A 56,442-nucleotide genomic window follows, 5' to 3' on the forward strand; every position below is an offset into this window, starting at 1 on the left:
GAAATTTAAGACCAAAAGCATACCTCCGGGCCTAAAGGCCCAGTTCATTTTTCTGAACTTATTGCCGGGGATGAATCCCCGGCCTACCTGAGAACTTATTGCCGGGGATGAATCCCCGGCCTGAGAGCTTATTGCCGGGGATAAATCCCCGGCCTACCTGAGAGCTTATTGCCGGGGATGAATCCCCGGCCTGAGAACTTATTGCCGGGGATGAATCCCCGGCCTACCTGGAATAGAAGCTGAGAGAGGCGTCGCCTTGCTGGAGGAGGCGTGTGCGGGTGAGGTTGCCGTATGTGTCGGCGAGGGTGTCTTTACGGCGATGCTCGGCGATGACGAGAGCCTGGGGCGCGAGGAATGATGATGCGGAGTTGCCGAGGAGATTGAGAGCGGTGGAGTACTCGGCGGCGAGATCGTAAGGCGGGTCGAGAAAGACAATATCGAATGCCGCGGGAGCCGGGTTGGATTCGGTCTGCCGGAGGAATGCGGTGACTGCACTGTTGTGGATGGTAAAGCCGCCGGTAATGCCGAGGCGAGTGAGATTGGCGCGTAAGGCTGTGAGGGCTGGACGGGCTTTCTCTACGAATGTGACGTGTGAGGCGGCGCGGCTGAGGGCTTCAATGCCGACGGCTCCGGAGCCGGAGTAGAGATCGAGGAAGCGGGCCTGCTCGATGCGGGGTGCCTCCACTCGTGAGGTCAGGACGTTGAAGATGGTTTCGCGGAGACGGTCGCTGGTGGGGCGCGTTGCGAGGCCGGCGGGCGCGTCGAGAGTGCGGGAGCGGAATTGGCCGGCGATGACACGCATGAGAGAAAGAATAGCGGAGTTAACTGTTGTGCTATCCCAGGTCCCAAAACCAGGGACATGGGGCACCCATTTTGTAGCGAGACGCTCGAAAAACTTAACAACGCGGCTAAGGCGGGCCTCGTACAATGACAGGATGAGAGGCTGGACGATTCCGCTGGGCCGATGGATGGGCGTGGAGCTGCGCGTACACACGTTCTTTTTGCTTTTGGCGGCGGTGTGCATGGGGCTTGGCGCGTCAGAGAATGTGCCGGGCGGCAAGATGCGCGGGCTGGTTCTTTTTGGGATTCTGGCTATTGCGGTAGTGGTGCGGGAGACGGCGCGGCTTTTGGTGGCGGCGTGGATGGGACTGCGTTTGAGAGCCATTCTTCTGCTGCCGATTGGCGGATTCTTTGCTTATGCGAACCCGGAGAGCCAGGAGCGGGCAACGAACGGCGGCGGCCAGTATGTGCTGGCGGCGGCGGGACCGCTGGCGAATGCGCTAACGGCGCTGGCGCTGGCGGGAATGTTTCTGGGCGTGGCGCCGAATATCGACCTTCTGGGATTTCCGCTGGTTTCCGCGGGGCATCTGCTGCGAGCGGCGATCTGGATGCTGGCGGGATTGGCTGCGCTGCATCTGCTGCCTGCGTATCCGCTGGACTGCGGAAGGCTGCTGCGGACCAATTTCGCTCAGAAGTACGGTGTTGGACAGGCGAGCCGGGCAGCGGCGGGCCTGGGACAGCTACTGGCGCTGGGCGGGATGATTGGCGGAATGCTGCTGCACAGTCCGTGGCTGATTATTGCGGGATTCTTCATCATGATTGGCGCGCAGGTTGAGGAGCAGGGCGTCTCTTTCCAGAGCGTGGTGGACACGGTGCAGATGCGCGAGGTGATGCTGACGGATTTTGCTACGCTGTCACCTTCCGACACTCTGGCTGACGCACTGGCGCGATGCGTGCACTCGCTGCAGGAGGATTTTCCAGTGGTGCGCGGGCCGCAACTGGTGGGGATTATCTCGCGGCAGCGGATTGTGGATACGCTGCGAAGCGATGGGAACGGCTATGTGCAGTCGGCGATGTCGCGCGCGTTTCAGGTGGCGCGGCCAGAAGATACGCTGGGTACGACGATTCGTGGGATCACGGTGGGGCGCGGACTGAGCCTGATTCCAGTGACGGAGAGCGGGCGCGTGGTGGGGATTGTGAGCGTGCAGAACCTGATGAGTTCCATGAGCCTGCTTGCGGAGCAGCGCCGCTATGAGCGCGAAGAGAGCAGCGAGTAAACACGGCGGGGCGAATGTATTTTGAAAATCGATCTCGGGCTACGGAGCATGTGACAAATCGAAAAAATGTTTTTCGGGAACATAAGCATCCCACAGGGGCTAAAGCCCGGATGTTTTTCAATCATTTTCGGCACGACTAAAGTCGTGCCCTGTTACAAAGCAAGCCGAAGTCAATTCGTCAGACACAGCTTGAAGCTCGGATGTTTTTTGTGTCTTTTTCGGCACGACTAAAATCGTGCCCCGTTACAGGGCAATTCCGAGATATTTCCGATGGACGTGGAGAACAATAACGCAAAGCTGAATGCGCTGGAGCCGGGGCTTTACCTGGTGGCCACGCCGATCGGCAACCTGGGCGATATTACGCTGCGGGCGCTGGAGGTTCTGCGTGGGGTGGATCGCATTGCATGCGAGGACACGCGGCAGACGCAGAAGCTGCTGAATCATTTTCAGATTGAGAAACCGACGGAGAGCTGCCACGAGTTCAACGAGGCGGCGCGGGCAGCGAGCTTTGTTGAGGCGATCAAGGCAGGCGCGCGCATTGCTGTCGTAACAGATGCGGGGATGCCGGGAATCAGCGATCCGGGAACGAGGCTGGTGCGGGCGGCGATTGCAGCGGGTGTACTGGTGGTGCCGATTCCGGGAGCGAATGCGGCGGTGAGTGCGCTGGTGGCGAGTGGGCTGCCCACGGAGGAGTGGACCTTTCTGGGATTTTTGCCGGAGAAGGCTGGGGCGCGGCGGACGCGGCTGGAGACGCTGTTTACAGAGACTGCGGGGAGCAAGCGAACGCTGGTGTTTTACGAGGCGCCGCACAGGATTCTGGAGACGCTGGGGGATGTGGAGGCGGTGTTTGGGCCGGAGCATCGCGTGGTGGTGGCGCGCGAGCTGACCAAGGCGCATGAGGAGTTTTTACGCGGCACGGCGGCCGAGGTGCGTGCGGAGCTGAGTGGGCGCGACCGTGTGCGGGGCGAGATTACGCTGCTGATTGAGGCACCTGCCGAGGAGCGGCTGAGTGCGCCTTCTTCACGGAAGATCGTGGACCAGGTTGCGGAACTGGTTTCGCGCGAAGGTCTGGATGAGAAGGACGCGCTGAAGCGGCTGGCACGGGAGCTGGGAAAGTCAAAGAGCGAGCTGTACCGGGAGCTGCAGCGCGAGCGGGCGAATCGGCGCTAGGCCTGCGCGGGAGTGGCTTCAGGGGTGGCATCCAGAGGAACTTCCGCGTTGTTCTCGGTTGGGGCATTTTTCCGGCCCTTCTGAAGCTTCTCGAATTTCTCGCTGATCTCATCGATGACGGTCTGGAGCTGAGCCCGCTTGCGGTCGGTCATTTCAACGAAACGAATGCCGGTGGTGAACTTGTCGTGCAGGGACGTGGTGACGCCGGGCAGAAGCAGAGGCAGGCCATCGACCATGAACTCGACTTCAACGCGACGATAGGCTCCTACGGGTATCTCCTGCTGAGCGCGAATGCGGCAGCCGCCGAGACTGAGGTCGAGGACTTTCCCTGTGACGCGGGTGTGGATGGAGAGAAAGAGAACGCGGGCGAATGAGTCAATTTCATGGCGGTCGTGCTCGCGGCGCTCACGCCTGCGGGGAGGGCCGGATTTGGCTGTTGGAGTGAGGCTCGGGGCCTGATTCTGAGCGGGATTGGGAACGAGGTGCAGAGTGCCGGCTTGCGCGGTCTCCTGCGGCTGCGGCTCGGCCTGCGTGGTCTCTTGCGGGTTCAGTTTATCCCTGGCTTCTTTCGCGCGGGCTTCCATCTCTTCGTGCATGGCGCCGAGGAGGTCGACCAGTTCGTTCCTGTGGGAGTCACTGATTTTGGTGAAGTAAAGGCCGAGGATGCTGTTCTTTGCCGACCACTGGATTGTGCCGGGAAAGCGGAATAGCGTGCCGTTGAGGCGGAAGGCGATTTCGACTGTCATTCCGGCCTGGACGGGAATGTCACCGGCGTGGCGCAGACGGCAGCCCTCAAGGCCGAGATCGATCATGTGGCAGCTTATGGCGCTTTCAAGCTGCTCGGCGAAGAGCATGGCTTGACCTTCCACCGGGTAGCGGAGGTATTTGCGCTGCTCATGGCGCATGGTAAGACTGGTTTCAGGATATTGATCCAACGTAGTCCCCTGTACAGGGACTTATCGGCAGGGCTGCGGGAAAAATCAGTGCGAGCCCTCGAGTTCCCAGGGTCGCCGAGCGGCGGGTGTGGGAGTTTCGCGGCCGCGAAGGCGATCATATTGATAGAGGTCGCTGGTGGTGCCGAGGGCTTCATTGTAAAGGCCCATGGTGCCGGTGACGAGGTTCAGCTCTTCGGTAAAAACGTGAATGGACTGGAGCTGTGCGGCGGTGGCGGGCAGCTCGTATTGGGATGTCTTGATGAACTTCTGGTAGCCGCGGTCGAGGAGACGGGCGATTTCGTTTTTGACGAGGATGCCGGGAGTGATGACGAGAGTGGCCGCGCTTCCCTCACCCTTGCCGGCTCCGCTGGGCGCGAGAACGGCGGCGACGCCGTGCTTGCTGACCTGGACGGCATTGGATGCTGCCGAGGAGGACGCGACATCAAAGGATTGGGCGCGGAGCGCATCGACTAGCTGATCGAAAGTGGGAGCTTTTCCTTTGCCGGCCATGAGTTTTTCCCGTCTGTATCGAGTCTGAGAGGATAAAGAAGGCGCTTGCGCGAAGCGTATTTGTAGCTGGACGCCTCTCGTATTCATCATACCTTCCACGCGGTGCGATTTTGCGATGACAACTGGAACTGCACAAAACGAAGTACAAATGGAGCCGCAATTGAAAATGGGCGCTGCGCTGACGGAGCGGATTGGAAATACGCCGCTGATTCGGCTGGAACGGGTGACGAAGGGGCTGGACGGCGTTGTGATGCTGGCTAAGGCCGAGTGGAACAACCCCGGCGGCAGCGTGAAGGATCGCGCGGCGTGGAGCATGGTGCGCGATGCGATGGAGCGTGGGCTGCTGAGGGCGGGTGTTTCGAGCAAAACATTGCTGGACGCGACTAGCGGGAATACGGGCATTGCTTACGCGATGCTTGGCGCGGCGATGGATTTTCCTGTGAATCTGGTGATGCCGAGGAATGTTTCGCCGGAACGGAAGCGGATTTTGCGGGCATACGGCGCGAGCGTGGAGTGGACGGAGCCGGATCAGGGTTCCGATGGCGCGATACGGCGGGCGCGGGAGCTTGCGGCAGGCGACCCGGAGAGGTACTTTTACTGCGATCAGTATTCGAATAACGCGAACTGGCGCGCGCACTACGAGACGACGGGGCCGGAGATCTGGCGGCAGACTGAGGGGCAGGTGACGCACTTCATTGCCGGGCTGGGGACTTCAGGGACATTTACTGGCACGACGCGGCGGCTGAAGGAGTTGAATCCGGATGTAGTGGCGATCAGCTTTCAGCCGGATGGGCCGTTTCATGGATTGGAAGGCATGAAGCATATGCCGTCTGCGATTGTGCCGGCGATCTACGATCGGGCGCTTGCGGATCGGAATATCGAGATTGAGACTGAGGCTGCATACGCGATGGCGAAGCGGCTGGCGCGCGAAGAGGGATTGCTGGTGGGGATCTCCGCGGCCGCAGCAGTGGTGGCGAGTCTGCGCGTGGCCGAAGAAGAAGCGGCGGAGGGGCGTAAGGCGGTGATTGTAACGGTGCTGCCGGATTCCGCGGAGAAGTATCTGAGCGAGCGGTTCTGGGAGGAAGAGTGAGTGTCGTGATTTTTCCGCGCGAGGTGTATGCGGCGATTCGCATGCATGGCGAGGAGACGTATCCGCATGAGTGCTGCGGTGCTCTTCTTGGACGGATTGTGGATGGTGTGTGGAGTGTTATTGAGTCGGTGAAGGCCGGGAATATGCGGACGGACTCGGCGCATAACCGCTACCAGATTGCGCCGGGTGAGCTGGTGAAGATGGAGCGCGAGGCGCGCTCTAAGGGATTGGATATTGCGGGGTTTTATCACTCGCATCCAGACCATCCGGCACAGTGGTCGCAGACGGATTTTGCGGAGGCGCACTGGCTGGGGTGTTGCTATGTGATTACGGAAGTGGCGCAGGGCAAGGCTGCGGTGACGAATTCGTTTTTGCTGGCGGGGACGAGCGAGGAAGATAAGCGGTTTGAGCTGCAGACGATTCAGGTAACGGAGAACCGAGAAACGGTAAGGGCATAGAATCTTTTGCCATAAACAGGGTGGATACTATGTTCACAGATGATGATGAACAATCTTGGGCACTAAGGAAGGTCTGATTAAGTCCGTGAAGCATACCTCAGCGGCTAAAGCTGCATTGATTTTGCTGCATTTATGTCACGGCTGAAGCCGTGACCTACCGTTCGTGCCACTTAATCAGAGTTTCCCTAAGTTTCTTCGCACGCTTCTTTGCGATTCTTGGAACACTAACCTTTGGCGGAACATCCTTCTGGTGGATGTCGATGTTCTATCTTGGCGGTGTCGGAGATTCAACTATGCTCGATTTTTCCAAGTTAGTTTTGCAGATAAGCTGCATTCCAGGCATTTTGCTAGTGATTGCATTGCTGCTTGACCTAAAGCGAGTCCGTAAGAGCGAATCTGAGAATTGGATGACTCGGACACTACGGCAATCTCCCGTACTATTTGTCCATCCTTACCCTCTTCGTTGGGTTATCGGATTGGAACTGTTTTTGCTGTTATATCTGAATTTAATCTTCGTGCGGGTCATCCTGCTTAAGCACCCACATTGAAATCGGAATAGTTTACGACGAGAATTTGAAGAGCACACGAATTTGCCGAATCAAATTAACTAACAAGTTTTGGGATCTGCATTATGACAATCACTGCCGAACACATTCCTCTTCCTCAACTCACCACCGATGAGATGGCGCGCTACTCGCGGCACCTGATATTGCCCGAGGTGGGCATGGAGGGCCAACAGAGGCTGAAAGCCGCGAAGGTGCTGTGCGTAGGCACGGGAGGCCTTGGCTCGCCGATGGCGCTGTACCTGGCTGCGGCGGGGATTGGCACGCTGGGGCTGGTGGATTTCGACGTGGTGGATGCGAGCAATCTGCAGCGGCAGATTATCCACTCGACGAAAGACATTGGGCGCAAGAAGCTGGACTCGGCTGAAGAGAAGCTGACGGCGCTGAATCCCGCGCTGAAGGTGGTGAAGCACGAGACAATGCTTTCAAGTGCGAACGCGCTGGAGATTTTGAAGGACTATGACGTGGTGGCGGACGGGACAGATAACTTTCCGACGCGCTACCTGGTGAATGATGCGTGCGTGTTGACGGGCAAGCCGAATGTGTATGGATCGATCTTTCGCTTTGAGGGTCAGGCGAGTGTTTTCGCAACCAAGGATGGCCCGTGCTACCGGTGTCTCTATCCCGAGCCTCCACCGCCGGGGCTGGTGCCGAGTTGCGCCGAGGGCGGCGTGCTGGGGATTTTGCCGGGGCTGGTGGGAGTGATCCAGGCGACGGAAGTGATCAAGCTGATTTTGGGCAAGGGCGATGCGCTGATTGGGCGGCTGCTGCTGGTGGATGCGTTGAATATGCGCTTCCGCGAGTTGAAGCTGCGGAAGAATCCGGATTGCCCGGTGTGCGGGCCGAATCCGACGGTGACGAAGTTGATCGATTATGAGCAGTTCTGCGGGATTGTGCCTGCGGGGCAGGGAGCGAACTTGGAGACGAACGTGAAGAATGGGATTCCGCAGATTACGGTGAAGGAACTGAAGGCTCGGCTGGATGCGGGCGAGGATGTGCAGCTCATCGACGTGCGCGAGCCGTTTGAGGCGCAGATTGCGCAGATTGGCGGAAGGCTGATTCCGAAAGGCGATGTGCCGAACCGGCTGGCGGAGATTGATCGCAATCGCGAGGTGGTGGTGCATTGCAAGAGTGGCGGGCGAAGCCAGCAGATTGCGGAGTTTCTGAAGCAGGCTGGGTATGAGCGCGTGGCGAATGTGGCCGGTGGGATTACGGCGTGGAGCAGCGAGATTGACCCGAGTGTGCCGAAATACTGAGCAAAGCCATACAGAGGCGCAATTTGTTTTTGACAATACATCCCAAAAGTGGGATAAATAGATGACGCGAAAGTTAGCACCTGGTGAAAAGCCCGTTTACTGGATAGGCTCATCGCTGAAAGACATGCAGCGATTTCCGCATGAGGCTCAACGCAGCATGGGTTTTGCCCTCGGCGCGGCACAGTACGGAGGCAAGCACCCATCCGCAAAACCGGAAGGGTGAAGGACCGGGTGTGCTGGAGATTGTTAAGGATTACGACGGAGACACATACCGCGCTGTGTATACCGTTCGTTTTGCCGAAGCTGTTTACGTTCTTCATGCGTTTCAAAAGAAGTCTACGCATGGGATAGCAACGCGGCAGTCCGACGTAGAGCTTATCCAGGCACGGCTGCGGCAGGCGCAAAACGACTATGAGAGGAAGCATGGTTAAAGAGAAGATCACACGTAGCAGCGGCAACATTTTCGCTGATCTTGGGCTTCCGGATGCGGATGAACTTGATACAAAGGTGCGCCTGGCCTCGGCCCTGAACGCAATTATTCTCCGCAAAGGCATGAAACAGGCAGAGGTGGGGAGCGCTCTCGGAATCAACCAGCCAAAGGTTTCTGCGTTGATGCACTACAAGCTCGAAGGCTTTTCGATCGAGCGCCTGATGCATTTTCTTGTGGCCCTCAATCAGGATGTCGAGATTACTGTGAAGGCTAAGCCACGTTCCCGCAGCGCGCGGATTATTGTGCAAGCGGCTTGACCGACCTACGCCTTAACGAACAATTTCTACCGGCGTAGGACGCGGGGAGTCGCCGGTGCGGCCGTTTTCGTCCACCTTGCCGAAGATCATTTTGCCGCTGGCGGTCTGGAGGACGCTGGTGACGGAGATTTCGACGGAGCGGCCGATCATTTTGCGCGCGTGATCGACGACAACCATGGTGCCATCGTCAAGATAGCCGACGCCCTGGTTGTACTCCTTGCCTTCTTTGAGAATCAGAACCATCATGTGCTCGCCGGGCAGCACGACGGGCTTGAGCGCGTTGGCCAGGTCGTTGATGTTGAGCACTTCGACGTGGTGAAGTTGCGCGACCTTGTTGAGGTTGAAGTCGTTGGTGACGACTTTGGCTTCAAGTTTCTTGGCCAGCTCAAGAAGTTTCAGGTCCACTTCCTTGATCGAGGGGAAATCGTCCGAGACGATCTGCACCTGGATGGCGGGGTTGGACTGCATGCGCTGGAGCATGTCGAGGCCACGGCGGCCGCGCTGGCGTTTTGATCCGTCGGTGGAGTCGGCGACGATTTGCAGTTCGCGGAGAACGAACTCCGGAATGACGAGTGCCCCGTCGATGAAGCCGGCTTCAGCGATGTCGGCGATGCGGCCGTCGATGATGACGGAGGTATCGAGGATCTTGGCGGCGCGCTTCTGGGGGCGTTCGCCGGTAAAGATGGTGCCGAGCGCGGATGGGTTGAGCAGATCGCCCTTGCTGGCGCCGACGAGCAATCCGACGTAGGTCATGAGCAGCAGGACGAAGATCTGCAGCACGGCGGAGGTGGTTTCCGTGAGCGGAGCCGCACGCAGCACCATGCAGAAGATGGCCGCGCCGATGATGCCGAGAAGCGAGCCCGCTACCGCGCCAATGAGGCGGCGGAGGCTCATGGCGCGGACACGCAGCTCAAAGATGATGACCACGGTTGCGGCCGCGCCGCCACATAGAGCGCTTATCAGGCCGGAGAGGTCAAACGGTCGAAGAACGTAGCAGACAAGAGCGAGTACGGCAACTAATAGAATACGCAGTAAAACGAGATCCATGACGTCCACCCCCGGCGTTGAAGAAGAGAATCGCCTACCGCCGAGCACAGAACGCGAGTATGAAGAGGTATGGGGGTGATCGTCAAGGGAAAACAGAAAGCAGAGATCAGAGATCAGAGATCAGGGAAAAACTTGCGAGGCGTCAGCTTTTCCTGAACCCTGATCCCTGCATTAGGATGCGACGGCCAGTTCGTGCTGAGGATGGGTAACGCGCGTGGAGCCCTTGCGGGGTCCGCGCTTGCGGGCGCTCATGTTCTTGACGCGCTCCAGCAGCTCAAGGGGCGAGCAGTTCTTCCTGGGAAGGAGGGCATCGGCGGCGTGGGGCTGAGAGGATGTGCGCGCCGGATCGCCGAGCAGGATCATGGGCACGTGAGAGGCAATTTCCTTAAGGCGGCCGACAATATGTCCGCCGTTCCATTGGGGCATTCCATCGTAGGCAAGCACGAGATCGATGGCGTTTTCCGAGATCAGGCCGGCGGCTTCATCGCCATTGACGGCGGGCAGCACCCGGTAGCCATTGGTGGAAAGCATGAAAGTGAGTACAGAGAGTTCCTGTTCGTTGCTGTTGACGGCGAGAATAATTTTCTTGGGCCTCATGGCAGGGGAAATACTCCTTTAGAAATCGATCAGGATCAAACAAGGCAAAAGAGGTGCCTGGGCCGCTCTCAATGGCAGCCTGTAGACAACCCGAAATGTAAGGAGCAATGGCCAGGGATCGGGGCGGGCTCTCGCGCTTCCGATAGACGCATAGGAATGTTTATGAGAGGAGCCAAAGGCTCACCAAACACCATGCGGCAATACAGAAATACGAGGAGAACAGCCTTCACGCGCGGTCAGATTGCCGTTGAAGTCTGGGACAAAGCCGATTCAGCGAACCGGTTGAATTTCCTCAATGCTTGGCAAGAGTACGGCTAGTGGGGCAGGCGTGCAATAGCGAAAATATGGCGAAGATGGCAGTGGAAAACATAGGAAAATAGAGGGAAACGGGATAGTTGCAATAGAGGAAACCACTTACATTGATGAAAACCTGTTGAAAGTTTGTGTATCAGGGCAGTTGAAGTCTTCCTGTTGCCACAAGAACAGTGCTGCCCCCTACGCGCACATTTGTGACCTTGTCCGTGTCAAGATTTGCGCGCAGAAAAAGGTCACTGGGGCGTCCCATTTCGACACCCTGACGGACGTGAATCCGCTGGCCGAAAGGCACGATGCGGCGGGCGACGAGATAGCTGATGGCGCAGCCCGCAGCGGAGCCAGTGGCGGGGTCTTCGCCGCCGTAAAACTGCATTCTGGCTCTGAAACTTTCAGCTTCCGGAGCTATGACATAAAACCATCTTCCGTTGAGCGGGCGCAGATAGTCAGTGGCCTCGTGCTGTCGCACGTTGAGGCGCGAGAGAGCATCGAGCGAGCGAAGCAGGACGATGGCGAAGCCGTTGCCGGTGGAGACGATCTGCGGCGGGTGAGCGGGGTCGAGATCCGCGAGCGTGAGGCCGATCAGTTCTGCGACGCGAGCGGATTCGAGCTCAGGACCGCACTCGGGATCGCGCTGCGTCATTTCGCCGAAGAGAACTTGATTTGAAGTACCGGGCCGCTTGGGATCGAATGCAACCGGAATTGGGCCGACGTTTTCGGCGAGGATGATTGTGTTCTTGATGGCCAGGGAAGGGTCAGCGATTTTGAGCACGGAGGCTGTGCCGAGCGTGGGATGGCCGGCGAAGGGCAGTTCCTCTTCCGTGGTGAAGATGCGCGTGCGGATGCCTTCAGCGGCTTCGATTGCAGTGGCGCGGCGCTCGACGAAGGTAGTCTCAGAGAGATTGAACTCGCGGGCGATGGACTGCATTTGCTCCGTGCTGAGATTGGCATTGTTCATCACCACGGCGAGCGGATTGCCGGCGAGGGCGCGATCGGTGAAGACATCGACGATGAAGTAATCGAGTTCAGGCATGGGCGTGATAGATCCTTGTGTTTAGAGATGGCGACGGGCCGGGTTCGATTCGCAATTGCGGCAATTGGTAGTGTCTCAGTTTGAAGAAACTGCCTCATGGGCTAAAGCCCCAGTCATTTTTATGGCCGTTTCGGCACGACTGAAGTCGTGCCCTGTTACAAGGCAATTCCAATTGAGACACTGCCATACTTTCCGAATACTTGACAGATGGGGCTTCCGCCCATAGTCTACGAATACTCGCAGCGTTGAGCGCGGGGAAGGATTTTCATGGTGAATCGTTCGATCTCCGCGTGTTGTCTGTGCTGCTGTGAGTGCAGCGCTGCGCGGGTGTCTCGATAAGCCAGGAATCCTAAAGACAGGATTGAGCTGAAACGAGACCCACCCGCGATGAGCGTGGTGGGATTTTTTGTTTAGGGACGAGTTACGAAGGACGAGGGACGAAAACCTTCGTGGCTTATGAGCACCGGTGGCGAAGTGGCTAACGCGCTGGTCTGCAAAACCAGTATTCATGGGTTCAAATCCCATTCGGTGCTCCAAAATTTGAAGCTGTCCGTTTAAACAGAGGGCTAAAGGCCGACATATTTTGCCGGCCTTTCCGCATGATTAAAGGTCGCGATCTGAATATAAGGCAAAATTCCACTGCCTTTACTGCTAAATACCCATGCGAAAATCCGAAGGGCCGCTATCCCATTGCAGGAGGCGGCCCTTTCGGTTACGGCTATTAGGGGGGTAAGAGTGCAGATACGCTTACTGTATCTATGACTCTTGTATATCTTAGAAACCATTAAGGTCTGATAAAGATAACCTTTAAAGTACGATAAGAGACCTGGGCAGGCGCGGCCGGGTGCTGTCGAGAAATATCCTCATGCGGAGCGCTTCTGCACGTTGGACAAAGATAAGATGCTTCTGGCGGCGAATGTGGTCGGGGTTATCGATGAGCTCGAGTTGGGATTCGTCATAATCGGCGCCCTCGTCCAGCCGCACAATGCGCTCCTCAATGGTCTGGCGGAAGCGCGGGCTGATCTCAATGCCTTCGTGGACGGGGTTTTCGCCGGTCATTCCTGTTGCGCTCCTGTTTCCGCTTTGGTTCCTGCACTGACCAAAGTTTTGCTCCGCGGCTCAAGTTTTCCGCGGATGGGTCGATAGTATCGATGCGCCTGATTTTGCGCCAGATTACGTCCTGTGTAGGACTACGCCGAACTTTGGTAACAAGTGCCTGAAAACAGGACAATTAGCCGATTCGATTTGCACAACCCTCCCGCGGGTCCGGTTGCGCGGTACTCGTTCGCGACAATCCGGACCCCGGATTTAGAAGCACGTTAGCGCTGTGCTGCGCCCGTGCCGGGAGAAGTTGAAGACGCCATGGCGAGAACCACCTTGGTTCCGCCATCGAGATGCACGTCCTGCCGTGCGCTCAGGAGCGCTCCGGAGGCATTTGAGAATGGCTGTCCGGTTGCGCTGGAAGCAACGAGCACGCCTGGTACCGCTGTGGTCTTGATGACAACGTTGCCGTTGCGGGCGACGGTGGTTCCGGGCGCGGGACTGCTGGTTGCGTCCGCAGCGGAGCTCCCGCCGGGGTTCGAGTTTTCCGTGGCGGAACGAGCCCCGGCTGCCGCGGCAGCTCCAGTGCCCTGGCTGGCTGTTCCGTTGGGGGCAGCGCCGCTAGCCTGAGGCGATGAGCCGCTGCTATTGGGCATTCCGGCGCTGGCATCGACGGTGCTGGAGCCGGCGGGGGAAATGGTTTGGATCGCCGATTTGATCGGCATGCTCTGGCCGGATTTGATCTCGGCCTGATCGAACTGGAGCGTGAGGCGGCCGTTGTCGGTGTTGGCTACGTAGGCCTGGGCTTCGGTGACGTGGCCCATGATCTTCGTGCCTTTGGGGATGACGGTGCCGTCCGCCATGGTGGCTTTTTCAGTGGTTTTCAGCTCCACTTTATCTCCAGCTTTGGCGGTTTTGGAGTCGAGTTTGGAGGTGAGCTCTCCGGTAACGGGGCTGAGAGCGAGAGCTTCCGGCTCAGCGGGCTGGGCAGAAGCTGGCTGAGCGGTGGCGGCCTGACTGGGCTGGGCGGTTGGGGCCGGCTGCGCGCTGGGCTGTTGTTGAGGTTGGGGGGCATCGGGCTGCTGCGCGGCGACGGAGAAGGTGCAAAAAGTCGCCAGAACGATGGGAGCAAGACTGAGGTGCTTCATTGGGGGAAACCTCCGTGAAATTTCCTTGCTTCGGTCTGCCATCCCGTTTCATGGAGGGCGGGCAGGCCGAGTTGCCAGAGTAGGACGGAGCCCTATGCCAAGAGGTTGCCAGAGGGTTCCGAATAAGAAAGACGCGTGCGTGTGATGAAAAAACGATGGAGCGAGTGTGTGGGCTGAATGGCGAAGTGGGCGCAGAAGAAAACCCTTTCGAGCTGCCATTCCGCACCCACCGGCGTCCTGGGGGAGGACATCGAGAATCTTTTCTTCTATCTCTATCTACCTAAGGAAGGTCTGATTAAGTCCGTGAAGCATACCTCAGCGGCTAAAGCCGCATTGATTTTGCTGCATTTATGTCACGGCTGAAGCCGTGACCTACCGTTCGTGCCACTTAATCAGAGTTTCCGGGGCCCATGCAGAACTGCGCGAAAACCACCTATTGCCGGTTCACCGCCGAAGAAAATGGAGAAATGCCGGGAACTATCTGCGTGCCTCTATCGAAATGAATGTTTGTGCGCTTTGTGCGCGTAGTAGTGAAAGGCCTATATAACCTGCAACTTCTACTGCCGGCAGCACTGTTTCATACATAGTGCTGCCGGCAGTAGAAGTTGCTTTACGTGCGTCTTGAAAATCCGCAAGAGGGTTACTAGGACAACAACAGCTACAATTACTGCCATAAGTGCAATCTTCCTTGGAAAGTGGCTCTTTGACTTGCTTTATGTATCTTGAGCCGGATGTAATTTATAAGTGAAGCCGACCCTGCTTGCTTACTTGAGATGCAGGTTGCAGGCCAAATGGCTGCCTGCGGCGATAACAAAATATAAATGACGGAATATCTGCCAGTTACGGAGGGCGCCTGCTGTTCGAATCGAAATGAGTACGCACGCGAGTATGTAACTTCTTCCTGTTGATAGGGAAGATTTTGCCCGGTGTTATCTCATCTTCGGTGCTATCTCATCTTGACGGGCTACTGATCTTCGCCCCTGGGCGCGTAGTAGCCTTTACGGACCTGCACCTTCATGTCGTCACCTTTGCAGGTGATGGAGACCTTGCGGAAGGTGCCATCCATCTTTTCATTGGTGGGCTTGTAGGTGGCTACGTATTGCGAGCGAAGCTCATCGCTTATCTGCTGAAAGGCCGCTTCAAGCTTATTGCCGTCATGGCCTACGTTGATGAGCCGGCCGCCGGACTCCTCGCTGAGCCGTTTGGCCGCCGAGTAGCCGGAATAGCCGAAGTTGCCGTATCTCTGCACATCGGCGAGGAGAATGACGTAGATGAGCGAATTGGCGCGCACGGCGGACTCAATGGCCTCGCCGATCTTGTGGTCGCTGCCCTCGTCTTCGCCGTCGGTGAGTATGATCATGGCCTTGCGGCCTGTCTCCTGATTGAATTTCTCCCGCGAAGTGAGGTAGATGGCGTCGTAGAGCAGCGTGCCTTTGGGGGTGCCGCTGATGGGAATCGTGCCACCGCCCGCGCCGGGAATGCCCGTGCCGTTGCCGCCGGCGGTATTGATTTCGGCCTTCTGCAGGGCATGTGTGAGCATGCGGGTGTTGTTGGTGAAGTCCTGGAGCAGATCGACGTTTACGTCAAAGGAGAGAACGAATGCCTCGTCCTTTTTGCGGAGAACCTGCTCAAGAAAGCGGCTGCCGGCGTCCTGTTCGAGGGGAAGAACGCGCTGCTGGCTGCCGGAGGTGTCGAGCAGGATGCCGAGAGTGAGCGGGAGATCGGTCTCAGCGCCAAAGTTCTTCCAGGCCTGCGGCTCTTTGTTCTCCGCCACGGAGCAGTCGTCCTTGGTGAGATGCGGAGCGAGTTGACCGCCCTTGTCTTTCACCGTGAAGTAGAGATCGACGAGATTGGTGTTGATTTTGAGGGTCGGCGTAGCGATGTCCTCGACGGGCTGGGCAGGCGCATTGCTGACCGGGGCCGCATCCGGCGAGGGCGGAAGCTGCGCGTGCGCTTTTCCACAGAGGAAAAATGCAGCCAAAAGCGAGGCGGAAAGCAAAGAAAGCTTCTTCATTGGCATCTCATCCAATTAGACGTTAAGGCGCGTTGAAAAGAGCATAGCGCATTACCGGAATCAGCGGGTTCGGTCATGGACGGGCAAACAACGCGCGAGGTCATGCGTCTGATAGTCTGAACCATGCGCGAGTCCTTAACCGAACTGGGAGGATCGCTACCGCGGCCCTTTGATGGGGGCCGTGCGGAGGACGTGAGATACCTGTGAAGCCTGGATTGCACATTTCGGCGCTGACGGCGCTTTTGAGCCTGACCTTAACTGCCGCGGCTCAGCAGCAACCGCAGCAGACCCCGCAACAGCCGGTTCCAGACGCTCCTACGCCGCAGCAGGCAATGCAGCCGCTTACCAACGCGGCGAATGGGCCGATCAAACCAGGCGGAGGCGCTGGAACCGAGCAATCGGCATCCGGGACCTCCGGCTCGCAGGATATTCAGGGACCGGTACCGCAGCAAGCCGCACCGCCCCCGCCCTCGTCAACTCTGCAGTCGCAGGATAACCAGACTCCGCCCGTGAGCATGACACCGGCTGAGATTGGCGCCGCAATCCGGATCAACGTGACGTATGTTGAAGTTCCGGTGACGGTGAAGGACTCAAAAGGCAATGAGGTTCCGGGGCTGCAGTGGCGAGACTTCAGGGTTTACGAAAACAACAATTATGCGCCGCTGAAGGTCTTTACCACGGACTCTTACCCGCTTTCGATTGCGTTTGTGGTGGATCAGAGCCTGCCGCGCGACCAGATGGAGCAGGTAAATACTTCGCTGGGTGCGCTGCAGGGCGCGCTGACGCCGTTTGACGAGATTGCTGTTTTCACCTACGGCAATGGAGCGCGCAACCAGTCGGGCGGGTTCACGGGAGCGCAGTCGGCGCGTGTGCCCTACATTCTCTCCATGACGAAGTCCGCGGGCGCCGAGCAACTGAATCCGACGAACGATGGCCCGTTTGCGAGCTGCAACATCCGCGAAAACGGCAACTGTATCGATCCGAACCTGCAGGCGGGCAAGTCGGCAGGCAGCGGCTACTTCATGAATATCCAAAAGGAGATTCACACGCTGAACGACGCGATTCTGGCGGCGGGGAAGGAACTTTCCTCGCGGCCCCAGGGACGGCGGCGGATTATTTATGTGATTTCCGATGGCAAGGAAAACGGCAGCAAGGCCACCTACAAGGATGTGCTGAAGTACGTGCAGACCAACCACATTCTGGTGTACGGCACGCTGGTGGGCGAGGCTGCGCGCTGGGGCGAGGGAAAACTAAGCCGCATCCACCTGCCCTTCACGATGTATGACAACATCCTTGTGAAATACACGCTCAACACCGGCGGCACGCTGGATTCAGCCAATGGCGTGAACCACATTGAAAAGACCTACAGCGACCTGGCCCGCGAGGCGCGCACCCGGTACACGCTGGTGTACGCGAGCCACGAGCCTCTTCTGGACGGCAAATACCGCAAGATCGATGTACGCGTGAACCGCGCGAACCTGGAAATCACGGCACCGCTTGGTTATTATCCCGCGGCCTCGGACGCGAACATTCATTGATTGCCGGCTTGAGGAAAAAGAACAGGGCCTGTGCAGAGGATGCACAGGCCCTTGGTCTTTGCGCTTGAAAAGCGCGGAATGATGGGGGGCGCTACGGCTGCTTTTGATTATCCTGCGGCGGTGCCGGGGGAGGGGTAACAGCGTGCTGCGTGGTGGCCGGAGGAGCAGGATCGGTCACGCCTTTAATGCCCTCTTTGAAGCCCTTCAGTCCTTCGCCTAGTCCTTTGCCCAGCTCCGGGAGCCGTTTGGCGCCAAAGAGCAGGAAGATAATAATACCGATCACCAGCAAGTGCATTGGTTGAAATAGATCGCCCAGCATGGCCTAACTCCTTTGCGCGCCCTTGCCCGTATTTTGCCCGGCACGCTTCCTTGAAAGACTATTGTCGCACAAACGCAGGAGTGTGAGATCAGTTGACCCGCGCTGGGTTTCCCAGGCGCTCGGTCACCATGGAGAAAAAGCTGCCCAAGTCTTCTTCTTCGCCCATGGTGAGGCGGCGATGGACCTTCATGAGCGGAAAGAGGCGCGAGCCGCGTACATCGATGGCGGGTATGGCGGATTGCGCGCCCACCTGCGCGCCCGGATACTGCGTCATCTCCCAGACGCCGGCATAGCGGCGGCGGAGGACTTCGCCGAGGTAGCTGCCCCAGAGGCGCGTCTCGAATTCCACATCGCGATCCGGGCTCTCACTGACAAGGATGAGGATCTCGTCGAGCGCATCGATGGAGCTGGAGGAGTAATCGAGGGTATGGCGATAGTCGCGCCGCGCCGTCTCAACGGCTGCCGAGGCGTAGCCCTCCATCATTGCATTCAGGTCGGCAAATGCCGTGGACTCCAGACGTTGGCGCAGGTTGCTCATTTAGCTCAAGGATAAATCAGGTGAGGCGGAGTGAAAGGGCGATCCGCACCGCGGCTGCGCGATCCTGCTCCATGCAACGGAGTTTGTTGCGCGGGGGCTCAGCCACGGCGTGATTGTGTGAAACTGAAAAAGATCGTGTGGAGGATTTGGGGTGAAGTTTTTTCGTTTTTTTCTTATTGCCATGTTGCTGGCTGTTCCGGCTTTTTCCGCTCCGCGTTCTATTTATCCCGATCCTTCACAGGCAAGGGTCGATATTGCCGCTGCGCTCAAGACCGCTCCCGGCGCGCATAAGCGCGTGATTCTCGACTTTGGCGGCAACTGGTGCATTGATTGCTTTGTGCTGGACAACTACCTGCATAACGAACAGAATCGTCCGCTGCTCGAAGCCAATTTCGTGCTGGTGCATGTGAACATAGGCACCTATGACGCAAATCTGGACCTTGCCGCGAAGTATGCTATCCCATTGAAGATCGGCGTACCGGCTCTTGCGGTTCTGGATGAGCGCGGCAAGCTGCTTTACTCGCAGACCAACGGCGAGTTCGAGAAGGTGGGCCGCATGCAACCGGCCTCCGTGACTGCGTTTCTTACGCGGTGGAAGCCGGGCAGCAAGCCCTGCTCGGTGGTTGCGCTGAACTGCTAACTCAGCGGAGCCATTTGCTTGGTGTTCCAGTAGGTGTACTGGACGCGGTGAATGACGGTGATGGTGGAGAGCACGGCGAGGACCCAGAGAACCGGAGCCATTACGCCCCAGTGATTGAAGAGCGCGCCGAGGATGATGAGCACGATGCGCTCCGGGCGCTCCATGAAGCCGACTTTGCAGGAACCGATGAGGGCCTCAGCGCGTGCGCGGGTGTAGCTGACCATGAGCGACGTGACCATGACGAACGCCGCGAGCACCACATAGCGGAAGTGGTTGACGCGGGCGTAGTAGACCAGCAGGCCGAAGAAGAGCACCACGTCCGAATAGCGGTCGATGACCGAATCGAAGAATGCGCCGAAGACCGTGACCTGGTTTGTACGGCGCGCCACGCGGCCATCGACCATGTCAAAGAGGCCCGCGCCGATGATGACAAGTCCGGCGTAGAAGAACATGCGTCCGGCGTTGGTGACATCCGCGTGGCCGAAGAAGAAGGCCGCGACGATGTTGATGATCAGCCCGATGAAGGTGAGCACGTTCGGGGAGATGCGGGAGAGTGCGAGTCCGTGGACAATCTTGTCCAGGAGCCACGCGCAGGCACGGCCAAAGCCGCCAGTCCAGGTCATTAAAGGCTACCTCTGGTCATTTAAACCACCTGTGGTCATTCGCGTCCACCTTTACTTCCCTGAGCCGGATTCCGCCGCAGCACCATCTGTCTGAGCGGCTGCGGCGGCTTCGTCGTGGATGGTGGTCAGCTTGAGAACCTCAAGCTCGCGCTTGCCGTTGGGCGTGACGATGGTGGCGACATCGCCCACACGCTTGCCCACCAGGCCGCGGCCGATAGGCGAAGTGGTGGAGATCAGCCCCTTGGTCACATCCGATTCCTCGCTGGTGACAAGGCGATAGACAATCTCCTCGTTCTTCTGCGTGTCAAAGACCACCACGGTAGAGCCGAAGCCGGTCTTGTCCCGCGGAATGTTGGCGAGATTGACCAGCGAAAGCTCGGCCATGCGCTTCTTGAGCTGGCCCAGTCGCGCGTTGACAAAGACCTGGCGCTGCTTGGCCATGTGGTATTCGGCGTTCTCGGAGAGATCGCCCAGCGCTACGGCCTTTTTGATCTCGGCAGGCAACTCGTGCGCCAGTTCGTACTCAAGCGCTTCGATATCTTTTTGAAGCTGATTTTTAATGTGTTCCGGCATCCAGCGTCCACGGCGGCAGCGCTAACAAAGGCGCTCCGCATCAGGTAGAAATACGTAACAATCCATTATAAAGCAAGCGGTTGAGCGGGGTTCTCGGCGGCCAAGACGCTCCGTTTGCCGATTGCTGCGATATGCTTTTTAGAGAGGATCCTCACTTGTTTCGTTTTCGTCTTTCCGCCTGTATGCTTGCTCTCGCTCTGGCCGCCGGATGCAAGGCCCAGCCGCCTGTCAACGCAAATGCTCCAGCCGGCTCCGATCTGAACCGCCGTATCGAAGTCATGGTCCGCGCCAAGTTCGACCTGCCGCAGGATTACAACGTCAGCATTGGCGCGCGCAAACCGTCGCAGATGCCGGGGTACGATTCACTGACAGTTACGCTGGCCAAGGGCACTGAAACGGCGAACCTGGATTTCCTGATCTCCACGGACAACACCAAGCTGGCGCGGCTGCAAAACTTCGATCTGGCCAATGACCCGGTCTTTCATATCGACCTTGCCAACCGGCCTGTCCGCGGCAACGCCTCGGCGCCGGTCACGATCGTCAACTTTGACGACCTCGAATGCCCCTTTTGCGCGCGCATGCATCAGACGCTCTTCCCTGCCACGCAGGAGCGCTACAAGGATAAGATTCGCTTTATCTACAAGGACGACCCGCTCACCGAGATTCATCCCTGGGCGATGCATGCCGCAGTGAATGCCAACTGCCTGGCCACGCAGAGCGGACCTGTCTACTGGCAATATGTGGATTACCTGCACGGGCACGGACAGGAGATTACCGGCGAAGATCGCAACCTGACGCGCAGCAACGCTCAATTGGATCGCATTGCTCGCGACCTTGCCGCCGTGGCGCACCTGGACGACGCCAAGCTGAACGCATGCCTGGCAAAGCAGGATGAGACTGCCGTGCGCGCCTCCGCGAGCGAGGCCGATAAGCTTGGCATCAACGGAACTCCGGCAGTGTTTGTGAACGGCGAGCGGATTGACGGCGGCGCGGTGCCGCAGGAACAGGTGTGGCAAGTCATTGACCGCGCTCTGCGCGAGGCCGGCGTGGAGCCGCCTCCAGCGGCAGCACCAACCGCGCCGGCGAAGGAAAAGCAGGGAGAGGGCGGCGCGAAATAAAACCGGGCGGGGATTGGTCTTCCCTGCTCACGATTCCGGGTTTGTGCGGTCTTTACAGCCTGTTATTCTGGTGTACTGGAAGCGGCCTCGCTTCCGTGAGGAGAATCAGGTTGCAACTCGAAGCTCGTTTTCCGGAGCGCGCGCGTCCGGTTTTTGCTTTGCTCGGCACAGTTGTTCTGCTTGCCTTCGCCGGTTGTCATCACGCTCCCGGCCCGGATGTCGTAGCCACGGTCAACGGCAAGGAGATTCTCCGCGCCGACCTGGACAAGTATTACAACGCCAGCCAAACGGACAATCCTCAGCCGCCCGCACCGGAGCAGGCAGACATGCTCCGCCTGAATATCCTTGGCGGCATGATCAACGATGAGATCGTGCAGCAGCGCGCGGCCAAGCTGAACCTGGTGGCCAGCGACGAGGATGTGAACGCCAAGATCACGGACATGAAGACTCCTTATACGCAGGAGGAGTGGGACAAGCAGCTCAAGCAGCGCAACATTACGATGGACGACCTCAAGCGCGACGTCCGAAAGCAGATCACGGCCACCAAGCTGGTCAATAAAGAGATCGATTCCAAGATCAACATCACGGACGCGGAGATCGGCACCTATTACAACGCGCACAAGGCCGAATTCAATCTGATTGAGCCACGCTATGGGCTCTCACAGATTCTGGTCAGCGGCAATCCTCCGCAGCAGGGCGCGGCACAACAGCAGCGCAAGGCTCCGAATGAGGCAGAGGCGCGAAAAGAGATTGAGACGCTCCGCGGACGGCTTCTGAATGGCGAGGACTTTGGCACTCTGGCTGCGCAGTTTACGGAGAATCCGAATCTGGCGCAAAATGGGGGCAATATGGGCCTGGTGACTGAGACCGACCTGCACCGCGACATAGAGGTCTACAACGCCATCGGCGCGCTCAAGCCTGGCCAGATTACGGCATCTTTGCCGGTCTACGATCCCAGAGATCCCGGTCACAAGGCCGTCATGGGCTACCAGATCTACAAGCTCAACAGCCGCGAGCCGGCAGGGCAGCGCGATCTGAACGATCCGCGCACGCATGAGTTGATTCGCGAAACCCTGCGCAACGGCAAAGCGCAGCTACTCAATAAGGCGTACCAGGAGATGCTGCACGATCATGCCGCGGTGCGAAATTTCCTGGCCGAGCAGATCCTGAAAGAGGGAACGCCGTAGAAGCAGAGATCAGAAGCCAGAGATCAGAGATCAAAGATCAAAAACAATAAGGCCGGGGACTCGTCCCCGGCCTTATTGTTTTTGCGTGTTGCGCTGCTTTAGAAGTTGAACGTGACCTTTGCCGTCAGTGCCCTCGGCGTCACGTAGTGCGTGCCGCTGAAGGTGGAAAGGAAGTTATAGAGAGCGTACTTGTTGGCGATGTTCACCGCCGTCAGGTCGATGTTCGTCTTGAAATGGTCGGTATGGAAGATATTGTCCTTGCCGATGGAGGCATCAAAGAGGCTGCGGTGCTGAATGCGTGGCGGATCGTGGTCGGCATCGCCGGCGCCGGGCGCGGGAATATCAACCAGTTTCGAGGTATAGTTCGCGGCCGGGCAGATGCCAATAGGCGTGCCTGTTGGCGAAGGAGTGTAGCTAGCGACTGGCGCGCCGCCGGGGATAGGAGTGTAGTTGAGGCAGGTGAGTCCCGCCTGAAACTGCTCATCCGCCGTAAGACCGGTGAGATCGACCGCCGGCTGGCCGTTGAGCATGGTCGAAGTGGGGCTGTCCGGCGTGCCGCAGGCAGAGTTGGGATTGTTCGAGAAGGGATTGTAGCAGGGCACGGAGCCGGCGGTCAGGCCGGAATCGAAGCGCCAGTTGAAGCCGGTCCAAAGGCCGCTTAGGAATTTATTTGTGCCGGGAATCTCATACTGAACGTGAGAGGTCTGGTTGAACTTCTCGTCGTGGTCGATGCGGAAAGGCAGCCCGGTGGCGCCGACTGTAGCTCCCGCGCCGGCCGTCTGCGGCGGGAAGAAGCGGGCGGCGACCGAAGAGGTAACGAAATAGCCGCTGAATCCGTGGAATTTGGGAATCTCGATATTTCCCGCATAGCCCGGGATCTTCGAGTTATGCCAGTCGATAGGGAATGTAATCGGCGTGTTGCCGAGCACGCTGAAGTCGAAGGCGTTGTGGGTGTACTTCCAGATGTACTCGCCGCTGATGACGGCCCACTTGCGGATTCCTTGCTGGAATCCGGCGTGAAACTCGTTACGATAGCCGGGGTTCAGAGTTCCTGAGACGCCGGGCGAGCAGAGAAGCAGCGGAGCTAGCACAGGATTCGAGCATCCTGTGCTGGACAGGATCAAATTCTCGTTGAACGGAGTTTCCATCGTACGCGCATAGGAGACGCGCAGCACGGTGGAAGAAGGTTTGACGTTGTAAGCGATGCCGAGGCGAGGCTGGGTCTGGTTGGCATCCGTAAGTCCGTTGTAAACGTCCTCACGCAGACCGAGATTAAAGAGCCAATCTCCGGCCTTGATCTGGTCTTCGACGTACAGCGCCAGCTCCTTGATGTCCGTGTGACCGCTGTAGTTATACATGCTGCCACCGCGGGTCAGATCGTATGGCGCAAGGACGGGAAGATAGTTGGGATTTGGGAAAGAGACTATACCGTCGCATGCCGTGGGACCGGAGTAGCCGGCTAACACATTGCCATTTACATCCACGCAGGGCGCGTTATAGATATTGTTCACCACGCCGAGGCTGTCGTTCTCGTTGAGGAAGGTTTGCCCGTACTGCGCGCCAATCTTGAGGGTCTGGTGTCCCTTGGAGTAGGAGAAGTCCGAGTGTACCGCTGCGTTGGTGAGCGTGCGGAACTGGGAAATGGACGAGGTTTGCAGGTTAATTGGTCCCTGATCGGCCAAAGGATTGTCACTGGGGTAGTAATTGTAGGCATCCCTGCGGACGAAGGCGCCGAGGTTGAAGACCGAGTTGGTGCTGATGACGCGGGTGTAGGTAGGCGAGATATTGAATGTGCCGATCTTCGAGCGCTGGTCGGCATTGCCGACATTGACTAAGGTTGGGTCAACGCTGGAGCCGCTATTCGCGCCCGTTGTTTCCACGTTCATCACATTCAGGTTGTCGAAGGAGTTGGGTGTCTGGAACCAGGAGCGGCTGTAGTTCACATCCAGGTGAATCGAATCCACCGGCGAGAGGGTATAGTCCACGCGATCGAAGACATTTTGCTCGTTACCCTTGTCATGGAAGACTGTGAACTCGGGGGGATCGAGGAAGCGGCCCGTGTTGAGGGCATCCGCTTCGAGGAAGTTGCCCCACTTCTTGCCGCCATAGCTAACATCGCCGCCGAGGCTGGACGAGCCGAAGGTGCCGTAGGATGTGCTGATGCTGCCGGTAGGCTTGGTAATGCCCTGACCGGAGCGCGTGGTGGCAACGATCACAAGGCTGGTTTTGCCGCCGTACTCGGCCGGCGGCGCACCGGAGATGACTTCAATGGACTGAATCGAGTTCGACGGAATCTGGTTGGAGAAGACCTTGCTCTGCTGATCGGTGATGGACTGGCCGTCAATCGAAAACGAATTCGATGCGTGATCGCCGAGGCCGTGGAAGAGGCCGTTCGAGTCCGCCGCCACGCCGGGGCTGGTGAGTGTGACCAGCGAACTGAGCGAGGAAGACTGGCTCTCGAGCGGCACCTTGATAAACAGGTCGCGGTCCACGTCCGTGTGGAAGGTGGGGTCGTTCTCCACCAGGTCGCCGCCAGCCTCGACGGTGACCGTATCACTGGAGCCGGCAATGCGCAGTACCAGCTTCAGGCTGACACCGATGCTGGAACGAATTTCAACGTTCTGCGTAATCGGCGCAAAACCGTTGGCCATGATCTTGATCTGGTAGGGATTGAGCGGCACATTCGTGAACTCGAATTGGCCGGAAGGATCGCTGGTAGTGGTGCGGTCAAGGCCGCTGACAGTGTTCGAAAGGTGGACGGTTGCGCCGGGAATCACGGCGCCGCTGGGATCAGAGACTGTGCCGCGAACCGCGCCGGCATTGCCGGACTGTGCAAAGGCTGTGACTGGCAGCAACAAAGCCAGTGTAAGAAGGATGCGGCGGTACAGGCCGCGAAGGTACGGCATCATTATGGCTTCTCCAGAAGATCTGCATGTGCGCCTGCGAGCCGGTTCGGTTTCCGGGGCGCAATGCACGCTGAGGTGATGGTCGTCAGCCTGAAGGCAATACGAAAATTCAGAGGGATTCAGGCTGGCAGAGACGCGCAGCTAGACGGTTGGAGGTGGGCGTGTGAAAAGAGTGGGATGCCAGGGACGGGGCACAGCTGCGCGAGCCTTAACGGGAGGCGCATGCGTGCCCAGCGTAACAATCACAATGGCGGCTACCGCGGCTGCGACGGGCGCAGCCGAGTGCATCACGATACAGAGCGGGCAGTTATCGGCATCCGATGCCTGCGGGTGGATGTGCGCCACCTGGACCACGGCAAGCAGAGCCAGCAGGATCAGGCATACCACTGTCACCACCGCCGCATTGCGCGGCAGGGCTAACAGCTTGCTGCTCCTGTTGGACTGAATTCTGCTCAAAACCGGCACCGTATCTTCCCTAGCTTAAGAATACACAGAATGTGCGGCGGAGTGTATGCCTTGCGCCAAAACAGGCCTTTGCCCACCCCCTTAGACGCCGCGCGTCTAAAATGGTGGGGCTGTCTGGATTTACTACTGGGATAGAGAATGAACCACATCGGACGTCTTCGGTGGATTTGCGCCGCGCTTCTGGCTTGCGCTGCGCTCTCTTGCGCGTGCGCCGCACAATCCGATCCACAACAGCAGCCTCCGCAACAGAAGCCGCTGCCGCTTAAGCCCGCGATGCCCAACACGGGCCAGAATCACCGGCTGATTCTCAAGGACGGCAGCTATCAGATCGTGCGCAAGTACGAGATTGTGGGCGACCGCGTGCGCTATATCTCCGTGGAACGCGGCGGCGACTGGGAAGAGCTGCCCGCCGATCTTGTGGACTGGAATGCCACGCATAAATGGGAGCGCGATCAGGCGCAGCTTGCCGAAGACAATTCCTCACCTGCGATGAAAGAGGCTGCGGCGATCGACAAGGAAGAAGCCGCAGAGCGCGACGAGCAACTGGCGCGCATGCCTGAGGTAGCCAAGGGCCTGGAGCTGCCGGATGAGGACTCCGTCTTTGCGCTGGACACCTACCAGGGCACGCCGGAGCTGGTAGAACTGCTGCCGAACGAGCTGGGCATTGACGCCAAGACTCATAAGGGGTTGAGCACCATCAATCCGCTGGCCGGACAGCGCGCCGCCATTGAGCTGCCAGGCGCGCATGCGAAGGCGCATCTGCATGTGAATGATCCGGCCATTTATCTTTCGCTCGACGTGACGGACGATGCTGAAAAGGTGCTCTCGCACGCGCTGACGGTGCAGACCCATGACGCCAAAGATGTTGCCAATCGCAAGCACGGCGCGCACTCGACGCAATCGGGCTTTGCCATTGTGCGCGTGGATGAGCGCAAGGCCGTGCGGATTGTGGGAGCGATCCACATCAGCCCCAGCGGCAACGTAACTCAGAGCGAAGACGTGATGCCGGCCAAAGTGGAGGTGCTGCCGGGCAAGCACTGGGTGAAGATTGTGCCGGCGCAACAACTCCTCATCGGAGAATACGCGCTGGTGGAGATCATCTCACCGTCGGAGATCAACCAGCGCGTATGGGATTTCCGCGTCGATCCGCAGGCGGGCGACAATACAGGGTCGATTGGGCCGATTTTGAAGCAGTGAATAGAATGAGCGTATGACGCGTATGCACAACCCGGCACATCCCGGAAGGCTCTTGAGCTATTACCTTGCAGACCGTACTGTGACTGAAGTTGCGCAGCATTTGCATATCACGCGACCGGCGTTGTCGCGCGTGCTGAATGGCAAGGCAGGGATTTCGGCGGACATGGCGCTACGCATCTCGGAGGCATTTAGTACAGAGCCGGAATTCTGGCTTCGCCTGCAGGCGCAGTACGACCTTTGGGCGGCTTCAAAAAAGAAGCGCGCCCAAGTGAAGCCGCTGCCGCAAAAAGCGGCAGCGTAGACTGCCGCTAGTCGCCTGGCGCTTCGCGGCGCGCGAACTTGAGCCGCCGCTGCTCCCACTCTTCGCTGTTGAAGATGCGCGGGCCAACTTCGATCAGGCGCGGCATCATGTTGAAGACCGCAACGCGCGACCATGGACGTCCTTCGCGGGTGCGGAATCCGCTCTCATTCAGTGTGCTGACAATGTTGGAGTAGGAAAAATCCTGCGCCAGCAGGTCCATCATCATCAGGAGAACCCGGTTTTCCCTGGGGTCCTCTTCAAGCCGCTTGCAGTCGTCGGAGATTCGCAGACCGTAAGGAATCTCTTCACTGAAAACGCCCCCTGTGTGGGCCTCGGAGTCGGGCAGTTCACGCTGCCATTCGATTGAGACCATCTGCCACCCTGATGTCATGCGCTGTTCAATGATCTGCGGACTGAACGCTCCGGAAACCACATCGCGCATCCGCTCGAAATACGCCATAACCGCCTCCTGAAACTACTGCAATGCGCTGAAAGAGTGCAATCGGATTGCCATGCCGTGGAGAAGCCGCGGATTCCGTAAATACTGCTTGTAAATAAACTTGCAGAAATTACCGACCATTCTCCATGCATCGGGAACTGTCCACTTCCGGCAAAGGATGTCCGCTTTTGGACAAGCCTCGGCTATTCACGCACCGCGATCCCAAGCGCCTTCATCTTGCGGTAGAGGTGGCTGCGCTCCAGGCCGAGCAGTTCCGCGGCGCGGCTGATGTTGTTCCGCGCCTCCTCGATTTTCTTGAGGATGTAGTCGCGCTCATAGGCGTCGCGCGCTTGCTGCAGCGTGGAGAAATCCTCGGTTCCGCGTGTGCCGGCCTTGTGCGTCAGCGGCGGCAGGTGGCGCCGCTCAATCCGCAGCACGCGGGGGTTGAGGATCAGCACACGCTCCACGACGTTCTTCAGCTCGCGCACGTTGCCGGGCCAATGGTATTGGCCCAGCGCCTCAAGCGCCTCTTCGGTAATCTCCATACGCGGACGGCCATACTGCCGTCCAAACTCGCCTAGAAACTCGCGCACCAGCAGCGGAATGTCTTGCCGGCGCTCACGCAGCGGAGGTACAAAGAACGGCACAACGTTCAGCCTGTAAAAAAGATCCTCGCGAAAATTGCCCTTGGCAATCTCCTCTTCGAGATTCTTGTTGGTGGAGGCGATCAGGCGCACATCCACACGAATGGGCTGCATGCCGCCAACAGGCGTGAAGCTATGATCGTCGAGCGCGGAGAGCATCTTGGCCTGCGTCTTGAGGCTCATGTCGCCCACTTCATCCAGAAACAGCGTGCCTCCGTCTGCGCGCTCCAGCGTGCCACGCTGCTCGGGCCTTGCGCCGGGCTGGCCGTGTCGCGTGCCAAACAACTCCGCCTCAATGTGCGCCTCGGGAATTGCGGCGCAGTTCAGTTCCACAAAAACGCGGTCACGGCGTTGGCTTTCCGCATGAATGGAGCGGGCAATCAGCTCTTTGCCTGTGCCGGATTCGCCGTAGATGAGCACGCGCCCGTTCGTGGGCGCCATGAGCCGTATCTGCTGCCGCAGCGCCTTCAGCGGCACGCTGTCGCCGGTAAGCACCGCGCCGGCGCTGAACTGCCGCTTGAACTCAAGGTTCTCCGTACGCAGCCGCCGGGCCTCAATCGCGTTCTTGAGCACAATCAGCGTGCGGTCGATCGAAAGCGGCTTCTCCAGAAAGTCGTATGCTCCGAGCTTTGTCGCCTTCACCGCGGCCTCAATGGTGCCGTGGCCGCTGATGATCACCACCTCTGGACGCGACTCCTGCGGAAGACGGCGAATCTCCGCCAGAACATCCAACCCGTCGCGGTCCGGCAGCCAGATGTCCAGCAACACCGCATCGTACGGCGCGTCTTCCACCAGCACCACAGCTTCAGCGGCGGTGGCCGCGGTGGCCACGCCGTAGCCTTCTTCACGCAAAATCTCTTCAAGCGATGAGCGAATCTCAGCCTCATCGTCCACGACGAGGATATGGTTCATGAGCGAGCTTCCTTCACGGGTTCGGCATCTACGGTGGCAGGCGCGGAATACGCCGTCAGCAGGGCCGGATTTTCAATCAGCGGAATCCTCAGCAGGAACCGCGCGCCTTTCGGCGTGTTGCTCTCCGCGCGAATCGAGCCGCCGTGTTCCTGGGCGATCTTGGCTGCAATCGAAAGACCCAGGCCTGTGCCGCGATGCTTGGTGGAGTAGAACGGCAGAAAGAGCCGCTCTCGAATTTCATCCGTCAGGCCGTGTCCTGTGTCCCCTACGCTTGCTTCCACGGCTGCGCCGTCTTCATTGACCGTGGTGGAAACGCTCAGCACCTTGAGCAGGCTGCCCTGCATGGCTTCCGCCGCGTTGTCGATCAGGTTGGCCAGCGCGCGGCGAATCGCCTCGGGATCTGCAAAGACCGGCGGCAGATCGGGCGCAAGATCGAGCCGCACCTCAATGCCATCCAGCCGGCCGGCAAAAAGCGCCAGCGCTTCATCCACAACGCGATTCATCTCACAGACGCGCGGCTGCGGCGCGGGGAACTGCGCCAGCGCGGAGAATTGATCGACCAGTGTGCGCAATGTGCTTACGCAGCTCAGAATTACCTCACTGCACTTGCGAATGATGTTGGTTGAGTCAAGGCTGACTCCGTTTGCGCCTTCAGCGCGGCCGCGATCGAGATGGCGCGCGATACGCTCGGCCGAGAGCTGAATGGGCGTGAGCGGGTTTTTGATTTCATGCGCCACGCGCTGCGCCACTTCCTTCCACGCAAGCTGGCGCTGCGCGCGCAGCAGCTCCGTAGTGTCTTCCATCACCAGTACAGTTCCCGGCTCCTCAGCGGTGTGATCCGAGTCCGCATGCGTACCGGAACCGGCGCCCAGAGCGGCACCAAAATCGAGTCGCGCGCTGGTCAGCGCCAAGTGTACGGCGCGCCCACGCACACGCATTTCAATCTCAGTGGAAGCCGTGCCCATGCGCCGCCCGCGGCGAATGACCGCCGCAACCTCTTCAGCGTACTCGGCAGGCAACAGCGAATCCATCTTTTGCCCACGCAGAGGCGCGTCTTCAGGATGCGAGATCAGCGCGGCAAAGGCGCGATTGGCCTGCACCACGCGCCCCGCTCCATCGAGCGTAACCACACCGCTGGGAATGGTCTCCACAATTGTCTCCAGCTCGTGCCGCCGCTCCTCAATTGCCTGGTTGGCCGCCGTCAACTGCGCTGAAGAGGTCTCCGCCACGCGCCGGCTGGTCTCCAGATCGGAGGCCATGCGATTAAACGAGCGCACCAGGTCTCCCATTTCACCCGCCGCCGCAATGGAGACACGCTGCTCATACCTGCCCTCTGCAATGCGGCTCATTGCGTCTGCAAGCGCTTCCACGGGCCGCGTAATCTGCCGCGAGAGAAAGATTGCAAGCCATACGCTTGAGAAGAAAATGAAGACCGTAATCAGCAGCAGCAACAAAAAGAAGTTGCCACGGATGTTGTGCCGGAGCCGGTAGAGCTTCCAGTACTCCGTTGCGCCGGATCGGATGCGAATGGCTGTCTCGCTCAGCCCCTGCGGCATGGGCAGCGCCACTAATACCAGCTTGCCAGTGCCCGTGGCCGCTGTGCCCAGCGCAAACTGCTGGCCTGCAATCTCCATGATCGACTCATCGCTGCGCCGCGCCGCCGCCAACAGGCTGGAGGAAAGCGGCTTGCCGAGCGGAATTGCACGGCCGCCACTGGTCTCATCGAGCCACGGAAGCAGGCTGGCCTGGATGGTCTCCGGCGGCGCCTCGAAGCTGGAGATCAGATGCATCGCCTGCCCCGTCCGCGGCTCAAACACCAGCGCAAAGCCGCCTGCCAGCGTGATGCGATGGGAGCCGAGAACGCTTTCGAGTTCGCCCGGTGAGCGGTCAGGAGCGCCAGAAGCCGCAATCGACTCGGCCTCAACGCGTGCATTTGAGGTCACATAATGCGCCAGTTCCTGCACTACGCGGGTGGAGTCATCGCGCAACTGCGTGGTATTCGGCGAAAACCACCGCTCAATGGTGCGATTCATGAACTGAAAGCTGTACAGGTACATCAGCACGGCGGGTGTAAGCGCGATAAGCACTGCGCCCAACACCATGCGATTGCGAAGCCGCGCACCGAGCGCGCTTGATCCCTGGCCCGCATAGAGCTTGAGGAGGTTCCTCAGCAGCAGCATCAGCAGTGCGACGAGCAGCAGAAAGAGGACTACGGTAAATGCCGTAAACGCCAGCGTTTCGCCCGCCGTCTCCGGATTCAGAAAGCTGATGCGTGAGGTATTCCACCACTGCAGCGCGCCCAGCAGCAGGAAGATAAACATTACTCCGCCGGCTAGAAACGAGACGAGGCGCAGGCGCGGATTGCGCTCAAACAGCATGGGCAGATTATAGAGCCGAAAGGGACTGAGGGGGACTGAGGGACTATGGGACTGAGAGAACAATGGTACTTGCAATTTGCATTGGAGCGCACAAGTCCCTTGGTCCCATAGTCCCGTAAGTCCCTAGGCGACGACCGTCGCCCAGGGTGTCCATTCCTTCTGCAGGCTCTCCGCCACGCCGCGGTACGTCAGCTTGCCAAGGTACGTGTTGAGCCCTTCGGCGAGGCCTGCGTCCTTTTTGAGAGCTTCTTTCGGGCCCAGGTTCGCAAGCCGCATGAGATACGGGAAGGTCGCATTTGTCAGCCCCAGCGTGGAGGTATGCGGCACCGCGCCGGGCATGTTCGTCACGCAGTAGTGCACCACGCCGTCTACGGTGTAACTGGGGTTTGAGTGCGAAGTGGGCCGCGCCGTCTCCACGCAGCCGCCCTGGTCGATGGCCACGTCCACAATCACCGCGCCCTTCTTCATGCGGCTGACCATCTCCCTGGTGACGATCTTCGGCGCGGTGGCTCCGGGAATCAGCACACCGCCAATGACCAGGTCGGCCTCATGCGTGGCCTGCGCCAGGTTGTAGCTGTTGGAAGCAAGCGTGTAGACGCGGCCATTGAAGATGTCGTCAATCTCGCGCAGGCGGTTCAGGTTCAGGTCCACGAGCGTAACCTTTGCGCCAAATCCCAGCGCGATGCGCGCCGCGTTGGTGCCCACAACACCGCCGCCAATCACCGTGACATGCGCTGGAGGCACACCTGGAACTCCGCCCAGCAGAATGCCGCGCCCGCCTTTTTCTTTCTCAAGATAGGAGGCGCCGACCTGTACGCTCATGCGGCCGGCTACTTCGCTCATCGGCGTCAAAAGCGGCAGTGTGTTGTTGCGATCGCGAACCGTCTCATACGCAATGCCAATGACCTTCGCGTCCAGCAGCTTCTGCGTCAGTACGGGGAGCGGCGCAAGGTGCAGATAGGTGAAGAGCGTAAGCCCCTCGCGAAAGTAAACGTACTCGCTCTCAATCGGCTCCTTGACCTTGACCACAATCTCGCTCTTGCCCCAGACGTGGCCGGCATCGCCCACAATCTCCGCGCCGGCATCCTGGTACTCCGCATCCGGAAAGCCGGATTGCACGCCGGCGTTGGTTTCAACGAAAATCTTGTGACCGGCTTCGGTCAGAGCCCTAACTCCGGCGGGAATCACGCCAACGCGGGATTCTTGATCCTTAATTTCGCGGGGAACTCCGATAATCATCGCTGTGCTCCTGTACTCAGAATGTGATGCGGACAAATCAGAAGGGGTTCGGATTTACGCCGCGCCGATTTTGTTTTGATCCGGGGAGGGCTGCATCGGCGCGGCGATCCAGCTCAGGGTCTTACCCTCCTGGAAGCGAATAGATGAATACTAGAGCGCACAATACCGCCGATGTGTGCAATCTTCGTGTTAAAACTGCCTTATGAGCACGAAACGTGTATCAAACCGAGCAAAGTTGCACAAGATAAGCGTACCGTCTTCCCGACCACGCGCAGTGGCGACTGTTCCCGGCGCCGGAATGGCTCTTCTTGGACTCGATGAGCTCGATTCGGCGATTCTGCGCACGCTCGAGGCCAACGGCCGCGCCACCAACTACGAGGTCGGTGAAGCCGTTGGGCTCTCCGCATCGGCGGCCTCGCGGCGCATACAGGCGTTGGAAGAGATGGGCGCCATTCGCGGCTACCGCGCCGTGGTGAACGACCGCATGCTGGGCCGCCAGATGACGGTCTTTGTCCGCATCACGCTGGAGCGCCAGTCCGCCTCCGTTCTTGGCGCATTTGAGGCCGCCGTCCGCCGCATCCAGGGCATTACAAGCTGCCATCTCATGGCCGGCCAGTATGATTACATGCTCATTGCACGCGTTGCCGACATGGACGACTATGGCCGCCTGCACCAGAATGAGCTATCGCGTCTGCCCGGCGTCACGCGCATTGAAACCAGCTTTGCGCTGCGCGATGTGATGGAAGGCCAGAGGCGGTAGTCATAAACAAGGCATAAATTCACATGCCATCCTCATGGCAGATTCCGCCCCCGCTGCATTAGTCTTGGTGTCACGCGCGACAGATTGCCCGCACATCCGTATGTGCTATGCCGGCGGCTTTCCGCCGCCCGTGCTGCCGCGGCAAGTCAAGTTTGTTTCGAGGAGAGCCGATGCAACCCCGTTTTTCTCTTTGTCTTGGACTGGCGATTACGATTGCCACCTGCGCTGCCCCGCAGATTCACGCCGCAGACGTTCCCACACCTGTCTCCGTGCTGAACCACACGCCCGGCGATGACTTTTACCTGGCCGATTATGAAGACACCGTGCGCTACTTTCATGCGTTGGCCGCGGCAGACCCTGCGCGCATGAAGATGTTTACCGTTGGCAAGACCACGCAGGGCCGCGACATTGAGATCGCCGTCATTTCGTCGGCGGCAAACATCGCGCAGCTTGACCAGACCAAGCAGGCTGCGGCGCGGCTGGCCAAGGCCACGGACCTCAACGATGATTCCGCTCGCGAGTTGGCACGCAGTTCCAAGGTGGTCGTTCACATCGATGGCGGTCTCCATGCAAGCGAAGTGGCCGGCCCGCAGCACACCATGATGCTGGCCTACAAGCTGCTCTCGGCAAAGAAGGATCCGGAGATCGACGCCATCCTCGATAACGTTGTCCTCGTCCTCTGGCCCACGCTCAATCCCGATGGGCAGGACATGGTTGTCCACTGGTACCGCCAGAACGTTGGCACCAAGTATGAAGTGAGCCCGCTGCCCATGCTTTACCAGGAGTACGTGGGCCACGACAACAATCGCGACGGCTACATGCTCAACATGAAGGAAGAGCAGATCGTCACCAAGACGCAGCTCGAATACAACCCCGTCATCTTCTACTGCCAGCACCAGACCGCGCCCTTCCCTGCACGCATCTGGATTCCACCATTCTCCGATCCCATCTCGTCGAACATCAGCCCTTACGTGCGCAGTTGGCTCAACGTTGTGGGCACCAACATGACCGCGTATCTCAACGCGCATAAGATGCCGGGGGCAATCTCCGAGTCGCGCTTCGATAACTGGTATGCGGGCTTCATGGACTGGGCGCACGTCTTCCGCAACGAGATTTCGTTCTTTACAGAGACCGCTCTCTACGAGTACGCCACGCCGCACTTCTACACTGTCGCGGATTTTCCCAAGCCGTATCAGGACCTGCGCGCGCTCACCATGTATTCCACTCCGTGGGAAGGCGGCTGGTGGCATCTGAAGGATGCCGTCGATTACATGGTCGGCGGATCGATGTCCGTGCTCGATCTCGCCGCGAAGAACCGCGAGACGCTGCTCTATAACCGCTATCAGGCTGCGCGCGACAACATTCAGCATTTTCAAAAAGAGCCGCCGTTTGCGTACGTCATTCCGAGCAAGCAGACCGACACGCCGGAGGCGGCAAAGCTTGCGCAGTTGATGATCGACAATGGCCTTGATGTATATGCGTCGAAAGATGGCTTTACGGCGAATGGCGTGAGCTATCCGAAGGGCTCATGGGTTATTCCCATGGATCAGGCTTACTCCGCAATGGCGAAAGAGCTTTTCGAGCGGCAGAAGTACCCAGACGCGATTGAGCTTGGCACATCGAAGTCTGTCGATCTGCCCTATGACGTAACCGGCTGGACGCTGCCGTTGCAGATGGGCGTGGATGTGGATGCTGTGACTGACCCACTCGGCTCCGAGCAGCGCGCACAGATGCAAAAGATCGATAAGGCGCAGGCTCCCGCCGCAAGCGCGGAAGGCTCTGGCACAGTCTTTGCTGTCAGTCATCGTGTCAATGCTTCATTCCTGCTGGTGAATGAGGCGCTGAAATCCGGCGCAACGGTTTCACTCGCACAGGAGCCGGTGAAGACGGCCGCAGGCATGGAGCGCGGCGCGTTTCTCATCAGCGGCCTGGGCCGTGAGAAGCTCGACGGGCTGGCGCAGAAGTACGCGGTTGGAGCAACGGCTGTCTCCGCGCAATCCAATACGCTGCCCATCAAGAAGGCGCGCCTGGGACTCTATCGTCCGTGGGCGGCATCGATTGATGAAGGCTGGACGCGCTGGGTTCTCGAGAACTACGGCTTTGAGCCCAAGAGCCTGTACAACGCGGATATGAAGTCAGTGAATCTTCGCAACCGCTATGACGCAATCATCCTGCCGGATATGTCCTCACGTCAGCTTATGGACGGCTTCGGCATCGGCATTGTGCCCGGCCAGTACGCTGGCGGCATTGGGCAGGATGGCCTGAACAACCTGCGCGAGTTTGTGCGGCAGGGCGGCACGTTGATTGCGCTCAACCACACAGCTTCCGCGCTCATTCCGCTGCTCTCGCTGCCGGTGCAGAACATTCTGGATGGCGTAAAGAGCGACAAATTCTTCTGCTCCGGCGGGCTGCTGCGCGTGGAAACAGAACACTCCGATCTGCCAGTGAATTTTGGTCTGCCCACTTCGCCTGTCGTCATGTTCCAGAGTGGCCCGGCCTTTGCCGCTCTGCCCGGCGCGCATGGTGCGGTGCTCGCTACGTACCCTAAGCAAACCAACCCACTCGAAAGCGGTCTGCTGCTGCATCCGGAGGCGATTGAAGGCAAGGCAGCGGCGATTGAGCTTGCCTACGGACGCGGGCGCATCGTGCTGTACGGCTTCAAGCCGCAGTTCCGCGGCCAGTCGCATGCCACATATAAATGGATGTTCAACGAGCTGTATTCGTATGATCATCCGGAGCTGCCGGCAATAGGTGGCGCCCCCATGCCGAAGAAGGATGAGTCAGCATCCGCCAAGGCTCCCAAGGCCGCTGCCGCGGATGATGATGACGACGATTATCCGCAAGAATAACGCGCACAAAATAAAATGGCCGGAGCAAATGCTCTGGCCGTTTTATTTTGCGCTCAGGAAAACGCTAAGCCATCGTCTGCCGCGCGCCGCCCCATAGGTCAATGCCGGAATCGACTGCGTGCTTGTCGATCTCCGCAAGCTCCGCAGCGGTGAAGTTGAGATTGTTGAGCGCATCGAGCGAGTTATCGAGTTGCTCCACGTTGCGCGCGCCAATCAGCGCTGAGGTCACGCGCTTGTCGCGCAGAACCCATGCAATCGCAAGCTGCGCCAATGATTGCCCGCGTTTCTTCGCAATCTCATTCAATGCGCGTGCACGCTGAATGTTCTCATCGCTCAGAAACTGCTTCAACAGCGAAGAACCATCCACGCCACCGCGCGAGTGTTCCGGCACACCGTTGAGATACTTGTTCGTCAGCAGGCCCTGCCCAAGAGGAGAAAATGCAATGCAGCCCGCGCCAACTTCATCAAGCGCAGCCAGCAGGCCGTCTTCAATCCAACGATTCAGCATCGAATAGGAAGGCTGATGAATCAGCAGCGGAACGCCGAGACTCTTCAAAATCACAGCAGCTTCCCGCGTGCGCTCCGCGCTGTAGGATGAGATGCCCACATAGAGCGCCTTGCCCTGCTGGACCGCAGTGGCCAGCGCGCCCATCGTCTCTTCAAGCGGCGCATTGCCCCACGGCCTGTGCGCGTAGAAGATATCGACGTACTCAAGACCCATGCGCTTGAGGCTGTCGTCGAGCGAAGCCAGCAGATATTTGCGCGAGGCTCCAATGCCGTACGGCCCCGGCCACATATCCCATCCGGCCTTGGTGGAGATGATCAGCTCATTGCGCAGATTGTGAAAATCCTTCTGCAGAATCGCGCCGAAATTCTCTTCGGCGGATCCATACGGAGGGCCATAGTTGTTGGCCAGGTCGAAGTGCGTAACGCCGCGATCAAAAGCACGGCGAATCATCGCGCGCGCAGTCTCAAAGACATCCGCGCCACCAAAGTTCTGCCATAGCCCGAGCGAAATGGGCGGCAATACAAGCCCGGAACGCCCGCAGCGGCGGAAGATGGCGTTGTCATAGCGTGAAGGGGTGGGAACGTAAGGTTTTTCCATAATTCCTCTTATTGTTTCAGGCGCTTAAGCCAGTAACCCTCGCGCCGTTTCGCGTGAGCAATGGCAACGATCAGGATAATATCTTCCTTCTCCTGATAAATGACAGAAAAAGGAAAAGAGCCGAGAACGCGACGGCGTGTATTCTTTGTATAAGGAGGATATAGTTGGGGATTCCTCCGAATTTTCTTCAGAGACGCCCCAATTGCGGTCAAGAACCGGGCTGCGGTGCGCGGGCTTTCTCGGCGGTAGTACTCGAAAGCATCTTCAATTTCGAGCCCTGCCTCTGAGCGGAGCCGGATCGGTTTCAAGCTCATTGAGACAGCCGGCCCCGCAAGCGCGCTTCCAGTTCGTCCCACGAGCCGGTAACCGCATTTGGGGAGTCTGCATCCGCAACCCTACGTTCGATCTCCGCAGCCCACTCCGGATCAATATCCTCGATTTCATCGATCAGCAGCCCATGCGCGACCCATTCGCGCTCACTCGGCGGCAACAAGCGCGCTTCTTCGAGAATCTGTGTGGCGGTGCGGCTCATGGCAGAATTGTAACGCGGTTGCGATGCCGCCTGAAGGATATTGTTCATGCCTTACAACTTGCCCTCTCCAAATAGGGTGCTTCAGCCTTGCAATCTCAACAATCTTGGCAAGTGGTTCGCCGATGAAGCGTCTACTGTCGAAAATACGAGCGTCAGAAAAGTTCTTCTGGACGTGAGCCTTGATCTCGGTGCATTCATTCGGTGGCCTCAGAAAGCGTTGCTACTTTGGAAAGGGTGTGATCGGATTCCGCTGAAAGGAAATAAACAACGGTATCATTCCTACACTGATTCAATTCGAAAATTCGCCCGCTTGAAAGCTTTCACCTTAGACAGCAGGCCCAATGGGCCTGCCATTGGCGCATATTGCCTTGCAGGCGGAGAACGGCCTGTTCGTATCGGAAGTTCCAACAAATGGTCAATTCATCACATTTACTCAGGTAAATTTCCATATCCCGACCATATAAGCACTCTCCACGCAGCTAAGAGAGAAATGCATTTCAGCCAGAGCGCAGGTCTCATCGCCGTACATCCAATTGCCGATGGACTCGCTGACGAGTTCCCATGCTTTGCTTGGCTATTGCGAGCAGAATCGTCTATTCGCTTCGGCTATGACCCAGATGGTGTATTTTCCGAAGCGCCAAATGAATTCGGTTTTTCTAACGACCGAGAGATTCAAGTTATTGAGACAGAAACTCTCAACTAGGCTCAGTTACTCCGCGTTATCAATCTGCGCGCGCTGCAGCTTGTCCGAGTAATCCACGTACACAGCCTTCCACGTTGTATAGAAGTCCAGCGCTTCGGAACCCTCGCGGTGCCCATTGCCCGTCTGCTTCACGCCGCCAAAGGGCAGATGCACCTCGGCGCCAATCGTCGGCGCGTTGATGTAGGTAATGCCTGCCTCAAGATCGCGCATCGCGGTGAAGGCCTTGTTCACATCGCGCGTGTAAAGTGCCGTAGACAAGCCGTAGTCGATGGAATTCGCAATCTCCACGGCCTGTTGGAAGGTATCGAACTCAATCACGCTCACCACTGGGCCAAATACTTCTTCGCGCGCAATCCGCATCTTCGCGGAGACGCCGGCGAAGACCGTCGGTGCAAAGAATGTTCCGTTGGCATGTGCGCCAGCCGTCAGAGCCTCGCCGCCGGTGAGCAGCTTCGCTCCTTCACTTCTTGCTATTTCGACGTAACGCTGAGAAGTCTCAATCTGCTGCGCATTCACCTGCGGGCCAACGTCGATTCCAGCCTCAAGCCCGTTACCTACCTTGAGCTTCCGCGCCCGCTCCACCAGCCGACCGATGAACTCATCCGCAATCTTCTTCTGCACCAGGATGCGGCTCGTTGCGGTGCAGCGCTGGCCTGTGGTTCCAAAGGCTCCCCACAGCGCGCCGTCGAGCGCGAGATCGAGGTTCGCGTCCTCCATCACAATCTGCGCATTCTTACCGCCCATTTCAAGCGAGACCGGCTTGAAGTTCGCCGCTGCCCGCTGCGCCACCAAGGAGCCGATTTCGCTTGAGCCGGTAAAGCTGATCGCCCGCACGCCGGGATGCTCTACGATAGGCGCACCGGCATCCGGCCCATAGCCCGCAACTATATTCACCACGCCCGGCGGCAGGCCCGCATCCATCAGCGTCTGCACAAGGTTGTAAGTCGATAGCGGCGTATCCTCCGCCGGCTTGATCACGCAGGTATTGCCCGCCACCAGCGCCGGAAACAGCTTCCAGCTCGGAATCGCCATCGGAAAATTCCACGGCGTGATCAGCCCCACCACACCCAGAGGCATGCGCACGCTCATGGCGAACTTGTTCTGCAACTCGCTTGGCGTGGTTTTGCCAAAAAGCCGTCGCCCTTCGCCCGCCACGTAAAAGGCTTCGTCTATCGCCTCCTGCACATCGCCGCGCGTTTCGGACAGAACCTTACCCATCTCGCGAGTCATCTGGCGCGCATACTCTTCTTTGCGCTCTTTCAGCAGCTCGCCCGTGCGATACAGAATTTCCGCGCGCTTGGGCGCGGGAACCAGCCGCCAGATCGCAAACGCCTTCTTCGCCGCTGCCACCGCAAGATCGACATCCTCGGCGTTCGAAGCCGGAAATTCGCCCACCACATCCGAGTGATCCGCCGGGTTGATGTTCTGGAAGGTCTTGCCAGAGCGGCTTGGGAGCCACTCGCCTCCAATGAGGTTGTGATACAGCTTTGTCGACATAAGTTCTCTCACTTGCCTTGCACATTCGCGCAGAAATCGTTATGCCACATCCTCAGATGAGCCAACTCTTCAGCTTATCGCACCACACGCTTCGCGCCCTGCGCCATCCAGCTCTCACACCTTTGCTTCCGCCAAAGCCGGTGAAGATACCGGCGTGAACGATACTTCATCTCCGCGGAGCCGCGGTAGCTTTGCAGCCAGCCCAAAACAATGCGCGCGGAGGACTTATCCCAGGCTTCCGCCCGTGCATTTTTCTCACAAACACAGCGCTATAACTAAATTCCGCTCCCGCGCAAATACTGCAAAGAAAAAATCCTGCCGGTGACTCAAAGAAGAACTGAGGCATTGCACCGTTCCTAACTTGGCACATTTCAGCGTCTTTTCCACGCTTTTCCTCCTGAAAAACTGCGATATTCTGAAAGCGCGGCAATCTCCAGACAGAACGCAGAGGGCGATGATGCTGCCCCGCGGCCTTCACTCCAAGCCGGTTTTACACTGCTTTGTCCCCGCTCACCGTACAATAACCCTTGAGGTAATCCCGAGTTTCCAATGTCTTTGAACGGCTATCCTTCGCGCCCCCCGCGCTCGCACGGCCTGCGGTCGCTCTTCAGCATGTTTTCAAGCGACCTGGCCATCGATCTTGGCACCGCTAACACTCTCGTCTTCGCCGCAGGCAAAGGCATCGTCGTCAATGAGCCTTCCATCGTCGCCATCAATAAGAACACCGGCGAGGTGGAAGCCGTAGGCAAAGAGGCCAAGGACATGCTTGGCCGCACGCCCGGCAACATTGTGGCCATCAAGCCTATGAAGGACGGTGTGATCGCCGACTTCAAAGTCACCGAGAAGATGCTTAACTACTTCATTCAGAAGGCGCATAACCGCAAGATGCTGGTGCATCCGCGCATCGTCATCGGCGTGCCCTCTGAGATCACGCAGGTGGAAAAGCGCGCCGTCGAGGACTCCGCCTACCGCGCCAAGGCCAGCGAAGTCTATCTCGTGGAACAGGCCATGGTAGCCGCCATCGGTGCAGGTCTGCCCATCACGGAGCCCTCGGGCAACATGGTCGTCGATATCGGCGGCGGAACGACCGACATCGCCGTCATCTCGCTCTCAGGCATCGTTTACTCGCGCTCAGTCCGCATGGCCGGTAACCAGATGGATGAGGCGATCACCAACTACCTCAAGCGCAAGTACAACCTGCTCATCGGCGAACGCACCGCCGAGCACATCAAGATAGAGATCGGCTCAGCCTTTCCGCTGGACAAGCCGCTCACGATGGAGATCAAGGGCCGCAACCTCATTGAAGGCGTGCCGAAGACGATCACCATTGACGATTCGGAGATTCGCGAAGCCCTTGGCGAGTGCATTGCCGTCATCATGAACGCCATCCGCGTCGCGCTTGAACGCACTCCGCCCGAGCTGTCGGCTGACATTTCCGATCGCGGCATCGTCTTAACCGGCGGCGGCGCGCTCATCAAGAACCTGGACAAGCGCATTCGCGAGGAAACCGGCCTGCCAGTCTCGGTCGCTGACGATCCGCTGGCCTCGGTCGTCCTCGGCACCGGCAAGATGCTGAGCGACTTCCGGCTGCTGCGCAAGATCAAAATTGATTAGGAAGACCGGGACTAGGGGTCTAAAGGGACTTAGGGACTAAAAACATAGCGCACGAACCGGAAGTCCCTTAGTCCCTTTTGGTCCCTCAAGTCCCCTGCTTTTATTTATGGAATCCTTCTTCTTCCGCTACCGGAATCTCATCGTGCTGCTGGTGCTGCTGGTGGCGCAGATTCTTGGGCTTGCCATGCAGGTCCGCCGGACGGGGGAAGGCAGCAATACTTACGATCCAACCGACAGCAAGGGCGTGCAGCTCATTCGTCTCTGGGCCAACGCCATCGTCTCCCCGCCGGAACGCGCTGTTCAGAACTCGAAGTCCGGCGCCGGATGGATCTGGCAGAACTACTTCGACCTGCGCAACGTCCGCCAGCAGAATGAGGATCTTCGGGCTCAAGTTGACCAACTGCGCCTGGAGCAGGCCGAGATGCTCGAGGACGTTCGCCAGGGACAGCGTTTGCAGAGCCTCAATAAATTTGAGGAGAAGTACCTCTATAAAACGCTCACCGCGCAGGTCATCGGCGGCTCGGGCTCCGATCTCTCCCGCGTCTTTTACCTCGACAAGGGCAAGAACGAAGGCATCGCTCGTGACATGGCCGTCATTACGCCGGAGGGCATCGTGGGCAAGGTCCGCGAGGTCTATCCGCACTCTGCGCAGGTGCTGGCCATCAATGATCAGTCGAGCGGCGCAGGCGTCATCCTGGAGCAGACACGTGTCCGCGGCATTCTGCGCGGCAACGCAGAAGGCCAGCCCGCCATCGTCAATATCCTCGCCGACTCCCGCATCAAGCCAGGCGAAAAAGTTCTTACCGGCGGCGGCGACCAGATCTTCCCCCGCGGCCTGCCCGTCGGAGTCGTGGACAGAGTTGAAAAAGATCCCGATCGCGATGGATTCATTCAAGTCGTCGTCAACCCGGCGGCAAATCTGAACGGCCTGGACGAGGTTCTCGTCATCACCGACTCCGAGCCGCGCTTCAACGACAAGCAGTTGAAGGACCTGGCCGAGAGCGAGTCCGAAAAGAAAGAGGATGCTGCCGCGCTGAACGAGCAGAAAAAAGCCTCGGAGATTCTGGAAGAAAAGCTGCCCGGACTGACCGATCCCAACGCGCCCAAGCCCGCACAGGATGGCGCTTCCGCCGCGAACGGAGCCGCTCCCGCCGCGCCACCCGCGCCAAAACTGCTCGCTCCGCAGCATCCCGACCGTTTTACGCCTGGCTATGTGGGTAGCAATGCCGACCGGACTCAAAGCCAGGCCGGTGATGGAGCCAATTCCGCGCCCAGAACCGCTGCGCCAAAGCCGGCTCAACCCGGCACACAACCGACCACAAAGCCCGGCACAACCACCAAGCCGGCGCAGAGACCCACAACTGCTCCTGTACAGCAGGCCCCAGCGCAGAAGACAGACAGGCTTGAGGACACCGGCTCCAAACCGGATGCGCCGAAGCAGCCCGCCAATCCGAATCCCAACCAGCAGCCGCCACAGAGAAAGGAGCAATGATGTCGGTCCTTACCGCCAACTCCCGGCGCGATCTTGAGATTCACCGCTATCCCGCGCCGCTCTATCTGCTGGTTCCGGTGGCCGCGCTGGTGCTGCAGGCGCTGCTTTCTCGCTATCTCTCGCGCTTTCCGTACTTCGACATCCCGCTGGTCATCACGGTTTACTTCGCGCTCGGCCGCCGCAGCCCCATTCAGGGCATGTTTCTCGGCGTTTTTGTGGGCATCTTTGAGGATGCGCTGACGCATCACGCCATCGGCATCAACGGCATTGCCAAGACCGTGGCAGGCTTCCTGGCCGCGTCGATGGGCGTGCGCATCGATGTGCAGAACGTATTTATCCGTGTGCTGCTCAACTTCGCGCTGACGCTCTTGTGCAGCGCAATCTATCTCGGCATCTATCGCGGCCTGCTCGGCATTGAGCTGGACTGGAGCTGGTTCACGCTCCTCTTCCAGGCCCTGGGTAACTCCGTCATCGCGCTGATCCTCTTCCCTCTGCTGGATCGCTTCCAGGTCAGGGATTGAGAGTGAATGACACGGTACTGAGGCGGCTTACGGCTCTTGTAACAGGACACGACTTTAGTCGTGCCGAAAAAGTCTAAAGAATGAATTTGGGGCTTTAGCCCCCGCAGTTTGTATTTTCTTCAAAAATCGCAATAAAAACGGCAGTATGCTGAAAGCAGCGGCATCATGTTTTCTGAGAACTTCAATCGCGGCGAAAAGCTCTCCACCCTCAAATCGGCGGCGGTGCAGTACGGCATTCTGCTGATCATGCTGTCCCTCGGCGCCGGCCTGTGGCGGCTGCAGGTCCTCGGCGCTTCGAACTTCAAGGAGCTGGCCGAGGAAAACCGCATCCGCAAGGAGCCCATCATGGCTCCGCGCGGCAAGCTGCTGGACCGCGATGGCCGCCTGCTCGTCGATAACTATCCCTCTGTCTCCTGCTTCCTCGTTCGCGAACAGAACAAGAACCTCGATGCCGACCTGCCGCTCATCGCGCAGGGTCTGCACCTCGATCTCGACCAGCTCCAGGCCACGCTTAAGCACTTTCGCGCGGCGCCCGGCTACCAGCCCATCCCAATCAAGCAGGACATCTCTTCCGACGAACAGGCCTTCATCGAGGCCCACCGCAATGAGTTGCCTGAGCTAGAAACCATCGATATGGAGCGACGGCTCTATCCACGCGACGGCTTCGCTTCACATCTGATCGGTTATGTGGGCGAGGTCAGCGAAGAGGACCTGAACAACAATCCTCGCTTTGCCGCTTATGAGCCCGGCCAGGTCGTCGGCAAGGCTGGCGTGGAGGCCACTTATGACCAGATTCTTCGCGGCGAAGACGGATCACGAGACGTCATTGTCGATTCTCATGGCCGCGAAATGGGCTATCTGCGTACCCAGCATTCCACCCCCGGCGAGGATCTCAAGCTCACCATCGATCTCGACATTCAGCGCGCCGCCGAGCTGGCCCTGGGAGCAGCCAACGGCGCGGTGGTGGTGATGGATCCGCGCAACGGAGAGATTCTGGCGCTGGTCTCGCACCCCAGCTTTGACCCCAACGCCTTTGCCGTCAAGATCAAGCGCGATGACTGGAACAAGCTCATCACCGACCCGCGCCATCCGCTGATGAACAAGGCCATTCAGGATCAGCTTGCCCCCGGTTCCACCTTCAAGATCATCATGTCCGCCGCCGGCCTGCAGGAAGGCGTCGCGCAGGACATGAGAGTCAACTGCGTAGGCGGCGGAACCTTCTACGGTCGCTTCTTCAAGTGCGACAAGCATCACGGTGTACTCAGTATTCAGCAGGCCATTCCGCTCTCCTGCGACACCTTCTTTTACGCGCTGGCGCAGAAACTCGGCATCGACACGATTGCGAAATACGCCACCTCCTTCGGCCTCTCGCAGAAGACCGGCATTGACCTGCCCAACGAGATGTCCGGCATTATGCCCTCCACGCAGTGGGAGTGGCATAACTACCACCAGAAGTACTACGCCGGTAATACCATCTCGGTCGGCATCGGCCAGGGTGAAACGCAGGTTACGCCCATCCAGCTTGTTCGCGCGCTCTCAGGCATTGCATCGAACGGACACTTTGTCCGCCCGCATCTCGTCAATCCGATCCAGCTTCCGGCGCAGTTCCGCACAGCCGTCTACGATAGCTTTCCCGGTTCCGCCATCAAAAACGTCTCGCTCGACAACGCCACCTGGATGACAATTACGGACGGCATGGCCGCTGTCACCACCAGCGGTACGGCGGCGCCGGTACACCTCAATGGCATCGATTTTGCGGGCAAGACCGGCACAGCACAGGTGGTCGGCGGCGGTGACACGCATACTAAAGGCGGCGCAAAGACTCCGAACTCCTGGTTCGTCGGCATGGTTCCGCGCCGCAATCCGGAGGTTGCCGTCGTGGTCTTGCAGGAGCACGGTGACTGGGGCCTGAACTCCGCTTACATCGCGCAGAAAATCATCATTGCTTACGTGAACAAAAAGCGCAGTCAGGACCACAATGTGCTCGATCAGGCCAATGCGACGCAGAAGCCCGTCGAGGTAGGAGCCGTCTGGTCAAATTCGGAACCGGCTGATCCGAGGCATGACCTGAAACATGGCTCTGAGCAGGCTGGCGTTTCCGTGGGTGCGGGCCACTACTTCGTGAACCCGGCGCAGGCGTCGAAAGACCTTGCCACCGCACCTGCCGCTTCGCTCTTTCCTGCCTGGCTCACTCCCATCCGCTGGCGCAAGGAAGGTCAAGACTAGGCATGCGCCGCTTCCTCTCCTTCCGCGACTTCGACTGGGGCCTGCTGCTGATGGTGCTTATCCTCTGCGGCATCTCCGTCATGGAAATCTACTCCGCCACGCTGCACACCAAGTACGTCGGTGGCCATTTCCACACCAAGCAGGTCTACTACATCCTCGGCGGCCTGGTGGCCATGTTTATCTTCTCCAAGATCGACTACCACAAGCTCCTGGAATGGGCTCCCTGGGCCTACGGCGTCTTTCTCGTCTCGCTTGTGGCCGTCAAGCTGGTCGGCCAGAAGGTCCTCGGCGCGCGCCGCTGGATCTCCTTTGCCGGCATCCACTTCCAGCCTTCGGAATGGGTCAAGCTGGTTCTCATCCTCGCCGTTGCACGGTACTTCGCCAACCTCGGCGGCCGCGACCTTACGTGGAAGGAGATCGGCAAGGCCTTCGCCCTGGTCGGCGTGCCCATGCTGCTCGTCCTGGTTCAGCCCGATATGGGAACGGCGCTGACCTACTCGCCCATCCTGCTCTCCGGCCTCTTTCTCGGCGGCATCAACTGGAAGCAGGCGCTCATTCTCGTCACTACCGGAGCGGTCCTTGTCATCGGCGCGTGGGATTCCGGAAAAATCCTCAAGCCCTATCAAAAGGCAAGACTTACCGGCTTCATCAACCCCGACAATGACCCCAAAGGCGCAGGCTACCAGGTTCTTCAGGCAAAAATCGCCGTCGGCGCGGGCGGCATCTGGGGCGCGGGCGCTGAAAAGGGTTCGCAGACCCAGGGAGCATTTATCCCCATCCCCCATGCCGACTTCATCTTTGCCGCCTTTGGCGAGGAGCACGGCTTTGTGGGCGCAATTTTTGTGCTCCTGCTATACTTTTTGGTATTGATGCGTTTGATTCAAAACGCTCAAACAGCCGCAGACCTGTCCGGCTCCCTCATTATCATGGGCGTCGTGGCTGTGTTGACCTTCCAGATCGTGGTCAACGTGGGCATGGTCATCGGGTTTATGCCCGTCACCGGAATTCCTCTACCGTTAATGAGTTACGGCGGTTCTTCGGTGTTGTTTACTTTCATGGCGCTTGGCGTGGCAATGAATGTCCGCATGCGACGGTTTGTAAACTAAGGTTTTTAAATGGTCGAATCTCCGCGCCGCCGCTGGCGAACCGCGGAGCCAAAAAGATTGAATGATTCGCCGGCAGGTTCCACTGGGAGCCGCTTGAGCCGGCAGGAAATTGGGTTCATGAGCAGGCAGAAACGGGTAAGCCGCAGCCGCAGTCACAGGGAGATGGTGTACATGCACCCGGCACAATTTGTGCTGTCCTTCCTGGCGATCTTCAGCGGCGAAACGGCCCCGTTGGCGTCCGTCCTCCGAGCGGCGCTCAACTGGGCGGCCACAAATTTTCTGCATACGGATTACCCCCACAGACATTTCGCGCAGCCGGCTTTTGCCGTCGCGCTCTCCGGTTTGGCTTTAAGCCCGCCGCCCGCAACCGCGGGACGGATTGCGGCCTTCGGCCTTCCGGTGTCTCCCCGGTCATCCCTCCCGCTTATTCCCTTCCCCTGCCGTCTCCGCGCCGCCCTGTGACCTTGCCGCTGGCCCCATCTCACAAAAGATGGGCGGAAAGGTACGATGGCAAAAGAGATTTGCATATCCTCCACGCCGCATGAAACGCGGCTGGCTATCCTCGAAGACGATCAGCTCTCCGAGATTTACTACGAACGCGAGAACGAATACACACTCGCGGGTTCCATTTACAACGGCCGCGTCACCCGCGTCCTCCCCGGCATGCAGTCGGCATTTGTAGACCTTGGTCTCGAACGCGATGCCTTCCTCTATGTAACCGACTTCCTTGAGATGGAAGATCCCGAGGACGCGGAGGAGATAGAAAAGGCCGCCGTCTCCGCTCCGGCCCGTCCCCGCGAAGTCCGTTCGGGAGAGGCGCGGTCCGGAGAAGTCCGTTCCAGCGAAGGCCGGTCTGGACAGCAACGCAAACCGGAGGCTGCACCCGCACCCGCTCCCGCTCCCGCAGCCGAGATTGATTCTCCCGTAGCCGAACCGGCTGAACCCTCCCACGAGGCAGACGCCGCATCCTCGGAAGATGAGGAAGCTGGCGGAGCACGCCGCTGGCGCGGACGCCGTCGCCGTCGCGGAGGCCGCGGACAAGCGTTGCCTGTTGCCGATCCCGTCGACACCGAGTCCACCTCTGAGACCTTCCTCGATGCGAATCTCGGCGAACCCTCCGAAGATGCTCCGCATCACTCTCACCAGATTCACGCCTCTGCCGGAGAACAGGCCGCAGCGGCACCGGTCGAGTTGCCCGTTAAATCGCGCAACACGGGCCGCGGCGGCCGGTCCGAATCGCGCCCGGAGCGCGAAGCCCCATCCTTCGTCCTCCCCGGCGAATCGCTTTCGAAGTATGGCGGCGAGCCTGCCCAAACATCTAAAACGGAAAAGCCCGCGGAGCTAGCCCGTCCTGCGTCTACGGCCAAGCCGTCCAGCCTGATTGAGTCCCCCATCGAATGGAACGGCACCGGCCTTATGCCCGGCGAGTCACTCGCCCGGCATCGCAATCGCCAGCCGGAGCCATCCGCGCCGGTCGAGGCCGAGCCGGAGGGCGTCTTCGCCGATGCGCATGTCGCTCCTTCCGAGACCGGGCAGCCTGCCGATCTTGCCTTCATCGAGCACAAGCTCGAAGAGGCTACGCCAGAGGACAAACTGCATTTGCATGACGATGCGCAGGTCGAAGCCCTGCACAGCGCGGCTCTCGAAGCCTTTGGCCATGCGCATGACGAACGTATCCTCGTTCCCACTCAGGACGAATTTAGCAGCGAAGCGCACGCGCCCATCGTTGAAGATGAAGAATTTTCTCCCGCCCACGTTGCCGAGCCTGCGGAGCCGGAAACCACCGAACCCCACTCCGGGCACGCCCCCGCCGAACCCGAATTTGAGTTTGAATTTGAGGAAGAAGAGCAGGAAATCGCTCCTCACGAAGTGAAGAGCGAAGAGAACCGCAGCGCCTCGCATCGCATCGACCCGACCACTCCCAGCGAGTTCCGTCTTTTTGGCCTCGGTGGAAAAAAGAAAAAAGACGAGGTGGTCGAGCCCGAACCGGTCCCGGCAACTGTTGCCGCGCCCAGGCCCACTACCGTCACGTCCGTCTCCGCTTTCGCGCCCGGCAATGGCCTGATCGAAGAAGAGATGGTCGAAGGTGAAGAGTCCGCCACGCCGCATCATCTCCATCGTCACGCCGAGCAGGATCTCGACGAGTACGAGGAGACCGAGCAGCTTAGCGCGCACTCCGGCGAGCTCGCAGCAGCCTTCAAGGAAGCCCGCGCTGGCCACAGTCTTGAAATAGAAGAAATCGGCACCGTAACGGATCTTGACGAGGAAGAGGACGAAGCCTCTGAAGAGACCGCGACTGCTCCCGCTACCCGCGAGCGGAGCGGTTCCGGCCGCGATCGCGGCGGACGCGGACGCCGTAACGAGCGCGGTGCACGCAACGGACAATCCGCAGGCACAGGCGGGCAAAACAGTCGCCGCGGCGGAGGCATGTCGCGCCGCACCGCACAGACCTCTGACCTGCCGATTATCTCGGACCTGCTGAAGCCAGGCCAAGAGATCCTCGTTCAGATCGCCAAGGAGCCCATCGCCAAGAAGGGCGCGCGCATCACCAGCCACATCGCTCTCCCTGGCCGTTTCCTGGTCTTCATGCCCACCGTCACGCACGTTGGCGTAAGCCGCAAGATCGAGAGCGACGACGAGCGCCAGCGCCTCAAGCGCATCCTGATCCACGAGCGCGGCGAAGCCACCGGCGGATTCATCGTCCGCACCGCGGCTGAAGGCATATCCGAAGACGAGCTCCGCTCCGACCTGCGCTTCCTCATCCATTTGTGGGATGAGATCAAGCAGCGCTCCGAAAGCTCGAAATCCCCCGCGCTCATCTATCACGATCTCTCGCTCATCGAGCGCATCCTGCGCGACCAGATTTCGGACGATTTCTCCTCCATCTGGGTCGACAATGAAGCCGCTTATGAGCGTATCGTGCGCTTCCTCAACCGCTTTTCGCCCACGCTCGTGCGCCGCGTCAAGCTCTACACCAAAGAGGTCCCGCTCTTCGAGCACTTCGGCGTCGAGGACGAAATCTCCAAGGCACTGCGCTCCAAGGTCTGGCTCAAATCCGGCGGATCGATCGTCATCAACCAGACGGAAGCCCTTGTCGCCATCGACATCAACACCGGCAAGTATGTCGGCAAAACGGCGCGCCTTGAGGACACCATCGTCAAGACCAACCTCGACGCGATCCCGGAGATCGTTCGCCAGATTCGCCTCCGCGACCTCGGCGGCATCATCATCATCGACTTCATCGATATGGATGAGCGCAAGAATCGCTTCCGTGTCATGGCCGCCCTCGAAGAAGCTCTGAAAACCGACCGCGCCCCCACCAAGGTGCTTCAGTTTAACGACTTCGGACTGGTCGCCATCACCCGCAAGCGCGTCAAGCAGTCGCTGGAGCGCACGCTCTCAGTGCCCTGCCCCACCTGCCAGGCCACCGGCATGGTCAAGAGCGCGGCCACGGTTGCCAACGAGATCTATATTGAGCTGCGCAAGATGCGCCGGCACTTTGAAAACGCCGACGTCATGCTCCGCGTTCACCCTGAGACCGTCAAGGTGCTCAAGGCCAACAACGCGCGCTGGCTCACCGAGTACGAAGACCTCGTCGGCAAAAACATCCTGGTCAAGAGCGATGTCGCTCTGCATCCAGAACAGTTCGACATCCAAGGCTGAGTCCAAGTAAACTCTTACGCAAAGGCCGAAGGAGAATCCTTCGGCCTTTGTTGTTCAGCCCCAAGGAATCATGTCTTGTGTCAGGGCACAACATCAGTCTTGAGTCTTGCCGCAAATGTGCCGAAAAAGAAATAGGGCATTAGCCCCCGAGCGGTGTTATGCGCGTCACTGTTCACCTCAATGATGATTTGGTTCGAAAAGCTCAGGAGTTCACTGGCATCACGGATCTCTCGATCCTGATGAACGAGAGCCTTAAAGCCTTCATTCATCTCGAAACTTTGCGCCGTCGGACCGAGCCAAATGTTTCGTGTCCGCCCTGAACCCGAATTGATAAGCGCTTTCAGAGCAACCACTGCCCCAAACCGGTGTCTAATCAAAATGAAGGAAGAAGTGCGTATCTGCTTTGCCCTCTTCCCGAGATAGTTCACGACCATTTGCTTACCAATTTCACTTTTTGAGGTCCAACTATGTCTTTTCGTCGCCTGTTCAGCCTGAAACGTAATCTTTCAGTTATGGGAGCAGCCATTTTGCTCACCGCGGGCGTAGCACGTGCCCAGTCCACCGTATCCCCCGCCGCAGATCCCGCATCGGGTGAATCAAGCTCTCAGAGCTACCAATTCCTCGCAGACGACCTGAACGCCGCGGCCGAGCCTGCCGCGGCCGGCGGCGGCCAATACGACAACCACGGCGGCGGCGGCAGCAGCCACGGCCGCTTCCACTGGGCATTTGAAGGCGGAGCGGGCGCCAATGGCCCCGTCGGGAATGACAAGCCATTTATCACCTGGGGCGCCAACTTCACCGTCGGCGCCGGTCTCCATCTGAACCATCGTCTTACTGTGCTGGGCGAGTATCAGTTCATGGACAACAAGCTTCCCGGCGCGCTCATTGCGGCGGGAGGAGCTGACGCGGGCAATGCGCACATCAACTCCATCACCGGCGCAATCCTCTTCGACATTGTTCCCGAGAAATGGGCAACCGGCGCCTACGTGGTGGGAGGAGGGGGCTATTACCACATGTCCACCAACTTCACCGATTTCGAATGCTGCGACTTTTTTGGCTCTGAGGTTCCGGTCACGGCCCTTTCCATCACCTCAAATCAACTGGGCGGAAACCTCGGTATCGGCATCTACCACAAGCTGGGCGGCGTCTACGGAGATGGCACCATGAGGCTCTTCGCAGAGGTGCGCTACCTCTTCATCAACTCACCGCCGCTGGCTTCCCAGGGCGTCTCCATCGGCGGCGGCACTACAGAGTTGCTTCCAATCACCTTAGGCGTCCGATTCTGACGCGCCGCACAAACAAGGAGCGCCTTGCGGCAGATGCGGGGCGCTCATGTTTTACCAGGGCTTTTGCTCTTTCTCTGTCGGCGTACCCACCTCATCACGCTCAATGCGTTTGAGGAACTCCCGCGCCAGCCGTGGCTCTCCGGGATCGTTCTCGCCGTGAATTGTACACAGGTCCAGAAACTCATCCACCAGCGCATTCCGCTCGCTGGACTGTGCAAGAATGCTTTGCAGCGCGCCGCCAAGCTCGCGCAGCCTCGTGGCCTCCGGCCATTCCTCGCCCCCGGAAAACGAAACATCCGAAAACAATCCACGCCGTCCGTGCGCGCACTCCTCAAGGCAAGCCGTCAACTGCTCATGAAACGCAGCCACCAGCGGCGCAAATTCGGCGGAATCGATCTCATGCGGCTCCATATCGCTCACTGTGGGCTCACTTCCCCTTCATAGCTGCTTCAACCTCATCCGCCGTATGCGGCAAATCCCCCGTCAGGTCAATGAGCTTTCCATCCTTGCCCACCAGAAACACGCACTCGATCCGCACGCCTATCTTTTCTTCGGGAATGTAGACGCCCGGCTCAATCGTAAACACCATCCCCGGCTCCAGCACCGTGGGATAGTTGCTCGGATCGTGTACATCGATGCCCACCATGTGGCCCAACGGATGAACCCAGTACTTGCCCAGCGGCGTACCGTCCAGGCTCTTGCCATGCGTGTTCACGTAGTTGTACGCCACCGCGTCAAGCCCATCCGGGTCTGTGTGATAGCGGTCGCCGATCTTCGATTTACCCGCGACAAACGCGTCGATTGCGGCCTTCTGCGCGCCCAGCACCACGTCGTAAATCTCCCGCTGCCGCGCCGTAAAGTGCCCGCTCACCGGCACCGTGCGCGTAATGTCGCTCGCATACATGGAGTACTCGCACGCCGCATCCACCACCACAATGTCCCCATCCTCCATCGTGCGCGTGTTCTCCGCATAGTGCAGCGTCGTCGCGTTAATCCCCGATCCCACAATCGGCGCATAACTCGCCCGCTCGCAGCCGTTTTCGAGCCAGGACGCATACATCTTGCCCGCAACCGTCCGCTCTGTCACGCCCGCCTTCACGGCCTTCATCATCACGCGCTGCGCCGCTTCCGATGCCTCGCTCGCTTTCTTCAGCAGGTCAATCTCGCCCGCATCCTTGACCTCGCGCAGCTCCGTCGTAGCCTCCGCCACATCGTGCGCCGCAGGCAGGCTGCTGGCTCCCACCTCCGCCGCCGCAAACTGCACCAGCGCGCTCGCATGCGCATTGCCCGCCTGCGTGTAAATGTGGTTCGCCACACGCCGGTCCGCCGAAATCAAATCATTCAACACCTTCGGCAGATCCGTCATCGGTCGAACCTCATCCACGCCGACCTTCGCAGCCGCGCCCGCCGTCGCCGCATCCAGCTTGATCCCCGTGTACTTCTCCATGCGCATGTTCCGCGTGGGCAAAAACAGAATCTCCTCGTACTTATGCCCCGCCTCAGGAAAGAGCGTTGAGTTGATCGCAGATGCCGTGGAGTCGCCGACAACCAGGAGCGCCGCGCCCGGCTCATTCCATCCCGTCGCGTAATAAAAATCCTCATCCTGCCGGTACGGGTCGAGATCGAGCAATGGCTCTTCAGCCGCAAACAGCACGGCTACGCCGCCATTCAGCTTCTGGGCCAGCGCCACGCGCCGCGCGCGATACGTCGCGGCAGGCTGTTTTTCAAGGGCATGTGCCTGGGGAACCAAGGCGGGAATCAATCCTGCAAGGACAAGAGGGGCAATCAAACCATAGATTCGGCGCATGCAACAAGCCTCAGTTACGCACCAGCCTCTGTCAAGCCGATAATCTCCGCGCCGCTCTCACAGCAAAGCCGCAGACTCAGCCGCCGCTCTTTCCTGTTCCTCAAACACCCGCAGAAACATCTCCACAGGCATCGGCCTGCCCAGATACCATCCCTGCCCGAGCACAGGCAGTGGACTTGCACTGAAATACCGCGCCTGCTCCTCGGTTTCGATCCCCTCCACCGTCACCTGCAGGCCCAGCGCCGCGGCCAGTGAGAGTATCTGCGGCAAGATCAGTACCTGCACCGACTCCGTACCCACCGACTGCGTGAATGCCTTATCAATCTTCAGCCCATCCACCGAGAGATCGTGCAGATACGCAAGACTCGAATACCCCGTACCAAAGTCGTCGATATGGACCGAGTGCCCTTTGCTTCTCAGCTGGACAATCGCATCCTTCGCAGCCTGCGAGTTGGCCGCGGCGCGCTCCGTAATCTCCATCACCAGGAACCCGGCAGGAACTCGCGCCTTCGCCATCACCTTCTCCAGCATGGGCAAAAAAGCCGGATCGTCCAGGTCCTCCGGCGCAATATTCACTGACAGGCGAAACTCCGGGCAGATCGGCAGCAGAGCGCTCAGATCGGCAAGAGCGTTGTGCATAATCAGCCGCGTGATCTCATTCACAAACCCGCGCTCCTCCGCAATACGGATAAAGACTTCGGGGCTCACATCTCCATGCTCCGCATCCGTCCAGCGCGCCAGTGCTTCAGCCCCAACAATTTTGCCCGTCTTCAGGTCCATCACCGGCTGATACGCTATCCGAATCGCATTGCGGCGAATGGCTCTTCGCAGCCGCTGCTCCAGCGATCTGCTGCGGCCGTATGCGGCAAAACACGCAAACCCCAGCAGCGCTCCGCATAGCGCCCACAACACTACATAAGCCTTCAACTGGCTGCTTTCCACCTGCAGCGCCTCATCCGCTGAGGCGTATGCCGTCACGCAAAATGAAAAACGGCCCGAGCAGTTCGTTGCGTAAAGCATGTTGCCAATGCGAGCCGTGCCCTCCGTTGTCAAAATGGCGTTCTTGATCAGCGGCAACTCGCCCAGCAGACGAATCTGACCGTGGTCGCTGCGGGTCGTAACCGTATAGCGCATCGAGCTCGACTGGAACTCGCTCCGGTTGAAAGGGTTGTACACAATCAGCGCATTGCCTTTTTCCACCGCGGGCACCGTCTGACCCGGAATGCGAAACAGTTTTATATCCCGATAGAACCGCGTTCCATCCGGGCGCTTCACGCCTTGCCCAAGCTCCGCATCGGCTCCCGTGATCCGGCCAAGCATCGCTGTGCAGTCGATTCTCCCGTTGCGGACCCGGCCCCCGTCTTTCAGGTACTCCGAGGCATAGATAAGCTTTCGGAAATGCGCAATTTCGGCATCCGAGCAATATGGATCCGTAGAGGCATTCAGCACATCCAGCACCGCTCTGCCTTCGGTGGAAGAGACATCTCCCTCCGCGCGAATCCGTTGGGCATACTGGTCCAGCTTGCCCATCATTTGTCGAAGCGTAAAGTCGCGGCCCCACCAGTAGCCGGCCAGCGCACCGCAGGCGCACGTCAGCAGCATGACGCCAACCACGCCACCGGCCCATTGCTTGAGGGTGCTCATAAGTAAGAAAGTGCCCGCCGGGGGATCGTTCGCCATCCCGGGGGAAGCATCTCCAATTCTGTGCGATCCTGCCGCCTTAAGCAAGGAGAAACCGCGCGGCCTGCCCCTTCACGGCAATTCTTCCTGTCCAATCCAGAACCGATTGCTTGCTCGCGTCGCCGGTCCCACGCCGCGTCCCGCCAGCCGCGCCTGCGCCTCATGCCACGGCCCCACATACCGCACCACCCTCGGTAAGCGCCGATAGAACCCAGGCAGAACTCGCCTCGCGCGCTCCACCGCGTAACGCTCTTCATCGGCAAATGGCAGTCCGAACGCGAGTCGCAAGCGCTCCGGCATCCACGCCGCCGTCAGCGCCCGGTACCAGTGCGGCGGCTTCACCCAACTCCCCGCCCCGGTCAGCAGATTCTGCCCCATCGCCCGCGCCCGCTCGCTCACGCCCAGCACGTCAGACGTCTCCATCGCGCGGCAATACGCCTCAAACGCATTCCAGTCCGCCGGCAGCGCCTCCGCCGGCAGACCAAACAGCGCCGCAAGCGTCTTCGTCTCCGCGTAATACGCTTCGCGATCCGCCGCGCTCATCGGTCCCAGCACCGTCTCATAGGCCAGCACCGCTGTCTCCATCAGCGTGGCGTAAACCCACCT

53 protein-coding genes and 1 tRNA gene (1 of these 54 only partly in view) are annotated in these 56,442 nt (G+C 59.0%); 26 read left to right on the forward strand and 28 right to left on the reverse strand.

All coding sequences use genetic code 11. From position 1 onward, the window contains the following. Window positions 1-223: 223 nt before the first annotated feature. On the reverse strand, window positions 224-802 hold the full coding sequence (gene rsmD / locus ABSG47_RS04430; protein WP_424166926.1) for a 16S rRNA (guanine(966)-N(2))-methyltransferase RsmD: 579 nt from the start codon (window positions 800-802) through the stop codon (window positions 224-226). Window positions 803-935: 133 nt separating this feature from the next. Here rsmD and ABSG47_RS04435 point away from each other — a divergent pair, with 133 nt between their 5' ends. Together ABSG47_RS04435 and rsmI are read left to right on the forward strand one after the other, a co-directional pair. Further along, window positions 936-2,057, forward strand: coding sequence for a CBS domain-containing protein (locus ABSG47_RS04435; protein ID WP_424166929.1), 1,122 nt, complete (start codon window positions 936-938; stop codon window positions 2,055-2,057). Between the two features lie 270 nt (window positions 2,058-2,327). Further along, entirely contained in the window at window positions 2,328-3,227 is a 900-nt protein-coding gene (gene rsmI / locus ABSG47_RS04440) for a 16S rRNA (cytidine(1402)-2'-O)-methyltransferase (RefSeq protein WP_424166932.1), read from the forward strand. Here the strand turns inward: rsmI and ABSG47_RS04445 are convergent. Together ABSG47_RS04445 and ABSG47_RS04450 are read right to left on the reverse strand one after the other, a co-directional pair. Continuing rightward, window positions 3,224-4,162, reverse strand: coding sequence for a PilZ domain-containing protein (locus tag ABSG47_RS04445; RefSeq protein WP_424166934.1), 939 nt, complete (start codon window positions 4,160-4,162; stop codon window positions 3,224-3,226). The genes rsmI and ABSG47_RS04445 overlap by 4 nt on opposite strands. A gap of 45 nt (window positions 4,163-4,207) precedes the next feature. Continuing rightward, complete coding sequence (locus ABSG47_RS04450; protein WP_424166937.1) at window positions 4,208-4,672, reverse strand: hypothetical protein; 465 nt, start codon at window positions 4,670-4,672, stop codon at window positions 4,208-4,210. 166 nt (window positions 4,673-4,838) lie between these two features. Between ABSG47_RS04450 and ABSG47_RS04455 the strand changes: the two genes are divergently transcribed. The 5 genes from ABSG47_RS04455 (at window position 4,839) to ABSG47_RS04475 (ending at window position 8,786) form a co-directional block, all read left to right on the forward strand. Then, window positions 4,839-5,762 carry a PLP-dependent cysteine synthase family protein gene (locus ABSG47_RS04455; protein WP_424167077.1) on the forward strand — a complete coding sequence of 308 codons (924 nt, stop codon included), beginning with the start codon at window positions 4,839-4,841 and terminating at the stop codon, window positions 5,760-5,762. Beyond that, window positions 5,759-6,220 (forward strand): M67 family metallopeptidase, encoded by a 462-nt coding sequence (locus ABSG47_RS04460; protein WP_424166940.1) that lies wholly within the window; start codon window positions 5,759-5,761, stop codon window positions 6,218-6,220. Before ABSG47_RS04455 ends, ABSG47_RS04460 begins: the two co-directional genes overlap by 4 nt. A gap of 631 nt (window positions 6,221-6,851) precedes the next feature. Next, the gene (gene moeB / locus ABSG47_RS04465) at window positions 6,852-8,039 is read left to right on the forward strand and encodes a molybdopterin-synthase adenylyltransferase MoeB (protein ID WP_424166943.1); all 1,188 of its coding nucleotides are present in this window, start codon (window positions 6,852-6,854) and stop codon (window positions 8,037-8,039) included. Window positions 8,040-8,179: 140 nt separating this feature from the next. Then, entirely contained in the window at window positions 8,180-8,470 is a 291-nt protein-coding gene (locus ABSG47_RS04470) for a type II toxin-antitoxin system RelE/ParE family toxin (protein WP_424166945.1), read from the forward strand. Beyond that, window positions 8,463-8,786, forward strand: a complete 324-nt coding sequence (locus tag ABSG47_RS04475) for a helix-turn-helix domain-containing protein (protein ID WP_424166947.1) — start codon at window positions 8,463-8,465, stop codon at window positions 8,784-8,786. Before ABSG47_RS04470 ends, ABSG47_RS04475 begins: the two co-directional genes overlap by 8 nt. Before the next feature lie 12 nt (window positions 8,787-8,798). Here the strand turns inward: ABSG47_RS04475 and ABSG47_RS04480 are convergent, their stop codons facing one another. The 3 genes from ABSG47_RS04480 to ABSG47_RS04490 all read right to left on the reverse strand — a co-directional run bounded on the left by ABSG47_RS04480 (window position 8,799) and on the right by ABSG47_RS04490 (window position 11,775). After that, a complete protein-coding gene (locus ABSG47_RS04480) occupies window positions 8,799-9,833 on the reverse strand; it encodes a PIN/TRAM domain-containing protein (RefSeq protein ID WP_424166949.1) in 1,035 nt (344 codons plus the stop codon). A 171-nt stretch (window positions 9,834-10,004) separates the two neighbouring features. Continuing rightward, window positions 10,005-10,430 (reverse strand): response regulator transcription factor, encoded by a 426-nt coding sequence (locus ABSG47_RS04485; RefSeq protein ID WP_424166951.1) that lies wholly within the window; start codon window positions 10,428-10,430, stop codon window positions 10,005-10,007. A gap of 448 nt (window positions 10,431-10,878) precedes the next feature. Then, a complete protein-coding gene (locus ABSG47_RS04490) occupies window positions 10,879-11,775 on the reverse strand; it encodes a PhzF family phenazine biosynthesis protein (RefSeq protein WP_424166953.1) in 897 nt (298 codons plus the stop codon). Window positions 11,776-12,235: 460 nt separating this feature from the next. On the opposite strand from ABSG47_RS04490, the gene ABSG47_RS04495 reads away from it, so the two are divergent. Beyond that, window positions 12,236-12,311, forward strand: a tRNA-Cys gene (locus ABSG47_RS04495). A 271-nt stretch (window positions 12,312-12,582) separates the two neighbouring features. Here the strand turns inward: ABSG47_RS04495 and ABSG47_RS04500 are convergent. Next, the gene (locus ABSG47_RS04500; protein WP_424166955.1) at window positions 12,583-12,834 is read right to left on the reverse strand and encodes a hypothetical protein; all 252 of its coding nucleotides are present in this window, start codon (window positions 12,832-12,834) and stop codon (window positions 12,583-12,585) included. Window positions 12,835-13,094: 260 nt separating this feature from the next. Next, window positions 13,095-13,964 (reverse strand): hypothetical protein, encoded by an 870-nt coding sequence (locus ABSG47_RS04505; RefSeq protein WP_424166957.1) that lies wholly within the window; start codon window positions 13,962-13,964, stop codon window positions 13,095-13,097. 177 nt (window positions 13,965-14,141) lie between these two features. Between ABSG47_RS04505 and ABSG47_RS04510 the strand changes: the two genes are divergently transcribed. Continuing rightward, a complete protein-coding gene (locus tag ABSG47_RS04510; RefSeq protein WP_424166960.1) occupies window positions 14,142-14,327 on the forward strand; it encodes a hypothetical protein in 186 nt (61 codons plus the stop codon). Between the two features lie 601 nt (window positions 14,328-14,928). Here ABSG47_RS04510 and ABSG47_RS04515 read toward each other — a convergent pair. Beyond that, window positions 14,929-15,978 carry a VWA domain-containing protein gene (locus tag ABSG47_RS04515; RefSeq protein ID WP_424166963.1) on the reverse strand — a complete coding sequence of 350 codons (1,050 nt, stop codon included), beginning with the start codon at window positions 15,976-15,978 and terminating at the stop codon, window positions 14,929-14,931. Between the two features lie 203 nt (window positions 15,979-16,181). Between ABSG47_RS04515 and ABSG47_RS04520 the strand changes: the two genes are divergently transcribed. Continuing rightward, window positions 16,182-17,516, forward strand: coding sequence for a VWA domain-containing protein (locus ABSG47_RS04520; RefSeq protein WP_424166965.1), 1,335 nt, complete (start codon window positions 16,182-16,184; stop codon window positions 17,514-17,516). Between the two features lie 91 nt (window positions 17,517-17,607). On the opposite strand, the gene tatA is transcribed toward ABSG47_RS04520, so the two are convergent. Next, window positions 17,608-17,835 (reverse strand): twin-arginine translocase TatA/TatE family subunit, encoded by a 228-nt coding sequence (gene tatA / locus ABSG47_RS04525; protein ID WP_424166968.1) that lies wholly within the window; start codon window positions 17,833-17,835, stop codon window positions 17,608-17,610. A gap of 88 nt (window positions 17,836-17,923) precedes the next feature. Continuing rightward, on the reverse strand, window positions 17,924-18,373 hold the full coding sequence (locus ABSG47_RS04530; protein WP_424166970.1) for a hypothetical protein: 450 nt from the start codon (window positions 18,371-18,373) through the stop codon (window positions 17,924-17,926). Window positions 18,374-18,524: 151 nt separating this feature from the next. On the opposite strand from ABSG47_RS04530, the gene ABSG47_RS04535 reads away from it, so the two are divergent. Further along, window positions 18,525-19,013 carry a thioredoxin family protein gene (locus ABSG47_RS04535; protein ID WP_424166973.1) on the forward strand — a complete coding sequence of 163 codons (489 nt, stop codon included), beginning with the start codon at window positions 18,525-18,527 and terminating at the stop codon, window positions 19,011-19,013. Here the strand turns inward: ABSG47_RS04535 and ABSG47_RS04540 are convergent. Together ABSG47_RS04540 and ABSG47_RS04545 are read right to left on the reverse strand one after the other, a co-directional pair. Then, window positions 19,010-19,636: a CDP-alcohol phosphatidyltransferase family protein gene (locus tag ABSG47_RS04540; protein WP_424166976.1), complete on the reverse strand. Its 627-nt coding sequence runs from the start codon at window positions 19,634-19,636 to the stop codon at window positions 19,010-19,012. The genes ABSG47_RS04535 and ABSG47_RS04540 overlap by 4 nt on opposite strands. 51 nt (window positions 19,637-19,687) lie before the next feature. Continuing rightward, complete coding sequence (locus tag ABSG47_RS04545; protein ID WP_424166979.1) at window positions 19,688-20,209, reverse strand: GreA/GreB family elongation factor; 522 nt, start codon at window positions 20,207-20,209, stop codon at window positions 19,688-19,690. A 155-nt stretch (window positions 20,210-20,364) separates the two neighbouring features. Here ABSG47_RS04545 and ABSG47_RS04550 point away from each other — a divergent pair, with 155 nt between their 5' ends. Both ABSG47_RS04550 and ABSG47_RS04555 read left to right on the forward strand, forming a co-directional pair. After that, window positions 20,365-21,327 (forward strand): DsbA family protein, encoded by a 963-nt coding sequence (locus ABSG47_RS04550; protein WP_424166982.1) that lies wholly within the window; start codon window positions 20,365-20,367, stop codon window positions 21,325-21,327. Between the two features lie 110 nt (window positions 21,328-21,437). Beyond that, the gene (locus ABSG47_RS04555; RefSeq protein WP_424166985.1) at window positions 21,438-22,514 is read left to right on the forward strand and encodes a SurA N-terminal domain-containing protein; all 1,077 of its coding nucleotides are present in this window, start codon (window positions 21,438-21,440) and stop codon (window positions 22,512-22,514) included. Window positions 22,515-22,612: 98 nt separating this feature from the next. Here the strand turns inward: ABSG47_RS04555 and ABSG47_RS04560 are convergent, their stop codons facing one another. Both ABSG47_RS04560 and ABSG47_RS04565 read right to left on the reverse strand, forming a co-directional pair. Next, window positions 22,613-25,423: a carboxypeptidase regulatory-like domain-containing protein gene (locus tag ABSG47_RS04560; RefSeq protein WP_424166988.1), complete on the reverse strand. Its 2,811-nt coding sequence runs from the start codon at window positions 25,421-25,423 to the stop codon at window positions 22,613-22,615. 138 nt (window positions 25,424-25,561) lie between these two features. Next, window positions 25,562-25,876, reverse strand: coding sequence for a hypothetical protein (locus tag ABSG47_RS04565; protein WP_424166991.1), 315 nt, complete (start codon window positions 25,874-25,876; stop codon window positions 25,562-25,564). A gap of 147 nt (window positions 25,877-26,023) precedes the next feature. On the opposite strand from ABSG47_RS04565, the gene ABSG47_RS04570 reads away from it, so the two are divergent. Further along, window positions 26,024-27,082, forward strand: a complete 1,059-nt coding sequence (locus ABSG47_RS04570; protein WP_424166993.1) for a hypothetical protein — start codon at window positions 26,024-26,026, stop codon at window positions 27,080-27,082. A gap of 22 nt (window positions 27,083-27,104) precedes the next feature. Further along, complete coding sequence (locus tag ABSG47_RS04575; protein ID WP_424167080.1) at window positions 27,105-27,383, forward strand: HigA family addiction module antitoxin; 279 nt, start codon at window positions 27,105-27,107, stop codon at window positions 27,381-27,383. 7 nt (window positions 27,384-27,390) lie between these two features. Here ABSG47_RS04575 and ABSG47_RS04580 read toward each other — a convergent pair whose 3' ends face one another. The 4 genes from ABSG47_RS04580 to ald all read right to left on the reverse strand — a co-directional run bounded on the left by ABSG47_RS04580 (window position 27,391) and on the right by ald (window position 32,995). Beyond that, window positions 27,391-27,843, reverse strand: coding sequence for a recombinase family protein (locus tag ABSG47_RS04580; RefSeq protein ID WP_424166995.1), 453 nt, complete (start codon window positions 27,841-27,843; stop codon window positions 27,391-27,393). A 182-nt stretch (window positions 27,844-28,025) separates the two neighbouring features. Then, window positions 28,026-29,378, reverse strand: a complete 1,353-nt coding sequence (locus ABSG47_RS04585) for a sigma-54-dependent transcriptional regulator (protein ID WP_424166998.1) — start codon at window positions 29,376-29,378, stop codon at window positions 28,026-28,028. Beyond that, on the reverse strand, window positions 29,375-31,756 hold the full coding sequence (locus ABSG47_RS04590) for a sensor histidine kinase (RefSeq protein ID WP_424167001.1): 2,382 nt from the start codon (window positions 31,754-31,756) through the stop codon (window positions 29,375-29,377). Before ABSG47_RS04590 ends, ABSG47_RS04585 begins: the two co-directional genes overlap by 4 nt. Before the next feature lie 123 nt (window positions 31,757-31,879). Then, the gene (ald, locus tag ABSG47_RS04595) at window positions 31,880-32,995 is read right to left on the reverse strand and encodes an alanine dehydrogenase (RefSeq protein ID WP_424167004.1); all 1,116 of its coding nucleotides are present in this window, start codon (window positions 32,993-32,995) and stop codon (window positions 31,880-31,882) included. 298 nt (window positions 32,996-33,293) lie between these two features. Here ald and ABSG47_RS04600 point away from each other — a divergent pair, with 298 nt between their 5' ends. Continuing rightward, window positions 33,294-33,755 (forward strand): Lrp/AsnC family transcriptional regulator, encoded by a 462-nt coding sequence (locus ABSG47_RS04600; RefSeq protein ID WP_424167007.1) that lies wholly within the window; start codon window positions 33,294-33,296, stop codon window positions 33,753-33,755. A 170-nt stretch (window positions 33,756-33,925) separates the two neighbouring features. Then, window positions 33,926-36,604 (forward strand): M14 family metallopeptidase, encoded by a 2,679-nt coding sequence (locus tag ABSG47_RS04605; RefSeq protein WP_424167010.1) that lies wholly within the window; start codon window positions 33,926-33,928, stop codon window positions 36,602-36,604. Window positions 36,605-36,668: 64 nt separating this feature from the next. On the opposite strand, the gene mgrA is transcribed toward ABSG47_RS04605, so the two are convergent. From mgrA to ABSG47_RS04620, 3 genes are read right to left on the reverse strand one after another with little or no spacing between them, the layout of a single operon-like run. Then, a complete protein-coding gene (mgrA, locus tag ABSG47_RS04610) occupies window positions 36,669-37,709 on the reverse strand; it encodes an L-glyceraldehyde 3-phosphate reductase (protein WP_424167013.1) in 1,041 nt (346 codons plus the stop codon). A gap of 8 nt (window positions 37,710-37,717) precedes the next feature. Continuing rightward, window positions 37,718-38,023: a type II toxin-antitoxin system RelE/ParE family toxin gene (locus tag ABSG47_RS04615; protein WP_424167016.1), complete on the reverse strand. Its 306-nt coding sequence runs from the start codon at window positions 38,021-38,023 to the stop codon at window positions 37,718-37,720. Beyond that, window positions 38,020-38,289, reverse strand: coding sequence for an addiction module protein (locus tag ABSG47_RS04620; RefSeq protein ID WP_424167019.1), 270 nt, complete (start codon window positions 38,287-38,289; stop codon window positions 38,020-38,022). Before ABSG47_RS04620 ends, ABSG47_RS04615 begins: the two co-directional genes overlap by 4 nt. On the opposite strand from ABSG47_RS04620, the gene ABSG47_RS04625 reads away from it, so the two are divergent. Next, on the forward strand, window positions 38,288-38,944 hold the full coding sequence (locus ABSG47_RS04625; protein ID WP_424167022.1) for a hypothetical protein: 657 nt from the start codon (window positions 38,288-38,290) through the stop codon (window positions 38,942-38,944). The two genes, ABSG47_RS04620 and ABSG47_RS04625, sit on opposite strands and share 2 nt — an antisense overlap. A 6-nt stretch (window positions 38,945-38,950) precedes the next feature. On the opposite strand, the gene ABSG47_RS04630 is transcribed toward ABSG47_RS04625, so the two are convergent. Continuing rightward, window positions 38,951-40,441: an aldehyde dehydrogenase family protein gene (locus tag ABSG47_RS04630; RefSeq protein WP_424167025.1), complete on the reverse strand. Its 1,491-nt coding sequence runs from the start codon at window positions 40,439-40,441 to the stop codon at window positions 38,951-38,953. A 549-nt stretch (window positions 40,442-40,990) separates the two neighbouring features. On the opposite strand from ABSG47_RS04630, the gene ABSG47_RS04635 reads away from it, so the two are divergent. From ABSG47_RS04635 to ABSG47_RS04665, 7 genes are all read left to right on the forward strand, one after another. Then, window positions 40,991-42,055, forward strand: coding sequence for a rod shape-determining protein (locus tag ABSG47_RS04635; RefSeq protein WP_424167028.1), 1,065 nt, complete (start codon window positions 40,991-40,993; stop codon window positions 42,053-42,055). 106 nt (window positions 42,056-42,161) lie between these two features. Then, window positions 42,162-43,547 (forward strand): rod shape-determining protein MreC, encoded by a 1,386-nt coding sequence (gene mreC, locus ABSG47_RS04640; protein WP_424167030.1) that lies wholly within the window; start codon window positions 42,162-42,164, stop codon window positions 43,545-43,547. Further along, window positions 43,544-44,068 carry a rod shape-determining protein MreD gene (gene mreD / locus ABSG47_RS04645; RefSeq protein ID WP_424167033.1) on the forward strand — a complete coding sequence of 175 codons (525 nt, stop codon included), beginning with the start codon at window positions 43,544-43,546 and terminating at the stop codon, window positions 44,066-44,068. The genes mreC and mreD overlap by 4 nt, the downstream gene beginning before the upstream one ends. Window positions 44,069-44,233: 165 nt before the next feature. After that, window positions 44,234-46,294 (forward strand): penicillin-binding protein 2, encoded by a 2,061-nt coding sequence (gene mrdA / locus ABSG47_RS04650; protein ID WP_424167035.1) that lies wholly within the window; start codon window positions 44,234-44,236, stop codon window positions 46,292-46,294. A gap of 2 nt (window positions 46,295-46,296) precedes the next feature. Continuing rightward, entirely contained in the window at window positions 46,297-47,400 is a 1,104-nt protein-coding gene (rodA, locus tag ABSG47_RS04655) for a rod shape-determining protein RodA (RefSeq protein ID WP_424167038.1), read from the forward strand. Between the two features lie 117 nt (window positions 47,401-47,517). Continuing rightward, complete coding sequence (locus ABSG47_RS04660) at window positions 47,518-47,862, forward strand: hypothetical protein (RefSeq protein ID WP_424167041.1); 345 nt, start codon at window positions 47,518-47,520, stop codon at window positions 47,860-47,862. Window positions 47,863-47,907: 45 nt separating this feature from the next. Next, window positions 47,908-51,063 carry an Rne/Rng family ribonuclease gene (locus ABSG47_RS04665; protein ID WP_424167044.1) on the forward strand — a complete coding sequence of 1,052 codons (3,156 nt, stop codon included), beginning with the start codon at window positions 47,908-47,910 and terminating at the stop codon, window positions 51,061-51,063. Window positions 51,064-51,143: 80 nt separating this feature from the next. Here ABSG47_RS04665 and ABSG47_RS04670 read toward each other — a convergent pair whose 3' ends face one another. Beyond that, window positions 51,144-51,491 (reverse strand): hypothetical protein, encoded by a 348-nt coding sequence (locus ABSG47_RS04670; RefSeq protein WP_424167047.1) that lies wholly within the window; start codon window positions 51,489-51,491, stop codon window positions 51,144-51,146. 39 nt (window positions 51,492-51,530) lie between these two features. Here ABSG47_RS04670 and ABSG47_RS04675 point away from each other — a divergent pair, with 39 nt between their 5' ends. After that, the gene (locus ABSG47_RS04675) at window positions 51,531-52,349 is read left to right on the forward strand and encodes a hypothetical protein (protein ID WP_424167049.1); all 819 of its coding nucleotides are present in this window, start codon (window positions 51,531-51,533) and stop codon (window positions 52,347-52,349) included. 51 nt (window positions 52,350-52,400) lie between these two features. On the opposite strand, the gene ABSG47_RS04680 is transcribed toward ABSG47_RS04675, so the two are convergent. The 4 genes from ABSG47_RS04680 to ABSG47_RS04695 form a co-directional block, all read right to left on the reverse strand. Beyond that, the gene (locus ABSG47_RS04680; RefSeq protein ID WP_424167051.1) at window positions 52,401-52,769 is read right to left on the reverse strand and encodes a hypothetical protein; all 369 of its coding nucleotides are present in this window, start codon (window positions 52,767-52,769) and stop codon (window positions 52,401-52,403) included. Between the two features lie 7 nt (window positions 52,770-52,776). Beyond that, window positions 52,777-54,156: an aminopeptidase P N-terminal domain-containing protein gene (locus ABSG47_RS04685; protein ID WP_424167054.1), complete on the reverse strand. Its 1,380-nt coding sequence runs from the start codon at window positions 54,154-54,156 to the stop codon at window positions 52,777-52,779. Window positions 54,157-54,213: 57 nt separating this feature from the next. Next, window positions 54,214-55,836 carry an EAL domain-containing protein gene (locus ABSG47_RS04690; protein WP_424167056.1) on the reverse strand — a complete coding sequence of 541 codons (1,623 nt, stop codon included), beginning with the start codon at window positions 55,834-55,836 and terminating at the stop codon, window positions 54,214-54,216. Window positions 55,837-55,908: 72 nt separating this feature from the next. Next, a protein-coding gene (locus ABSG47_RS04695) for an oxygenase MpaB family protein (protein ID WP_424167058.1) crosses the window boundary here: on the reverse strand, window positions 55,909-56,442 show its 3' portion. 444 nt of this gene lie beyond the right edge of the window; 534 of the gene's 978 nt are visible here — the last part of the coding sequence; its start codon lies off the right edge, out of view; its stop codon occupies window positions 55,909-55,911.

It is taken from the genome of Occallatibacter sp., from assembly GCF_049510455.1.
Classification (GTDB): domain Bacteria; phylum Acidobacteriota; class Terriglobia; order Terriglobales; family Acidobacteriaceae; genus Telmatobacter.

Bases quoted from the DNA above. Each gene is read 5' to 3' on its own strand.
- rsmD (WP_424166926.1), bottom strand. From the start codon at position 802: ATGCGTGTCATCGCCGGCCAATTCCGCTCCCGCACTCTCGACGCGCCC.
- ABSG47_RS04435 (WP_424166929.1), top strand. From the start codon at position 936: ATGAGAGGCTGGACGATTCCGCTGGGCCGATGGATGGGCGTGGAGCTG.
- rsmI (WP_424166932.1), top strand. From the start codon at position 2,328: ATGGACGTGGAGAACAATAACGCAAAGCTGAATGCGCTGGAGCCGGGG.
- ABSG47_RS04450 (WP_424166937.1), bottom strand. From the start codon at position 4,672: ATGGCCGGCAAAGGAAAAGCTCCCACTTTCGATCAGCTAGTCGATGCG.
- ABSG47_RS04455 (WP_424167077.1), top strand. From the start codon at position 4,839: ATGGGCGCTGCGCTGACGGAGCGGATTGGAAATACGCCGCTGATTCGG.
- moeB (WP_424166943.1), top strand. From the start codon at position 6,852: ATGACAATCACTGCCGAACACATTCCTCTTCCTCAACTCACCACCGAT.
- ABSG47_RS04470 (WP_424166945.1), top strand. From the start codon at position 8,180: ATGAGGCTCAACGCAGCATGGGTTTTGCCCTCGGCGCGGCACAGTACG.
- ABSG47_RS04475 (WP_424166947.1), top strand. From the start codon at position 8,463: ATGGTTAAAGAGAAGATCACACGTAGCAGCGGCAACATTTTCGCTGAT.
- ABSG47_RS04480 (WP_424166949.1), bottom strand. From the start codon at position 9,833: ATGGATCTCGTTTTACTGCGTATTCTATTAGTTGCCGTACTCGCTCTT.
- ABSG47_RS04485 (WP_424166951.1), bottom strand. From the start codon at position 10,430: ATGAGGCCCAAGAAAATTATTCTCGCCGTCAACAGCAACGAACAGGAA.
- ABSG47_RS04490 (WP_424166953.1), bottom strand. From the start codon at position 11,775: ATGCCTGAACTCGATTACTTCATCGTCGATGTCTTCACCGATCGCGCC.
- ABSG47_RS04500 (WP_424166955.1), bottom strand. From the start codon at position 12,834: ATGACCGGCGAAAACCCCGTCCACGAAGGCATTGAGATCAGCCCGCGC.
- ABSG47_RS04505 (WP_424166957.1), bottom strand. From the start codon at position 13,964: ATGAAGCACCTCAGTCTTGCTCCCATCGTTCTGGCGACTTTTTGCACC.
- ABSG47_RS04510 (WP_424166960.1), top strand. From the start codon at position 14,142: ATGGCGAAGTGGGCGCAGAAGAAAACCCTTTCGAGCTGCCATTCCGCA.
- ABSG47_RS04515 (WP_424166963.1), bottom strand. From the start codon at position 15,978: ATGAAGAAGCTTTCTTTGCTTTCCGCCTCGCTTTTGGCTGCATTTTTC.
- tatA (WP_424166968.1), bottom strand. From the start codon at position 17,835: ATGCTGGGCGATCTATTTCAACCAATGCACTTGCTGGTGATCGGTATT.
- ABSG47_RS04530 (WP_424166970.1), bottom strand. From the start codon at position 18,373: ATGAGCAACCTGCGCCAACGTCTGGAGTCCACGGCATTTGCCGACCTG.
- ABSG47_RS04540 (WP_424166976.1), bottom strand. From the start codon at position 19,636: ATGACCTGGACTGGCGGCTTTGGCCGTGCCTGCGCGTGGCTCCTGGAC.
- ABSG47_RS04545 (WP_424166979.1), bottom strand. From the start codon at position 20,209: ATGCCGGAACACATTAAAAATCAGCTTCAAAAAGATATCGAAGCGCTT.
- ABSG47_RS04560 (WP_424166988.1), bottom strand. From the start codon at position 25,423: ATGATGCCGTACCTTCGCGGCCTGTACCGCCGCATCCTTCTTACACTG.
- ABSG47_RS04570 (WP_424166993.1), top strand. From the start codon at position 26,024: ATGAACCACATCGGACGTCTTCGGTGGATTTGCGCCGCGCTTCTGGCT.
- ABSG47_RS04575 (WP_424167080.1), top strand. From the start codon at position 27,105: ATGCACAACCCGGCACATCCCGGAAGGCTCTTGAGCTATTACCTTGCA.
- ABSG47_RS04580 (WP_424166995.1), bottom strand. From the start codon at position 27,843: ATGGCGTATTTCGAGCGGATGCGCGATGTGGTTTCCGGAGCGTTCAGT.
- ABSG47_RS04585 (WP_424166998.1), bottom strand. From the start codon at position 29,378: ATGAACCATATCCTCGTCGTGGACGATGAGGCTGAGATTCGCTCATCG.
- ABSG47_RS04590 (WP_424167001.1), bottom strand. From the start codon at position 31,756: ATGCTGTTTGAGCGCAATCCGCGCCTGCGCCTCGTCTCGTTTCTAGCC.
- ald (WP_424167004.1), bottom strand. From the start codon at position 32,995: ATGATTATCGGAGTTCCCCGCGAAATTAAGGATCAAGAATCCCGCGTT.
- ABSG47_RS04600 (WP_424167007.1), top strand. From the start codon at position 33,294: ATGGCTCTTCTTGGACTCGATGAGCTCGATTCGGCGATTCTGCGCACG.
- ABSG47_RS04605 (WP_424167010.1), top strand. From the start codon at position 33,926: ATGCAACCCCGTTTTTCTCTTTGTCTTGGACTGGCGATTACGATTGCC.
- mgrA (WP_424167013.1), bottom strand. From the start codon at position 37,709: ATGGAAAAACCTTACGTTCCCACCCCTTCACGCTATGACAACGCCATC.
- ABSG47_RS04615 (WP_424167016.1), bottom strand. From the start codon at position 38,023: ATGAGCTTGAAACCGATCCGGCTCCGCTCAGAGGCAGGGCTCGAAATT.
- ABSG47_RS04625 (WP_424167022.1), top strand. From the start codon at position 38,288: ATGCCTTACAACTTGCCCTCTCCAAATAGGGTGCTTCAGCCTTGCAAT.
- ABSG47_RS04620 (WP_424167019.1), bottom strand. From the start codon at position 38,289: ATGAACAATATCCTTCAGGCGGCATCGCAACCGCGTTACAATTCTGCC.
- ABSG47_RS04630 (WP_424167025.1), bottom strand. From the start codon at position 40,441: ATGTCGACAAAGCTGTATCACAACCTCATTGGAGGCGAGTGGCTCCCA.
- ABSG47_RS04635 (WP_424167028.1), top strand. From the start codon at position 40,991: ATGTCTTTGAACGGCTATCCTTCGCGCCCCCCGCGCTCGCACGGCCTG.
- mreC (WP_424167030.1), top strand. From the start codon at position 42,162: ATGGAATCCTTCTTCTTCCGCTACCGGAATCTCATCGTGCTGCTGGTG.
- mreD (WP_424167033.1), top strand. From the start codon at position 43,544: ATGATGTCGGTCCTTACCGCCAACTCCCGGCGCGATCTTGAGATTCAC.
- mrdA (WP_424167035.1), top strand. From the start codon at position 44,234: ATGTTTTCTGAGAACTTCAATCGCGGCGAAAAGCTCTCCACCCTCAAA.
- rodA (WP_424167038.1), top strand. From the start codon at position 46,297: ATGCGCCGCTTCCTCTCCTTCCGCGACTTCGACTGGGGCCTGCTGCTG.
- ABSG47_RS04660 (WP_424167041.1), top strand. From the start codon at position 47,518: ATGAGCAGGCAGAAACGGGTAAGCCGCAGCCGCAGTCACAGGGAGATG.
- ABSG47_RS04665 (WP_424167044.1), top strand. From the start codon at position 47,908: ATGGCAAAAGAGATTTGCATATCCTCCACGCCGCATGAAACGCGGCTG.
- ABSG47_RS04675 (WP_424167049.1), top strand. From the start codon at position 51,531: ATGTCTTTTCGTCGCCTGTTCAGCCTGAAACGTAATCTTTCAGTTATG.
- ABSG47_RS04685 (WP_424167054.1), bottom strand. From the start codon at position 54,156: ATGCGCCGAATCTATGGTTTGATTGCCCCTCTTGTCCTTGCAGGATTG.
- ABSG47_RS04690 (WP_424167056.1), bottom strand. From the start codon at position 55,836: ATGGCGAACGATCCCCCGGCGGGCACTTTCTTACTTATGAGCACCCTC.